The 52,366-nt window shown below is 71.0% G+C and carries 59 protein-coding genes (1 of these 59 cut by a window edge); 25 read left to right on the top strand and 34 right to left on the bottom strand.

Annotated features, from left to right (window positions below):
- Nucleotides 1–568, bottom strand: the 5' portion of a protein-coding gene (locus tag ACZ6Y1_RS20810) for a hypothetical protein (protein WP_469631621.1). 56 nt of this gene lie to the left of the window's left edge; only the first 568 of its 624 coding nucleotides appear in the window; the start codon lies at nucleotides 566–568; its stop codon lies off the left edge, out of view.
- A 127-nt stretch (nucleotides 569–695) separates the two neighbouring features.
- Between ACZ6Y1_RS20810 and ACZ6Y1_RS20805 the strand changes: the two genes are divergently transcribed.
- Genes ACZ6Y1_RS20805 through ACZ6Y1_RS20795 form a run of 3 tightly spaced genes read left to right on the top strand, consistent with a single transcriptional unit; the run spans nucleotide 696 to nucleotide 2,874 of the window.
- A complete protein-coding gene (locus ACZ6Y1_RS20805; protein WP_469631618.1) occupies nucleotides 696–1,169 on the top strand; it encodes a hypothetical protein in 474 nt (157 codons plus the stop codon).
- Entirely contained in the window at nucleotides 1,166–2,563 is a 1,398-nt protein-coding gene (locus ACZ6Y1_RS20800) for a hypothetical protein (protein WP_469631615.1), read from the top strand. Before ACZ6Y1_RS20805 ends, ACZ6Y1_RS20800 begins: the two co-directional genes overlap by 4 nt.
- Nucleotides 2,560–2,874 carry a hypothetical protein gene (locus ACZ6Y1_RS20795; RefSeq protein WP_469631612.1) on the top strand — a complete coding sequence of 105 codons (315 nt, stop codon included), beginning with the start codon at nucleotides 2,560–2,562 and terminating at the stop codon, nucleotides 2,872–2,874. Before ACZ6Y1_RS20800 ends, ACZ6Y1_RS20795 begins: the two co-directional genes overlap by 4 nt.
- 200 nt (nucleotides 2,875–3,074) lie before the next feature.
- On the opposite strand, the gene ACZ6Y1_RS20790 is transcribed toward ACZ6Y1_RS20795, so the two are convergent.
- The 5 genes from ACZ6Y1_RS20790 to ACZ6Y1_RS20770 form a co-directional block, all read right to left on the bottom strand.
- Nucleotides 3,075–4,403, bottom strand: coding sequence for a dicarboxylate/amino acid:cation symporter (locus tag ACZ6Y1_RS20790; protein ID WP_469632041.1), 1,329 nt, complete (start codon nucleotides 4,401–4,403; stop codon nucleotides 3,075–3,077).
- A 394-nt stretch (nucleotides 4,404–4,797) separates the two neighbouring features.
- On the bottom strand, nucleotides 4,798–5,109 hold the full coding sequence (locus ACZ6Y1_RS20785; RefSeq protein WP_469631609.1) for a DUF4229 domain-containing protein: 312 nt from the start codon (nucleotides 5,107–5,109) through the stop codon (nucleotides 4,798–4,800).
- A gap of 97 nt (nucleotides 5,110–5,206) precedes the next feature.
- Entirely contained in the window at nucleotides 5,207–5,731 is a 525-nt protein-coding gene (locus ACZ6Y1_RS20780; protein WP_469631606.1) for a GNAT family N-acetyltransferase, read from the bottom strand.
- 112 nt (nucleotides 5,732–5,843) lie between these two features.
- Nucleotides 5,844–7,007, bottom strand: a complete 1,164-nt coding sequence (gene mqnE, locus ACZ6Y1_RS20775) for an aminofutalosine synthase MqnE (RefSeq protein WP_469631603.1) — start codon at nucleotides 7,005–7,007, stop codon at nucleotides 5,844–5,846.
- 61 nt (nucleotides 7,008–7,068) lie between these two features.
- Nucleotides 7,069–7,524, bottom strand: a complete 456-nt coding sequence (locus ACZ6Y1_RS20770; protein ID WP_030009228.1) for an Lrp/AsnC family transcriptional regulator — start codon at nucleotides 7,522–7,524, stop codon at nucleotides 7,069–7,071.
- 121 nt (nucleotides 7,525–7,645) lie between these two features.
- On the opposite strand from ACZ6Y1_RS20770, the gene ACZ6Y1_RS20765 reads away from it, so the two are divergent.
- On the top strand, nucleotides 7,646–7,780 hold the full coding sequence (locus ACZ6Y1_RS20765; protein WP_469283672.1) for a hypothetical protein: 135 nt from the start codon (nucleotides 7,646–7,648) through the stop codon (nucleotides 7,778–7,780).
- On the opposite strand, the gene ACZ6Y1_RS20760 is transcribed toward ACZ6Y1_RS20765, so the two are convergent.
- Complete coding sequence (locus tag ACZ6Y1_RS20760) at nucleotides 7,777–8,448, bottom strand: UbiX family flavin prenyltransferase (protein ID WP_469631598.1); 672 nt, start codon at nucleotides 8,446–8,448, stop codon at nucleotides 7,777–7,779. The two genes, ACZ6Y1_RS20765 and ACZ6Y1_RS20760, sit on opposite strands and share 4 nt — an antisense overlap.
- Before the next feature lie 92 nt (nucleotides 8,449–8,540).
- Between ACZ6Y1_RS20760 and ACZ6Y1_RS20755 the strand changes: the two genes are divergently transcribed.
- Nucleotides 8,541–9,155: a rhomboid family intramembrane serine protease gene (locus ACZ6Y1_RS20755; protein WP_469631595.1), complete on the top strand. Its 615-nt coding sequence runs from the start codon at nucleotides 8,541–8,543 to the stop codon at nucleotides 9,153–9,155.
- Here the strand turns inward: ACZ6Y1_RS20755 and ACZ6Y1_RS20750 are convergent.
- From ACZ6Y1_RS20750 to ACZ6Y1_RS20735, 4 genes are read right to left on the bottom strand one after another with little or no spacing between them, the layout of a single operon-like run.
- Complete coding sequence (locus ACZ6Y1_RS20750; protein WP_469631592.1) at nucleotides 9,148–9,729, bottom strand: Uma2 family endonuclease; 582 nt, start codon at nucleotides 9,727–9,729, stop codon at nucleotides 9,148–9,150. The genes ACZ6Y1_RS20755 and ACZ6Y1_RS20750 overlap by 8 nt on opposite strands.
- A 26-nt stretch (nucleotides 9,730–9,755) precedes the next feature.
- Nucleotides 9,756–10,676: a menaquinone biosynthesis prenyltransferase MqnP gene (gene mqnP / locus ACZ6Y1_RS20745; protein WP_469631589.1), complete on the bottom strand. Its 921-nt coding sequence runs from the start codon at nucleotides 10,674–10,676 to the stop codon at nucleotides 9,756–9,758.
- Nucleotides 10,676–11,146 carry a hypothetical protein gene (locus ACZ6Y1_RS20740; protein ID WP_469631585.1) on the bottom strand — a complete coding sequence of 157 codons (471 nt, stop codon included), beginning with the start codon at nucleotides 11,144–11,146 and terminating at the stop codon, nucleotides 10,676–10,678. Before ACZ6Y1_RS20740 ends, mqnP begins: the two co-directional genes overlap by 1 nt.
- Nucleotides 11,143–12,600 (bottom strand): menaquinone biosynthesis decarboxylase, encoded by a 1,458-nt coding sequence (locus tag ACZ6Y1_RS20735; protein ID WP_469631582.1) that lies wholly within the window; start codon nucleotides 12,598–12,600, stop codon nucleotides 11,143–11,145. The genes ACZ6Y1_RS20740 and ACZ6Y1_RS20735 overlap by 4 nt, the downstream gene beginning before the upstream one ends.
- 89 nt (nucleotides 12,601–12,689) lie before the next feature.
- Here ACZ6Y1_RS20735 and ACZ6Y1_RS20730 point away from each other — a divergent pair, with 89 nt between their 5' ends.
- Nucleotides 12,690–13,076: a PLD nuclease N-terminal domain-containing protein gene (locus ACZ6Y1_RS20730; RefSeq protein ID WP_469631579.1), complete on the top strand. Its 387-nt coding sequence runs from the start codon at nucleotides 12,690–12,692 to the stop codon at nucleotides 13,074–13,076.
- Nucleotides 13,077–13,134: 58 nt separating this feature from the next.
- Here the strand turns inward: ACZ6Y1_RS20730 and ACZ6Y1_RS20725 are convergent, their stop codons facing one another.
- Nucleotides 13,135–13,500, bottom strand: a complete 366-nt coding sequence (locus ACZ6Y1_RS20725; protein WP_469631576.1) for a cupin domain-containing protein — start codon at nucleotides 13,498–13,500, stop codon at nucleotides 13,135–13,137.
- A gap of 92 nt (nucleotides 13,501–13,592) precedes the next feature.
- Between ACZ6Y1_RS20725 and ACZ6Y1_RS20720 the strand changes: the two genes are divergently transcribed.
- Nucleotides 13,593–14,057 carry a MarR family winged helix-turn-helix transcriptional regulator gene (locus ACZ6Y1_RS20720; RefSeq protein ID WP_469631574.1) on the top strand — a complete coding sequence of 155 codons (465 nt, stop codon included), beginning with the start codon at nucleotides 13,593–13,595 and terminating at the stop codon, nucleotides 14,055–14,057.
- A gap of 28 nt (nucleotides 14,058–14,085) precedes the next feature.
- Here ACZ6Y1_RS20720 and ACZ6Y1_RS20715 read toward each other — a convergent pair whose 3' ends face one another.
- From ACZ6Y1_RS20715 to hemL, 8 genes are all read right to left on the bottom strand, one after another.
- Nucleotides 14,086–14,598, bottom strand: a complete 513-nt coding sequence (locus tag ACZ6Y1_RS20715) for an SRPBCC domain-containing protein (protein ID WP_469631571.1) — start codon at nucleotides 14,596–14,598, stop codon at nucleotides 14,086–14,088.
- A gap of 53 nt (nucleotides 14,599–14,651) precedes the next feature.
- Complete coding sequence (gene ccsB / locus ACZ6Y1_RS20710) at nucleotides 14,652–15,737, bottom strand: c-type cytochrome biogenesis protein CcsB (RefSeq protein WP_469631568.1); 1,086 nt, start codon at nucleotides 15,735–15,737, stop codon at nucleotides 14,652–14,654.
- Nucleotides 15,734–17,443 (bottom strand): cytochrome c biogenesis protein ResB, encoded by a 1,710-nt coding sequence (gene resB / locus ACZ6Y1_RS20705; RefSeq protein WP_469631565.1) that lies wholly within the window; start codon nucleotides 17,441–17,443, stop codon nucleotides 15,734–15,736. Before resB ends, ccsB begins: the two co-directional genes overlap by 4 nt.
- A 13-nt stretch (nucleotides 17,444–17,456) precedes the next feature.
- Nucleotides 17,457–18,194, bottom strand: coding sequence for a cytochrome c biogenesis CcdA family protein (locus tag ACZ6Y1_RS20700; RefSeq protein WP_469631562.1), 738 nt, complete (start codon nucleotides 18,192–18,194; stop codon nucleotides 17,457–17,459).
- Between the two features lie 10 nt (nucleotides 18,195–18,204).
- Nucleotides 18,205–18,843 carry a TlpA family protein disulfide reductase gene (locus tag ACZ6Y1_RS20695; RefSeq protein WP_469631559.1) on the bottom strand — a complete coding sequence of 213 codons (639 nt, stop codon included), beginning with the start codon at nucleotides 18,841–18,843 and terminating at the stop codon, nucleotides 18,205–18,207.
- A gap of 77 nt (nucleotides 18,844–18,920) precedes the next feature.
- A complete protein-coding gene (locus ACZ6Y1_RS20690; protein ID WP_469631556.1) occupies nucleotides 18,921–20,141 on the bottom strand; it encodes a polysaccharide deacetylase family protein in 1,221 nt (406 codons plus the stop codon).
- 212 nt (nucleotides 20,142–20,353) lie between these two features.
- Nucleotides 20,354–21,043, bottom strand: a complete 690-nt coding sequence (locus ACZ6Y1_RS20685; protein ID WP_469631553.1) for a histidine phosphatase family protein — start codon at nucleotides 21,041–21,043, stop codon at nucleotides 20,354–20,356.
- Nucleotides 21,040–22,362, bottom strand: coding sequence for a glutamate-1-semialdehyde 2,1-aminomutase (gene hemL, locus ACZ6Y1_RS20680; protein WP_469631550.1), 1,323 nt, complete (start codon nucleotides 22,360–22,362; stop codon nucleotides 21,040–21,042). The genes ACZ6Y1_RS20685 and hemL overlap by 4 nt, the downstream gene beginning before the upstream one ends.
- A 316-nt stretch (nucleotides 22,363–22,678) precedes the next feature.
- Here hemL and ACZ6Y1_RS20675 point away from each other — a divergent pair, with 316 nt between their 5' ends.
- Nucleotides 22,679–23,116 (top strand): hypothetical protein, encoded by a 438-nt coding sequence (locus ACZ6Y1_RS20675; RefSeq protein ID WP_329390718.1) that lies wholly within the window; start codon nucleotides 22,679–22,681, stop codon nucleotides 23,114–23,116.
- A gap of 27 nt (nucleotides 23,117–23,143) precedes the next feature.
- Here ACZ6Y1_RS20675 and sigJ read toward each other — a convergent pair whose 3' ends face one another.
- Nucleotides 23,144–24,049: an RNA polymerase sigma factor SigJ gene (gene sigJ / locus ACZ6Y1_RS20670; RefSeq protein ID WP_469631548.1), complete on the bottom strand. Its 906-nt coding sequence runs from the start codon at nucleotides 24,047–24,049 to the stop codon at nucleotides 23,144–23,146.
- 133 nt (nucleotides 24,050–24,182) lie between these two features.
- Here sigJ and ACZ6Y1_RS20665 point away from each other — a divergent pair, with 133 nt between their 5' ends.
- Nucleotides 24,183–24,593: a hypothetical protein gene (locus ACZ6Y1_RS20665; RefSeq protein ID WP_469631544.1), complete on the top strand. Its 411-nt coding sequence runs from the start codon at nucleotides 24,183–24,185 to the stop codon at nucleotides 24,591–24,593.
- Here ACZ6Y1_RS20665 and ACZ6Y1_RS20660 read toward each other — a convergent pair.
- Complete coding sequence (locus ACZ6Y1_RS20660; RefSeq protein ID WP_469631541.1) at nucleotides 24,559–26,409, bottom strand: serine/threonine-protein kinase; 1,851 nt, start codon at nucleotides 26,407–26,409, stop codon at nucleotides 24,559–24,561. The genes ACZ6Y1_RS20665 and ACZ6Y1_RS20660 overlap by 35 nt on opposite strands.
- 102 nt (nucleotides 26,410–26,511) lie before the next feature.
- On the opposite strand from ACZ6Y1_RS20660, the gene ACZ6Y1_RS20655 reads away from it, so the two are divergent.
- Nucleotides 26,512–27,081, top strand: a complete 570-nt coding sequence (locus ACZ6Y1_RS20655) for a hypothetical protein (RefSeq protein ID WP_469631538.1) — start codon at nucleotides 26,512–26,514, stop codon at nucleotides 27,079–27,081.
- Nucleotides 27,082–27,129: 48 nt separating this feature from the next.
- On the opposite strand, the gene ACZ6Y1_RS20650 is transcribed toward ACZ6Y1_RS20655, so the two are convergent.
- Nucleotides 27,130–27,522 carry an SHOCT domain-containing protein gene (locus tag ACZ6Y1_RS20650; protein ID WP_469631536.1) on the bottom strand — a complete coding sequence of 131 codons (393 nt, stop codon included), beginning with the start codon at nucleotides 27,520–27,522 and terminating at the stop codon, nucleotides 27,130–27,132.
- A gap of 111 nt (nucleotides 27,523–27,633) precedes the next feature.
- Between ACZ6Y1_RS20650 and ACZ6Y1_RS20645 the strand changes: the two genes are divergently transcribed.
- Nucleotides 27,634–28,176 (top strand): potassium channel family protein, encoded by a 543-nt coding sequence (locus ACZ6Y1_RS20645; protein ID WP_469631533.1) that lies wholly within the window; start codon nucleotides 27,634–27,636, stop codon nucleotides 28,174–28,176.
- A 9-nt stretch (nucleotides 28,177–28,185) separates the two neighbouring features.
- The gene (locus tag ACZ6Y1_RS20640; RefSeq protein WP_469631530.1) at nucleotides 28,186–28,725 is read left to right on the top strand and encodes a GNAT family N-acetyltransferase; all 540 of its coding nucleotides are present in this window, start codon (nucleotides 28,186–28,188) and stop codon (nucleotides 28,723–28,725) included.
- 57 nt (nucleotides 28,726–28,782) lie between these two features.
- Here ACZ6Y1_RS20640 and ACZ6Y1_RS20635 read toward each other — a convergent pair whose 3' ends face one another.
- Nucleotides 28,783–29,679 (bottom strand): NADP-dependent oxidoreductase, encoded by an 897-nt coding sequence (locus ACZ6Y1_RS20635; protein WP_469632038.1) that lies wholly within the window; start codon nucleotides 29,677–29,679, stop codon nucleotides 28,783–28,785.
- A gap of 137 nt (nucleotides 29,680–29,816) precedes the next feature.
- Here ACZ6Y1_RS20635 and ACZ6Y1_RS20630 point away from each other — a divergent pair, with 137 nt between their 5' ends.
- Nucleotides 29,817–30,233 carry a winged helix-turn-helix transcriptional regulator gene (locus tag ACZ6Y1_RS20630; RefSeq protein ID WP_469631527.1) on the top strand — a complete coding sequence of 139 codons (417 nt, stop codon included), beginning with the start codon at nucleotides 29,817–29,819 and terminating at the stop codon, nucleotides 30,231–30,233.
- A 41-nt stretch (nucleotides 30,234–30,274) separates the two neighbouring features.
- Nucleotides 30,275–31,027: a Mut7-C RNAse domain-containing protein gene (locus ACZ6Y1_RS20625; protein ID WP_469631525.1), complete on the top strand. Its 753-nt coding sequence runs from the start codon at nucleotides 30,275–30,277 to the stop codon at nucleotides 31,025–31,027.
- On the opposite strand, the gene ACZ6Y1_RS20620 is transcribed toward ACZ6Y1_RS20625, so the two are convergent.
- Entirely contained in the window at nucleotides 31,015–31,509 is a 495-nt protein-coding gene (locus ACZ6Y1_RS20620) for a hypothetical protein (RefSeq protein ID WP_469631522.1), read from the bottom strand. The two genes, ACZ6Y1_RS20625 and ACZ6Y1_RS20620, sit on opposite strands and share 13 nt — an antisense overlap.
- A gap of 130 nt (nucleotides 31,510–31,639) precedes the next feature.
- Between ACZ6Y1_RS20620 and ACZ6Y1_RS20615 the strand changes: the two genes are divergently transcribed.
- Both ACZ6Y1_RS20615 and ACZ6Y1_RS20610 read left to right on the top strand, forming a co-directional pair.
- A complete protein-coding gene (locus tag ACZ6Y1_RS20615; RefSeq protein ID WP_469631519.1) occupies nucleotides 31,640–31,975 on the top strand; it encodes a YnfA family protein in 336 nt (111 codons plus the stop codon).
- An 84-nt stretch (nucleotides 31,976–32,059) separates the two neighbouring features.
- A complete protein-coding gene (locus ACZ6Y1_RS20610; RefSeq protein WP_469631516.1) occupies nucleotides 32,060–32,827 on the top strand; it encodes an SDR family NAD(P)-dependent oxidoreductase in 768 nt (255 codons plus the stop codon).
- Nucleotides 32,828–32,841: 14 nt separating this feature from the next.
- On the opposite strand, the gene ACZ6Y1_RS20605 is transcribed toward ACZ6Y1_RS20610, so the two are convergent.
- The 5 genes from ACZ6Y1_RS20605 to ACZ6Y1_RS20585 all read right to left on the bottom strand — a co-directional run bounded on the left by ACZ6Y1_RS20605 (nucleotide 32,842) and on the right by ACZ6Y1_RS20585 (nucleotide 38,350).
- Entirely contained in the window at nucleotides 32,842–33,582 is a 741-nt protein-coding gene (locus tag ACZ6Y1_RS20605; RefSeq protein WP_469631514.1) for a polysaccharide deacetylase family protein, read from the bottom strand.
- A gap of 89 nt (nucleotides 33,583–33,671) precedes the next feature.
- The gene (locus ACZ6Y1_RS20600) at nucleotides 33,672–34,631 is read right to left on the bottom strand and encodes a DUF8094 domain-containing protein (RefSeq protein ID WP_469631511.1); all 960 of its coding nucleotides are present in this window, start codon (nucleotides 34,629–34,631) and stop codon (nucleotides 33,672–33,674) included.
- Nucleotides 34,632–34,853: 222 nt separating this feature from the next.
- Entirely contained in the window at nucleotides 34,854–35,750 is an 897-nt protein-coding gene (locus tag ACZ6Y1_RS20595; protein WP_469631509.1) for an RNA polymerase sigma-70 factor, read from the bottom strand.
- Nucleotides 35,751–35,782: 32 nt separating this feature from the next.
- Nucleotides 35,783–37,000 carry an NAD(P)/FAD-dependent oxidoreductase gene (locus ACZ6Y1_RS20590; RefSeq protein ID WP_469631506.1) on the bottom strand — a complete coding sequence of 406 codons (1,218 nt, stop codon included), beginning with the start codon at nucleotides 36,998–37,000 and terminating at the stop codon, nucleotides 35,783–35,785.
- 156 nt (nucleotides 37,001–37,156) lie between these two features.
- The gene (locus ACZ6Y1_RS20585) at nucleotides 37,157–38,350 is read right to left on the bottom strand and encodes an RtcB family protein (RefSeq protein WP_469631503.1); all 1,194 of its coding nucleotides are present in this window, start codon (nucleotides 38,348–38,350) and stop codon (nucleotides 37,157–37,159) included.
- A gap of 158 nt (nucleotides 38,351–38,508) precedes the next feature.
- Between ACZ6Y1_RS20585 and ACZ6Y1_RS20580 the strand changes: the two genes are divergently transcribed.
- The 3 genes from ACZ6Y1_RS20580 (at nucleotide 38,509) to ACZ6Y1_RS20570 (ending at nucleotide 41,784) form a co-directional block, all read left to right on the top strand.
- Complete coding sequence (locus tag ACZ6Y1_RS20580) at nucleotides 38,509–39,387, top strand: DUF3558 domain-containing protein (RefSeq protein ID WP_469631500.1); 879 nt, start codon at nucleotides 38,509–38,511, stop codon at nucleotides 39,385–39,387.
- 114 nt (nucleotides 39,388–39,501) lie between these two features.
- Entirely contained in the window at nucleotides 39,502–40,266 is a 765-nt protein-coding gene (locus ACZ6Y1_RS20575) for a DUF3558 family protein (RefSeq protein ID WP_469631497.1), read from the top strand.
- A gap of 135 nt (nucleotides 40,267–40,401) precedes the next feature.
- A complete protein-coding gene (locus ACZ6Y1_RS20570; RefSeq protein WP_469631494.1) occupies nucleotides 40,402–41,784 on the top strand; it encodes a DUF2637 domain-containing protein in 1,383 nt (460 codons plus the stop codon).
- Between the two features lie 70 nt (nucleotides 41,785–41,854).
- On the opposite strand, the gene lysS is transcribed toward ACZ6Y1_RS20570, so the two are convergent.
- A complete protein-coding gene (gene lysS / locus ACZ6Y1_RS20565; RefSeq protein WP_469631491.1) occupies nucleotides 41,855–43,594 on the bottom strand; it encodes a lysine--tRNA ligase in 1,740 nt (579 codons plus the stop codon).
- Nucleotides 43,595–43,773: 179 nt separating this feature from the next.
- Here lysS and argS point away from each other — a divergent pair, with 179 nt between their 5' ends.
- Nucleotides 43,774–45,543 (top strand): arginine--tRNA ligase, encoded by a 1,770-nt coding sequence (argS, locus tag ACZ6Y1_RS20560; protein WP_469631488.1) that lies wholly within the window; start codon nucleotides 43,774–43,776, stop codon nucleotides 45,541–45,543.
- A 142-nt stretch (nucleotides 45,544–45,685) separates the two neighbouring features.
- Nucleotides 45,686–46,246: a DUF3995 domain-containing protein gene (locus ACZ6Y1_RS20555; RefSeq protein WP_469631487.1), complete on the top strand. Its 561-nt coding sequence runs from the start codon at nucleotides 45,686–45,688 to the stop codon at nucleotides 46,244–46,246.
- 211 nt (nucleotides 46,247–46,457) lie between these two features.
- Here ACZ6Y1_RS20555 and ACZ6Y1_RS20550 read toward each other — a convergent pair whose 3' ends face one another.
- The gene (locus ACZ6Y1_RS20550) at nucleotides 46,458–46,712 is read right to left on the bottom strand and encodes a hypothetical protein (protein WP_469631485.1); all 255 of its coding nucleotides are present in this window, start codon (nucleotides 46,710–46,712) and stop codon (nucleotides 46,458–46,460) included.
- 421 nt (nucleotides 46,713–47,133) lie between these two features.
- Between ACZ6Y1_RS20550 and ACZ6Y1_RS20545 the strand changes: the two genes are divergently transcribed.
- Both ACZ6Y1_RS20545 and ACZ6Y1_RS20540 read left to right on the top strand, forming a co-directional pair.
- Nucleotides 47,134–47,529, top strand: coding sequence for a hypothetical protein (locus tag ACZ6Y1_RS20545; RefSeq protein WP_469631481.1), 396 nt, complete (start codon nucleotides 47,134–47,136; stop codon nucleotides 47,527–47,529).
- A gap of 84 nt (nucleotides 47,530–47,613) precedes the next feature.
- Entirely contained in the window at nucleotides 47,614–48,582 is a 969-nt protein-coding gene (locus ACZ6Y1_RS20540) for a hypothetical protein (RefSeq protein WP_469631478.1), read from the top strand.
- A 28-nt stretch (nucleotides 48,583–48,610) separates the two neighbouring features.
- Here ACZ6Y1_RS20540 and ACZ6Y1_RS20535 read toward each other — a convergent pair whose 3' ends face one another.
- Nucleotides 48,611–49,417, bottom strand: coding sequence for a TetR/AcrR family transcriptional regulator (locus tag ACZ6Y1_RS20535; protein WP_469631475.1), 807 nt, complete (start codon nucleotides 49,415–49,417; stop codon nucleotides 48,611–48,613).
- Between the two features lie 116 nt (nucleotides 49,418–49,533).
- Between ACZ6Y1_RS20535 and ACZ6Y1_RS20530 the strand changes: the two genes are divergently transcribed.
- Nucleotides 49,534–50,550, top strand: a complete 1,017-nt coding sequence (locus ACZ6Y1_RS20530; protein ID WP_469631472.1) for an ATP-binding cassette domain-containing protein — start codon at nucleotides 49,534–49,536, stop codon at nucleotides 50,548–50,550.
- Nucleotides 50,547–51,299: an ABC transporter permease gene (locus ACZ6Y1_RS20525; protein ID WP_469631469.1), complete on the top strand. Its 753-nt coding sequence runs from the start codon at nucleotides 50,547–50,549 to the stop codon at nucleotides 51,297–51,299. Before ACZ6Y1_RS20530 ends, ACZ6Y1_RS20525 begins: the two co-directional genes overlap by 4 nt.
- A gap of 115 nt (nucleotides 51,300–51,414) precedes the next feature.
- On the opposite strand, the gene ACZ6Y1_RS20520 is transcribed toward ACZ6Y1_RS20525, so the two are convergent.
- On the bottom strand, nucleotides 51,415–51,687 hold the full coding sequence (locus tag ACZ6Y1_RS20520) for a DUF1876 domain-containing protein (RefSeq protein WP_469631466.1): 273 nt from the start codon (nucleotides 51,685–51,687) through the stop codon (nucleotides 51,415–51,417).
- Between the last annotated feature and the right edge of the window lie 679 nt (nucleotides 51,688–52,366).

The raw sequence follows: 52,366 nt of genomic DNA, 5'->3' as shown, positions 1-52,366 counted from the left end.
TCCGCAGGACGTTGTTCTTGTAGGTCACCTTCAGCTGCTGGCCGCCTGCGGTCCTCGCCTCCGGCGGCTTCCACGGCAACGTCAGCGAGGCGGTGTCCTCCACCGTCCCCGGGACCGTCAGCGCCTCGCCGCCGCTCAGCTTCTTCATCTCCTTGCTGCCCACGAAGAGCTGGTAGCTCAGGTGGCCGCCGCGCAGCAGCCACTGCCCCGTCCACGTGACCTGCTCACCGTCGGCGTCCCAGACGATGGTGAAACCGCCGTTGCCCCCGGGCGGGGCCATCACCGTCGCCGTGCCGTGGACCGTCTTGCTGCCGGGCGTCGTCGACTCCAGCTTCCAGGTGCCCCCGATGAACGCGTCGAAGGCCCGGGCGATCGGGGACGGGGACGCGGGGGGCGACGACGGGGCCGGAGCCGGAGCCCCCGAGGACGCCCCCGGCGCCGGGGCCGCGCCCCCGCCCTTACCTCCGCACGCCGCGACCAGCGAGCCGGCGACACCGATCGCCAGGTAGCGCAGCGCGTTGCGCCGTCCGATGATCTGCGCCGCCGCGCGTACCTCCCGTACCGCCATCTTCCCTCCGTACAAGTCCAGTTGATCAACAAACGTCGACTATAGGGCCCCTGCCGGATGTCGTTGCGGAACCATAGGATCCCCATCCCACGTCTCCATGCATGGACATGACCATCCGATTCGGGTCATGTCCATGCATCAACTCTCCAGGGGATACATGTCGTTCGACGAAGAATGGGCAGGGCACAAGGCTGCCGCGATGACCGGGCAGCAGCCGCCCGCCATGCGGCTCAACCACGTGGCGCCCGACGCGGGTGGCGGCGGCGCGGCCGGGACTCTGGTGGCCGGGGCCTCGTCCATCAACGGCAACGCCAACCTCCTCATCGAGATCGCCGCTCTCCTCCACGAGGGCCGCCCGGACGGCGACGCGAGCACCATGGCCCGCGCACCGCGCGCGCACGAGGACGTCTCGGCACAAACGCTCCGCTTCGCCCGCTTCGCCGACGACCAGTTCAAGGACACCGTCGCCCTGTTCGCCGCCCTGGCCACCCGCCTGAAGACCACCGGCACCACTTTCGCCCAGGTCGACGACGGGACGGCCCGCGCCTTCCTCGACGGCATCCTCGACGACGGCCAGTACGTGAAACCGGAGTCCAAATGAGTCTGAGCCACCGCAAGGACGTCCAGTTCCTGGAGGAGTGCAACCCGGCGCTGGTGGAGCGCAATGCCGCCGAGTTCAAGCGGCTGCGCGATCTCCTCGTACAGGTCGGCGAGCCGGCCCGTCGCGCCGAGACCGGTACGGAGTGGCACAGCGACGGCAGCCACACCTACACCGCTCGCCTCTCCGAGGCCCGGCAGCTCGTGGAGCACATCGCCGAGGGGTACGACAAGGCATCGAGCGCCCTGCACGCCTACGCACTGGCCCTGACGACCGCCAAGTCCCACTACTCGAACGGCAAGGGCTCCGAGCGGAAGCTGGCCGCGCTCATCGCCACCAAGGGCATGGCCATCACGCGCACGGCGCAGGAGGCCGAGCCGATGTGCCAGTGGGAGGACATGCGGGCGACGACCGGCTTCCTCGACGGGCTGGCCGAGCTCACCATGGACGTGGACGACATCCGCGACGAAGCCAACCGCCTCCACGACGACGCGGGCGGCAGCTTCCACCTGGCGAAGACCACCGAGCAGGAGGCACGCAGCACCTGCGTGCACGCACTGAAGCAGGCGTACGAACTACTGCCCGAGTTCACCGTGAAGGGTGGCAGTAGCCGACCCGACCTGTACGCCGCGATGGCGGACCTTCGCCGGGAGACGGCAGAAGCCGCAGGCAGCCCACTGACCCACCTCCCGGGCAGCGGTCCGAAGCGGCAGATGGCGGGGCCGGTCGGCCCGGACACCCTGATCTCACCGCAGCTACGGGACATCCGGATGAAAACGGCAGGCCTGCCCGACGGAGCCGACAACTACTTCATCCCGAACGTCACCGACAGTATGCGCGCCGACTGGATCTCTCAGAACAAGGAGATCCTCCGGGCGGCTGCCGCGCACGCCGGGGTGCCGGAGGACCTCCTCGCCGGTGTGGCCTGGCAGGAGGTCGGAGGCTGGCAGCCCGGCTTCGCCGACGACATCACAGGCGCGCTGCGCGAACAGGCTGAGGCTCCTTGGGGATTGAGCCCCATCTCCTCGGAGAACCTCCCGGACCGATTCGGCGGCAAGTCGGACGAGACCTCGTACGGTCCCATCCAGATCCAGCTGCGGCGCGGTGCCGAGGTGTTGGGCTACGACCCCGAGCACCTCACCGAGAAGCAACGCGGTCTGGTGGAGCAGGCGCTCCAGGACCCGAAGGAGAACGCCTTCATCGCCGGCGCCTATCTGGCCCAGATCAAGCAGGAGACGAGCTTCGCCGACGTCCCCGCGGACCAGCTCACCGAGGCCCAGAAGCGGGAGATCGCCGCGCGCTACAACGGGGGCCCGTACTGGGACCTGGGCAAGGCACAGGGATACGGTGACCGGTTCGTCAACAACCTCGGACAAGCGAAGGAAGCAATGCGATGAGGCTCCGCCGCGAGAACATCGATTTGCCCGAGGATCGGGGGTGTCTCCAGTGGGTGCTGGGCATCCCGCTCATGCTCCTCTACCTGCCGGCTGTGTACTTCTGTGTACTCCTACTGATCACTGAGGTACACCCGGACGACGACCGCATGCGCGCCGACATCCAGGCGGGCGCCCACGTCGTGGGCGCCATCTGCCTCGTCGGGCTGCTCGTCTCCCTGTTCCCGGTGTTCCGCCGGACCATGGGCAAGTGGTGGTACGTCCTGCCGCTGCTGCTCGCCGCGGTCGCATACGTCCGGTCGATCACGATCTGAACGATGACGGCGCAGACGGACCCCGCATCGGCCCCGCCCGCCTCGCCATATTGGCCCCACGGACGACCGGGCTGCCAGGAGGCAGCAATGACCGCTCAGCACGCCGGCCAGCCCGCCCGCCCGACCGCCGCGCAGCGGTTCCGGAACGCCGCAGCCCCCGCCCCGACGGGGGCGGGGGCTGCGGCGCAGCGGGGATCGGGTTACGCGGCCACCGCGACGGGGGCGGCGGACGGGGCCGGCTCGTCGTCCAGGGCAGAGGCCGAGGCGGTGGCGTAGGCCTCCTTGTCGAGGATGCCCTCGCGGGCCGAGACGATCACCGGGACCAGGGCCTGGCCCGCCACGTTCGTGGCCGTGCGCATCATGTCCAGGATCGGGTCGATCGCCATCAGCAGGCCGACGCCCGCCAGCGGGAGGCCCAGGGTGGAGAGGGTCAGCGTCAGCATGACCGTCGCGCCCGTCAGGCCGGCCGTGGCCGCGGAGCCGATGACCGAGACGAAGACGATGAGCAGGTACTCCTTGATGCCCAGCTGTACGTCGAAGATCTGCGCGATGAAGATCGCGGCGAGCGCCGGGTAGATGGCGGCGCAGCCGTCCATCTTGGTGGTGGCGCCGAACGGGACGGCGAAGGAGGCGTACTCCTTCGGGACGCCGAGGCGCTCGGTGACCTTCTGGGTGACCGGCATGGTGCCGACCGAGGAGCGGGAGACGAAGGCCAGCTGGATGGCGGGCCAGGCGCCCTTGAAGAACTGGAGCGGGCTGACCTTGGCGACGGTGGCGAGCAGGAGCGGGTAGACGCCGAAGAGGACGATCGCGCAGCCGATGTAGATGTCGGCGGTGAAGGTCGCGTACTTGCCGATGAGCTCCCAGCCGTACGTGGCGATCGCGGTGCCGATCAGGCCGATGGTGCCGATCGGGGCAAGGCGGATGACCCACCACAGGGCCTTCTGGAGGAGCTCCAGGGCGGACTCGGCGAGGTCGAGGACCGGCTTGGCCTTGGCGCCGAGCTGGAGGGCGGCGATGCCGGCGACGACGGCCAGGAAGACGATCTGGAGGACCTTCAGCTCGGTGAAGGGCGTGACGATGTCCGTCGGGACGATCCCGGTGAGGAAGTCGATCCAGGAGCCGGTCTTCTTCGGGTCCTTGCCGTCGGCGGCGGTGAGGCCGGTGCCGGAGCCGGGGTCGGTCAGCAGGCCGATCGCGAGGCCGATGCCGACCGCGATCAGCGAGGTGATCATGAACCAGAGCAGCGTGCGGGAGGCCAGGCGGGCCGCGTTGTTGACCTTCCGCAGGTTGGTGATGGACACCAGGATCGCGAAGAAGACGAGCGGGGCGATGGCCAGCTTCAGCAGCTGGACGAAGATGTCGCCGACCTTCTCCAGGGTGGTGCCGAGCCAGCTGACGTCCTGACTGCGGGCTATCCATCCGAAGAGGACGCCGAGGGCGAGACCGGCGACGATCTGGGCCCAGAAGGGGAACTTGAACGAGGCCTTGGCAGGGCTGCTGCCGGGGGCCTGGGGGGACGCGGGCACGGTCGCGGACACGGACACTCTCCGGTGGTGGCGCACAGGGAAAAGAAGGGGGGCGGTTCTGCGTGGTGGTGCGGTGCGGCAGCAGCCAGGAAAAGGGCCGGCCGGGACCGCTGCTGTGCGAGTTCAGCTCAACAGCAACAGGCCGCGGACGCGCGGCGGCAGAGGTCGACGTGCAGGCGCGCCACGAGCGGGACGCTCGTGGTCATCGGGTGCGCAGCTGTGGTCAACATGTTGAACACGCTAACACTTCTCCTTTGGGAATCTCAAAGGCGTACTTTGAGACAAGGGGGCGCGAGACCCCTTCCGGCCGTGCCGGAGAACGCCGAAGCCCCAGCACTGCGGGCGGTGTTCCCGGTGCTGGGGCCTTCGGTGTGTGATGAAACTAACTGGGGCCTTACGAGTTCGCGCGCGCCGCGTCGTCGGCCACGTCCTCCTGGCTGCGGTTCGCGGCCAGCTTCTGCTTCGCACCCGCGACGCGTCCGGAGATCTGCACGGACATCTCGTCGCGCTGCTTGCGCAGGAGGACGAAGGACAGCGGGGCGGAGAGCACGAGGGCCAGCAGCACGAGCCAGACGGGGTTGGAGTCCCCGAGTCCGGAGGGCACCCAGCCGAGGCGGACGAGCCCGGCGACGAGGGCGAGGCATCCGACGAAGATGCCCAGCCGCATCGCGGTGTAGCGGATCGTTGCGCTCGGCTTGAGGGACACGGTGACCCCTTCTCTCTCGTCGGTTCTGCGGCGTCACGCGCCTGCGTGCCCGTCCAGTGAAGCACGCCGGGGCCCCGCTCCCTGCCCGCGGGGTCGGTCAGCGCAGGGGCAGCAGCATGGTGATGTCGTCGCGGTAGTCGCCCTCCGCCACGCGGATGGCGTCGGGGACGCGGCCGACCTCCTTGTAGCCGCAGGCCGCGTAGAAGTGCTCCAGTCCGTGGCCGCCGCGGGCGCCGAGGCGGATCGCCTCGATGCCGCCGAAGGAGCGGGCCGCGGCCTCCGTCGCGGCCATCAGGTCGCGGCCGTACCCCTTGCCCTGGTGGCGGGGGTGGACCATCACCGTGTACGCCCAGAGCCAGTGGAGCTGGAGCCGGTGCGTGTTGAAGGCGAGGAAGGAGGTGGCGGCCACCTCGCCCCGCTCGTCACGCCCGACGAGCAGCCGCATCTCCCCGGCGGCGACCGCGGCGAGCTGTTTGATCAGCTGCGGCCGGATGTCGTCCCGGGTCACCGGTGCGACGAAGCCGACGGCGCCGCCCGTGTTGGTGACGTCCGTCCACAGGTCGAGGATGCCGCCGTGCAGGGCGGGGTCGACGACGGGATCCAGGGTGAAAGTAATAGACACACACGCAGTTTATCTATTACATCTGCCCCGGTCCAGAAGCACCGAAGCCCCGATCCGCGCGGATCGGGGCTTCGGTGCTCTGCGGACGGTCGTCCCGCGCCGGACCGCGAGGTCAGACGCGCATCGCCTGCGGGGTCTCGCGCAGGCCGGCCTCCGGGCCGGGGTACTCGCGGATGATCTCGTACCGCGTGTTGCGCTCGACCGGGCGGAAGCCCGCCTCGCGGATCAGGTCGAGGAGGTCCTCGCGGCTCAGCTTGTTCGGGGTGCCGTAGTTGTCCGCGTCATGCGTGATCTTGTACTCGACGACCGAGCCGTCCATGTCGTCGGCGCCGTGCTGGAGCGCGAGCTGCGCGGTCTGCACGCCGTGCATCACCCAGAAGACCTTGACGTGCGGGACGTTGTCGAAGAGCAGCCGGGAGACCGCGAAGGTCTTCAGGGCCTCGGCGCCCGTCGCCATCGTCGTCCGCGCCTGGAGCTTGTTGCGTACCTTGCCGTCCTTCATGTCCACGAAGTCGTGCTGGTAGCGCAGCGGGATGAAGACCTGGAAGCCGCCGGTCTCGTCCTGGAGCTCGCGCAGCCGCAGCACGTGGTCCACGCGGTGGCGCGGCTCCTCGATGTGCCCGTAGAGCATCGTCGAAGGGGTCTTGAGGCCCTTCTCGTGCGCCAGACGGTGGATGCGCGACCAGTCCTCCCAGTGGGTGCGGTGGTCGACGATGTGCTGGCGCACCTCCCAGTCGAAGATCTCCGCGCCGCCGCCGGTGAGCGACTCCAGGCCGGCCTCGATCAGCTCGTCGAGGATGTCGGAGGCCGACATGCCCGAGATCGTCTCGAAGTGGTGGATCTCCGTCGCCGTGAACGCCTTCAGCGAGACGTCCGGCAGCGCCTTCTTCAGCTCCGACAGCGAGCGCGGGTAGTAGCGCCACGGCAGGTTCGGGTGCAGGCCGTTGACGATGTGCAGCTCGGTGAGGTTCTCGTTCTCCATGGCCTTGGCCAGGCGCACGGCCTCCTCGATGCGCATCGTGTACGCGTCCTTCTCGCCCGGCTTGCGCTGGAACGAGCAGTACGCGCACGAGGCGGTGCACACGTTCGTCATGTTGAGGTGACGGTTGACGTTGAAGTGGACGACGTCGCCGTTCTTGCGGGTGCGCACCTCGTGGGCGAGGCCACCGAGCCAGGCCAGGTCGTCCGACTCGTAGAGGGCGATGCCGTCCTCACGGGTCAGCCGCTCGCCGGAGCGGACCTTCTCCTCCAGCTCGCGCTTGAGCCCAGCGTCCATGTACCGGTCGCCTCCCTGTATCCCTTTTACGCCTGTCCTGGAACCGTCACCCACCGTACTCTCAGGCCTCTTCGGGCAGTTCCCCGACCCGGTTCTCCCACTTGGTGGACAGCACGATCGTGGTACGGGTGCGCGAGACGCCCTTGGTACCGGAGAGCTTGCGGATGATCTTCTCCAGGCCGTCCACGTCGTTGGCGCGGACCTTCAGCATGAAGGAGTCGTCACCGGCGATGAACCAGCAGTCCTCGATCTCGGCGAGGTCGCGCAGCCGGCGGGCGACGTCCTCGTGGTCCGCCGCGTCGGAGAGGGAGATGCCGATCAGCGCCGTGACGCCGAGGCCGAGCGAGGCCGAGTCCACGGTCGCGCGGTAGCCGGTGATCACGCCGGCCGTCTCCAGCCGGTTGATGCGGTCGGTGACGCTGGGGCCGGAGAGGCCCACGAGACGGCCCAGCTCCGCGTACGAGGCACGGCCGTTTTCCCGGAGTGCCTGGATGAGCTGCCTGTCCACCGTGTCCATTACGTGGAGCCTTCCATTATTCGGCGATCCTGCAAGTCTAGGTATAGAATCAAAGGCGCACAGGGTCAACACCCTGTGAATCTTTCAACAGATCAATGACGATCTTCAGGAGTGGTTCACCGTGTACACGATCGAGATGGCCTACGCGCACATGCGACAGCTCCAGGAGCTGGCCAACCGATCCCGCACCGACCAGCCGTCCGCCGCGCACCGGGTCGACAGGACCCGCAAGCCGCGCACCGCCAAGAAGCGCTAATCACCGGGGCGGGCTCCACCGAGCTCCCCCTCCCAGCGGCGGTACAGCTTGTGCGGCACCCCTGCCGCGTCGAGCACCCGCCCCGCGACGAAGTCCACCAGGTCCTGGATGTGCGTCGCACCCGCGTAGAACGCCGGAGAGGCGGGCAGCACGATCGCGCCCGCCTCGTCCAGCGCCACGAGATGCTTCAGCGTCTGCCCGTTCAGCGGGGTCTCCCGCACCGCGACCACCAGCCGACGCCGCTCCTTGAGCGTCACGCTCGCGACGCGCTGGAGCAGGTCCTTCGACAGCCCGAGCGCCACCCCCGCCACACAGGCCGTGGACGCCGGCACGATCAGCATCCCCTTGACGGGGTACGAGCCCGAGCTCGGCCCGGCCGCCAGGTCCCCGGCACCCCAGTAGCGGACGTCGTCCAGTTCCGGCCTCGCGAAGGCGGCGGGCTTGCCGTCGGCCCCGCGCTCCAGCCACTCCCCCAGGTCCTCCCGCCAGTGCGCGTCCCGGAAGGCGATTCCCGTCTCGTCCAACAGGGTGAGCCTCGAAGCCCGGCTCACGACCAGGTCGACGCTCTCCCCCGCCGCGAGCAGCCCGCGGAGCACCGCCGCCGCGTACGGCGTCCCGGAGGCACCGGAAACCCCGACCACCCACGGGGTGCGCTTGCGCTCAGTCATACCTCCGAGACTATCCGGCCACCGTGGGCGGGCACTCGCTAAGGTGGCCGCACGTTCCAGAGGGTGGGACGGCACGGGGGACGGGGACGATCATGACCGCGAGCACGACGACGGCAGAGAGCTGGACGCAGGGCGGCCGTGCGAAGGCCGCGGCCAAGCTGATGCTCGGCTGGGTGGCACTGCTGTGGGTGATCGAGGCGGTCGACTACGCCACCGGGCACGCGCTGGACGCGTACGGGATCACCCCGCGCGACCCCGACGGACTCGGCGGCATCCTCACCGCCCCGTTCCTGCACTTCGGCTTCGGGCACGTGGCGGGCAACAGCGTGCCGCTGCTGATCTTCGGCTTCACCGCGGCTCTCAGCGGGATACGCCGCTTCCTCTCCGTCAGCGCTCTGATCATCCTGGCCGACGGGATCGGCATCTGGCTCATCGCACCCCCGAACACGATGACCGCGGGCGCCTCCGGCCTGGTCTTCGGCCTCTTCGGCTACCTCGTCGTCCGCGGCTTCGTCGAGCGCCGGACGCTCGGCATCGTGGTGGGCGTGGTGATCGCGGCGATCTGGGGCGGCTCCTTCTTCCTCGGCATCCTGCCCACGAACACCGAAGTCAGCTGGCAGGGCCACCTCTGCGGCCTGGTGGCGGGCGTCGTCACGGCCCTGTACTTCCGCCGCCCGGCACCTCGCCGGCCGGCTCTGATCAGCTGACGGCGGGGTCGACGGGCAGGGTGGAGGTGTCGATCGTGACCTTCCCGATGCCCGTCTCGACGACGACGGTCCCGCCGTACCGGATGGTGTCCCGGCCGAGGTAGCCGTCCGGCCCCGGGTTCCACAGGGTGACGCAGTGCGCCTTGTACGGGTCGAAGATCAGGTAGTGGGGGATGCCTCGGCGGGCGTAGGCGCGGTCCTTGACCTCGTAGTCGTTGTGGACGCTGCTGGGGGACACCACCTCGACAGCCAGCTCGATCAGGTCGGGCGAGTAGGCGCTGAGGTTTTTGCGGCGTTCGGCATTGGGGATGACGGCAAGGTCCGGGCAGAGTTCGTTGTCGTCATCGAACGGCACGGCGACATCGCTGATCAGACCCCACTCCGCGGAAAGCTGAGCCTTCAAAGCGTTGCGCACTTCGAAGATCGTTTCGTTGTGGTGCGGTTTGACCGGACTCATCATGATGGCGCCCTCGACAATCTCCATCCGGTAGCCCGGGAACATGTCCTCGAACCGGCTGAGCTGTGAGTGCAGGCGGTCGCTCTCCGAGACGGTCACGTCGGCCTCCCTGTCCATGCACTCGATGGTAGGCCGCACGGTAGTCAGAAGGTCAGACCCCGAACCGTGAGATCCAGCAGCGCACACACGAACAGGGCGATCCCGATGAAGCCGTTGACGGTGAAGAAGGCGCGGTTCAGGCGGGAGAGGTCGTGCGGCGTCACGATGCTGTGCTCGTAGAAGAAGGCGCAGACCACGATCAGCAGGCCCGCCCAGAAGAACGCCCCCGCGCCGGTGGCGAGGCCGTACCAGGCCAGCAGGGCCGTGGTGACGACGTGCGCGCCGCGGGCGCCCCAGAGCGCGGCGGCCACGCCGTAGCGGGCCGGGACCGACCTGACGCCCTCGGCGCGGTCGGCCGCCACGTCCTGGCTGGCGAAGATCAGGTCGAAGCCGCCGATCCACACGCCCACCGCGAGGCCGAGGACGACCGCGTCCCAGGACCACTCCCCGGTGACGGCCAGCCAGGCCCCGACGGGCCCTATCGCCTGGGCGAGGCCCAGGATGGCGTGCGGGAAGTTCGTGAACCGCTTGCCGTACGGGTAGACGACCATCGGGACGACGGCGACGGGCGCGAGCGCCAGGCAGAGCGGGTTCAGCAGCGCCGCCGAGCCGAGGAACACGGCGAGCGCGATCCCGGCGCCGGTCCACGCGGAGCGCACCGACACCGCGCCGGTGACCAGTTCGCGGCCGGCGGTGCGGGGGTTGCGGGCGTCGATCTCGCGGTCGATGATCCGGTTCGCGGCCATCGCGAAGGTCCGCAGCCCCACCATGCAGACGGTGACGAGCAGCAGCGTGCCCCAGTGCACGGTTCGGTCCAGCTGGAACATGGCGGTGAGCGCGGCGATGTAGGCGAAGGGCAGCGCGAAGACCGAGTGCTCGATCATCACGAGCCTCAGGAACGCCTTGACCTTGTTGGTCGCCTCCGGCGCGGGACCCTGGCCGACCACTCCGTCGGCGGTCGTCATCACGCGAGGCTCCTGCGGAAGTCGTCGAGGTCCGCCATCAAGGTCGCGTCGGGCAGGACGCCCAGGTCCAGGGTCACCGGCTCCATGTCCTCGCCCTCGGTCGGGGTGACGTGGGCCGTGAAGGCGTGGCCGTCGGCGCCGGCCGGGCGGGCCGCGAGGCTGAGCACGGAGCCGGCCTCGATCGTGAAGGGCTCGCCGCTGCCCAGCGCGAGGCGGAGCTGCTCGGCGAAGTGCTCGGCCTCGGCGTCGCGCAGGCCCGGCAGTTCGAAGCCGCCGCCCTCGCCGTCCTCCTGGTCCAGCATCAGCGCCCACAGGTTCCCGGGGCCCGCGAACTCCTCGGGGCTCACGCCTGCCTGCTCGGCGGCCAGCCGGACGCCCGGGTCGGCGGGGTCGAGCTGCGGGCGCACGAGGGCGACGTACGTGGCGTCACCGATGAAGAGGGCGGGGCCGCCCATGGATACGGGGCTCACAGGCCGTACTCCTTCCAGCGGCGGTCGACGAGGGCGGCCGTGGCCGGGTCGGACTCGACCATGTCGGGCCAGCCGCCGTCGCGGGTGTAGCCCTCCTCGGGGAGCTTCTTCGTCGCATCGATGCCCGCCTTGCCGCCCCAGAACTGCTGGTACGAGGCGTGGTCGAGGTGGTCGACCGGGCCTTCGACGACGGTGAGGTCGCGGGAGTAGTCCGTGTTGCCGAGGGCCCGCCAGGACACCTCGTGCAGGTCGTGGACGTCGCAGTCGGAGTCCACCACGATGATCAGCTTGGTCAGCGACATCATGTGCGCGCCCCAGATGGCGTGCATGACCTTCTGCGCGTGCTTCGGGTACTTCTTGTCGATCGAGACGATCGCGCAGTTGTGGAAGCCGCCCGACTCGGGCAGGTGGTAGTCCACGATGTCCGGCACGATGATCTTGAGGAGCGGGAGGAAGAACCGCTCCGTCGCGCGGCCCAGCGGGCCGTCCTCCGTCGGCGGTCGGCCGACGACGATCGACTGGAGCAGCGGACGCTTCCGCATCGTCACGCAGTCGATCTTCAGCGCGGGGAACGGCTCCTGCGGGGTGTAGAAGCCGGTGTGGTCGCCGAAGGGGCCCTCGGGGAGCATCTCCCCCGGCTCCAGCCAGCCCTCGATGACGACCTCGGCGTGGGCAGGGACCTGGAGCGGGACCGTCTTGCAGTCGACCATCTCGATCCGCTTGCCCGCCACGAACCCGGCGAAGAGGTACTCGTCGATGTCGCCCGGCAGCGGTGCGGTCGACGCGTACGTCACGGCCGGCGGGCAGCCGAAGGCGATCGCGACGGGCAGCCGCTCGCCGCGCTTGGCGGCGACCGCGTAGTGGTTGCGGCTGTCCTTGTGGATCTGCCAGTGCATGCCGATGGTGCGCTTGTCGTGGCGCTGGAGGCGGTAGAGGCCGAGGTTACGCACGCCCGTCTCGGGGTGCTTGGTGTGGGTGAGGCCGAGGTTGAAGAAGGAGCCGCCGTCCTTCGGCCAGGTGAAGAGGGCCGGCAGCCGGTCGAGGTCGACGTCGTCGCCGGTGAGCACGACCTCCTGCACGGGTGCGGAGTCGCCCTTCACCTTCTTCGGAGGGACGTGGACCATCGAGCCGAGCTTTCCGAAGGCCTCGCGGACCCCGATGAAGCCCTGCGGCAGCTCGGGCTTGAGCAGGCCGCCGATCTTCTCGCTGATCTCGCCGTACGACTTCAGGCCCAGGGCCTTCAGCAGGCGGCGGTCGGTCCCGAAGACGTTCATGGCCAGCGGCATCGCCGAGCCCTTGACGTTCTCGAAGAGGAGCGCGGGACCCCCCGCCTTGTTCACCCTGTCGACGATCTCCCCGACCTCCAGGTACGGGTCGACTTCGGCCTTGATGCGCTTGAGGTCGCCTTCTCGCTCCAGAGCCCGGAGCAGCGAGCGGAGATCGTCGTAAGCCATAGGGGCCAGTATCGGTCACCGGCTACGCTGAGCCCGTCACCGGGGCCGTCGAATCGAACCCCGCCATTGTTTCCAGGGGGCTGTTCCACATGCTCAGGGCGCTGCTGTACATCCTGCCGCTGGTGCTGACGATCTACGCGTTCATCGACTGCCTCAACACCCCCGAGGACGAGGCCAAACACCTGCCCAAGGTCGTCTGGGTCATCATCATCCTGCTCTTCTGGATCGTCGGCCCGATCGTCTGGTTCGCCGCCGGCAAGATGCGCCGCCCCCCGGCCAACGGCCGCACGCCCTCCGAGTGGCACCGCAACCACCGCCACGAGTGGGTCGCCCCCGACGACAACCCCGAGTTCCTCCGGACCCTTCGCGAGGAGAACAAGAAGGACGAGAGCCTCCTCAAGGACTGGGAGGCCGACCTGCGCCGCCGCGAGGAGGAGCTGAAGCGGCGCGAGCGGGGCGAGGACAAGGACGGCTGACGCGGCCGCGGCTCCCGCCCGGCGGGGGTCCGCACGGGCGCGGGGTCTCCGCGCCGGCTCACTGCGCCCAGGGCAGGACGCGGGTGCCCTCGGTGCCGGGGACGGAGGCGACGCCGTCCGCGCGCATGGCCACGTACGCCTGGAACGGTTCGGCGGCGTGGATCCGGCGCACCACGTCGGGCGGCAGGACCAGGGTCTGGCCGGCGGCCACCTTCTCGGTGCGGCCGTCGCAGGTGACCTCCAGGGAGCCGGCCGTGACCGTCCAGACCTGCTCGCGGCTGACGGAGTGCTCGGGGCCGGTGATGCCGGCGGGCATGTCGACGTGCCAGGTGCTGAGCTCGGCGCTGCCCCGGCTGGGGGCGGCGAGGCCGGTCATGGTGGCGTTCGGGGTTGCGGTGACGTGCTCGGGGGAAGTGGTGATCACGTGCAAGGAGGGACCTCGTTCCATTGAGTCAAGCCGCTTTACTCGGTGGGTTGAGTAAAGCAGGTTGTCTTGGTCGTGTCACCATGTTTCCCGTGACCCATCACCAGGACGACGACATCGAGCTGGCATTCCTGCTGGGACTCGGCTTCCAGCTGCTGCTGGGCGAGTTCACCCGGCGGGTCGGCGAGGCCGGATACGCGGACCTGCGCCCCGCGCACGGCATGGCGTTCCAGGCGCTCAAGGGGCCCGGCGCCACCGCCAGCGAGCTCGCCGAGCGGCTCGGGGTGACCAAACAGGCGGCCGGACAGCTCGTCGACGACCTGGAGAAGCGCGGCTACGTCCGCCGCGAGCCGCATCCCGAAGGGGGCCGGCGCAAGCTGGTGGTACTGACCGCCGCGGCCACCGAGCACCTGACCGTGGCGGGGCGCATCCTGCACGGACTGGAGGCGGAGCTGGGGAGCCGCGTGGACCTCGGCGTGCTGCGCGGGGAACTCGGGCGCCTGGTGCGCACGCTCCACGGGGAAGGACCGCTGCCGCCGCTGCGGCCGGTGTGGTGACGCCCGCAGGCCCCGCCCGCGGCGGCGGTTACGCGGCCGCGGCGCGGGAGAAGGAGGCGTAGGCCTCGCGGAGCTCCGACCAGCGGGTGTCGGACCAGGTGGACCAGTCCGCGGGGTGCCCGGCCAGGGCGGAGCTCAGCAGTTCGAAGTGTTCGTGCCAGCCGGCGAGGCAGTCCAGGCGCTCGTCCTCCGAGCCGCCCCGTTCGTTCACGAAGCGGATCACCGTGGAGTCCGTGCCGACCGCCTCCAGGTGGAAGCGGATCCGCCCGTGCTCGGTGACCGTGTACTCCACGACCCGCTCGACGTCCCAGGCGGTGATGCGGCCGGTGACCACCGTCCCGGTGTTCAGCCAGCGCAGCATGACCGCCCCGCCGAGCCGGCGTTCCAGCACGTCGGCCGCGGCCAGCCAGGTCCGCAGCCCGCTCGCCCTGGTCAGGGCGGTCCAGAGCACCTCGTAGGAGTACGGCAGGTGCAGCTCGAAGCGGAGCAGCCAGCGGTTCTCGCCGCGGCGCTCGCTGGTGGCATGGCTCACGAGAGACATACCACCAGCGTCCCACTCCCGGCGGTCGGACGCCCGGCGTCGGACTCCCGACGTCAGACGCCCGCGTAGGAGTGCAGGCCGTTGAGGACCATGTTCACGCCGTAGTAGTTCCAGATCCAGCAGACGAACGCGAAGAGGCCCAGGTACGCGGCCTTGCGGCCCTTCCAGCCGGCGGTGGCGCGCGCGTGCAGGTAGCAGGCGTACGCGACCCACGTCACGAAGGACCAGACCTCCTTGGGGTCCCAGCCCCAGTACCGGCCCCAGGCGTCGCCGGCCCAGATGGCGCCCGCGATGATCGTGAAGGTCCACAGCGGGAAGACGGCCGCGTTGATGCGGTACGAGAACTTGTCGAGCGACGCCGCCGAGGGCAGCCGCTCCATCACCGACGAGGCGAACCTGCCCGGCGTGCCGCCGTTCGCGAGCTTGTTCTCGTACGAGTCGCGGAAGAGGTACAGCAGCGTGCCGGCCGCGCCGAGGTAGAAGACGGCGCCGCAGAAGATCGCGGTGGAGACGTGGATCCACAGCCAGTACGAGTGCAGGGCCGGGACCAGCTGGTCGCTGTCGGTGTAGAGGACCGTGACGGCGATGCCGAGGTCCAGCAGGACGGTGGTGACCAGGATCAGGCCGAGCCAGCGGACGTTCTTCTTCAGCGCGAGCAGCACCAGGTACGCGCCGACGGCCACCGTGGAGAAGGTGATCGAGAACTCGTACATGTTGCCCCAGGGGGCCCGCTGCACCGACAGCGCGCGGGTGAGGACGCCGCCCGCCTCGATGAGGAAGGCGAGCGCGGTCAGCGAGACCGCGATCCGCCCGTACAGGTCGCCCTGCTCGGTGCCGCCCGCGGCGCCGGGGCCGTCCGGCACGTCACGGGTGCCGGCGGCGGAGCGGGTGGTGACCTTGGGCCGGTCCAGGACGGCGGTCCCTCCGTTCTTGCCGCGCACCTGCACGGCGGGGGCCGCCTGGGCCTCCTTGGCGCCGGTGAGCGCGGCGGCGGTGCGGCCGACCTTGCTGCGGCTGCCGAAGGTCCATTCGGCGATGTGCGCGAAGAAGGCGAGCGTGTAGACCGCCATCGACGAATAGACCAGGTAGTTGCTGATCTGAGCCAGGTTCTCGTTGGCTGCGGCTGCGAGCGGCGTCATCCGCGCTCTCCTTCAGGGGTTTCTTCAACAGGATCAGACGCGCTCGGCGCCTGCTGGTGGAGCGTGGCCGCGAGGTCCGACAGCTCCTGCGGGAGCCTGGCGGACTCGCTGCGGCCGAGGCCCGCCATCTCGACGACGGTGACGCCGTCCTCACCGGTCACCGCGCGGACCCAGATCCGGCGGCGCTGGATGAACAGCGATCCGGCCAGGCCCGCGATGGCGGCGATCGCGCCCGCGAGGGCGAGGCCGCTGCCGGGCTGGTGGGTGACGGAGAAGGTGGCCCAGCGCTCGATGCCCTCGAACTTCACGGAGCCCGCGCCGTCGGGCAGCTCCATCGACTCGCCGGGCAGCAGCATCTTGGCGAGCGGGTCGCCGTTCTCCTTCTTGAACTGCTGCATCTTGGTCGTGTCCAGCTGGTACACGTTCTGCGGCAGGCCGGAGTCCACGCCGAGGCTGCCGTGGAAGGCGTTGATCGCCATCACCGGGAAGTTCGCGTCCGGGAACTGGGAGAGCATCGTGCCCTGTCCCTTGCCCGCGAAGGTCGGCACGAACTGGGCCGAGAAGCCGAGCTGCTCCTTCTCGCCGTTCTTGTTCCTGTAGCCGTCGGTGACCTTGATGGCACCGCGCGAGGTCAGGTTCTTGTCCTGCGGCAGCATCGGAACGGCGTCCTTGAAGACGACCTTGCCGGTGGGGTCCGTCACCGAGACGACCGGCGCGTAGCCGTGGCCGAGCAGGTAGACCTTGGAACCGTCGACTTCAAGGGGCTTGTTGACCTCGATGTCGGCCTTCTTCGGCTTGCCGTCGGCGCCCTCGCTGTAGGTGATGTGCGCCTTGAAGTCGCGCGGGGTGCCCTTCTGCGGGCCGCTCGGCTCGAAGGTGGCGTCGAACTCGTCGAGGGTGAAGCTGAAGGGCGGCAGGTCGTCGGGGTCGAACATGCTGCCCGACTTGAAGTCGTCGTACTGGGTGAGCGTGTTCGCGAAGCCGCTGCCGCGCAGGACGAGCTTGCCGCCCTCGGACATGAAGAGCTTGCCCCAGGCGAAGGCCACGAGCATCACGATCAGCGCGACGTGGAAGATCAGGTTCCCGGCCTCGCGGAGGTAGCCCTTCTCGGCCGAGACGTGGCCCTTGCCCGCTTCGGTGCGGAAGCGGTGTCCGGCGAGCAGGGTCTTCGCGTGGGCGAGGACCTCCTCGGGGGACTTCCCGGTGCGCCAGGTGGTGTGCGCGGGGAGCCGGTCGAGGCGTCGGGGGGCGGCCGGCGGGCGGCCCCGGAGCTGGCCGACGAACTGCCAGGTGCGGGGCAGGATGCAGCCGATGAGGGAGACGAAGAGCAGGATGTAGATCGCGGAGAACCAGAACGACGTGTAGACGTCGAAGAGCTGGAGCTTCTCGGCGACCGTCACCCAGGAGGCGTGGGTGCGCTTCCACTCGGCGACCTTCATCAGGTCGACGGAGTTCTGCGGAATCAGGGAGCCGGGGATCGCGCCGAGGGACAGCAGGAAGAGCAGGATCAGCGCCACCCGCATGGAGGTGAGCTGCCGCCAGGTCCAGCGGGCCCAGCCGATGACGCCGATGCCGACGGGCCCGCTGTCCTCCTCGGGGGCGGTGGAGAGCTGGGAGCCGGCCGCGGCCTCCACGGCGTCGGCGGCCGCGGTGGCCGCCGACGGGTCGTGCGGCGCCTCGGTGGACGCGTTGTCTGTCGTACTCATGTCCGTTTAGTCCTCAGATCCCCACCGTGAAGGTTTGGGTCCAGCTCTGCATGCCGTTGATGATGCTGTCCCACAAACCTGTGACGAGCAGCAGACCGGTCAGGACCAGCATGCCGCCGCCGATGCGCATCACCCACGCATAGTGCTTCTTGACCCAGCCGAATGCCCCGAGTGCCTTGCGGAAGGCGATCGCGGCGAGGATGAAGGGCAGGCCGAGGCCCAGGCAGTAGGCGACGGTCAGCAGCGCCCCGCGGCCGGCGCTCGCCTGGTCGAGGGAGAGGGTGTTGACCGCGGCGAGGGTCGGACCCATGCAGGGGGTCCAGCCGACACCGAACAGGACGCCGAGCAGGGGCGCGCCGAGGAGGCCCGCCGTCGGCTTCCGGTGGAAGCGGAACTCCCGCATCGTGAGCCCCGGGATGGCCCCCATGAAGAAGAGGCCGAGGAGGATCACCAGGGCGCCGAGCACCCGGGAGATGAGCTCCTTGTTCTCCTGGAGAGTGGAGCCGAAGTAGCCGAAGAGGGCCCCGGTGGAGACGAAGACCGCGGTGAACCCCGCGATGAACAGGCTCGCGCCCGCCAGCATCCGCCCGCGCCGGGCCTCGGCGAGGTCGGCGCCGCTCACGCCGGTCACGTAGGAGAGGTAACCGGGGACGAGCGGGAGCACGCAGGGGGAGAAGAAGGAGACCAGCCCGGCGAGGACCGAGATGGGCAGGGCGAGCAGCAGGGCGCCGTTGAGGACCGTCGTGTTCACGTCGGTCCGCTCACTTCTCCGCGAGGACCGGGTCGATCATCCCGCGCAGTGCCACGTCGTCCATGGCGACCTGGGCGCGGGCGGCGATCCGGCCCTCCTTGTCGAGGACGACGGTGGCGGGGATGGCGCTCGGGTTGAGGGTGCCCTTGGGGAAGCGGAGCATCAGCTTGCCGACGGGGTCGTAGATGCTCGGGTAGGTGATCCCGAAGTCCGTCTCGAAGGCGGCCGCGGTCTGCTTGCTGCTGTCGCGGGTGTTGATGCCGACGAAGGCGACGTCCTTGCCGGCGTCGGCGAACTCCTTGGAGACCTTCGCGAAGTGCGGGGCCTCGGCACGGCAGGGCGCGCACCAGGAGCCCCACACGTTGAGGACGACGACCTTGCCCTTGAGGGTGGAGACGTCGAGGGCCGAGCCGTCGACGGTCTCGCCGTCGAGCTTGGGCGCCTCGGTGCGGTCGCCCTGGGGGACGCGCGCGATGCCGCCCGAGCCCGTGACGTAGCCGCCGCCGGAGCTGCCGTTCGGCTTGCCGCCCGCGTCCGTGCACGCCGTCAGGGTGAGGGCGCTCGCGAGGGACACCGCGGTGAGCAGGAGGGCGCGGCCGCTGGTCGAGCGGCGGCTACTTCGACGGACACGCGCGCGGCTAAGGCTCATGTGAAAAGTTTCGCATGAGCAATTTCCGACTCTGCCGCACCCCCCGGCGGGATGCCAATGCGCTGGTCAGGCGGCCGTCAGGCCGAGGTCATGTACGCGCTCCAGCCGCCGGCGGGCGATTGGCCGGGGCGCAGACCGCGGAGTTTGGCGAGCACCTTGGGGTCCTGGACGTCGAGCCAGTCGGTGAACTGGCGGAACGATACGAGCCTTACGTCCCTTTTGTCGGACATGCCCTTGAGGGCTTCCTCCACGGCGTCCATGTAGATGCCGCCGTTCCACTCCTCGAAGTGGTTGCCGATGAAGAGCGGGGCCCGGTTGGTCTCGTAGGCCCGGCGGAAGCCGCCGAGGTAGGTGGCGGTGGCCTGGGTGCGCCAGGCCGGGTAGTTGGCCGGGACGCCCCGCGTGGTGTTCTTCGACTGGTTGGCGAGGATGTTGTAGTCCATCGACAGGACCTCGAAGGAGTGCCCGGGGAAGGGCAGGGACTGCAGCGGCAGGTCCCAGATCCCGGCCCGCTTCACCGGCCACTGCTGCAGACCGCCGGGCGAGCTGGAGTCGTAGCGCCATCCGAGCTTCCCGGCGGCTTCGAGGAGGTTCTCCTGGCCGAGGAGGCAGGGGGTGCGGGCGCCGACCAGCTCCTTGCGGTAGTCGAAGGGCAGCGGCGGAAGGTCGGTGAAGCCGGTGTTCGTCCGCCAGTTGGTGACGAAGGACACGGCCTGGTCGATCTCGCTGCGCCAGTCGGCGGCGCTCCACCTGCCGACGGAGCCGGAGCCGCCGCAGAAGTGGCCGTTGAAGTGGGTCCCTATCTCGTGCCCGTCGAGCCAGGCCTCGCGGACGTACGTGAGGGTGGAGCGGACGTTCCCGTCCTTGAGGTAGCCGATGTCCGAGGCGCCGACCGGGTTGTTCGGCGGCTGGTAGAGGCTCTTCCTCGACTCGGGCAGCAGGTAGAGGCCGGAGAGGAAGAAGGTCATGGCCGCGCCGTGGTCCTTGGCGAGCTTGAGGAAGCGCGGGAAGAGCCCGTTGCCGACCTCCCCCGCGCCGTCCCAGCTGAAGACGACGAACTGCGGGGGCGTCTCGCCCGGCTGGAGGGGAACGGGCTTCTCCGGCTGGTTCGGCTGCGGTCCGGTGTCGGCGGTGGAGCCGTCGCCGATGGGCTTGGCCGGGGGCTTCCCGGGCTTGGGGTTCCTGACCGGCCCGGGGGTGCCGGGCTCGGCCCCGCCGGGAGAACCGCAGCCGGCGATACCCGCTGCGGCGGCCCCGAGTCCGAGTCCGAGCACTCCCCTTCGCGTGAAGTCGCGCATCTCACCGTCCCCGTCGTCACCCGCACAGCTCATGCCATTGCCCACATAAACGGACAATCCGTCAGAACTTGCGGCACTGGAACGGTGATTCCCGGCGCAACTTATATTTATTTAGGTAAAGCTGTAACGGTTCGTAACAGACTGTCGATCAAGTCGCCAGACGGTCAGACCGTCAGGCGCTCAGGCGCTCAGGCGGTCAGGCGGTCAGGCGGTCAGGCGCCGAACGCCTTCGACGCACCCTTCACCGGCTTCGCCCCGGCCAGCAGGTGCGCCGGAACCAGGTCCCGGGCCGGCTCGCTGTACCCCACCGACACCAGTTTGTCCCCCTGGAAGGTGAACGAGGTCAGCGAGGCGAGCGTGCACTGCCGGCGGCGCGGGTCGTGCCACAGCCGGCGCTTCTCCGCCCAGCTGCGCACGATCCAGATCGGCAGCTGGTGGCTGACCGCCACCGCCTCGTGGCCGCGGGCCGCATCGCGCGCCGCCTCCAGCGCGCTCATCATCCGGACCACCTGGTCGACGTACGGCTCGCCCCAGGAGGGCCTGAACGGGTTCGTCAGGTGCTTCCAGTTGCCCGGCTTGCGCAGCGCGCCGTCGCCGACGCCGAAGGTCTTGCCCTCGAAGACGTTCTCCGCCTCCAGCAGCCGCGCGTCCGTCGCCGGCTCCAGACCGTGCGCCCTGGCGATCGGCTCCGCCGTCTCCTGCGCGCGCTCCAGCGGCGAGGACACCACATAGGTGATGTCCCGGCCCTTCAGGTGCTCCGCGACCCGGTCCGCCATCTGCCGGCCGAGGTCCGAGAGGTGGTAGCCCGCACGGCGCCCGTACAGGACCCCGTCCGGGTTGTGCACCTCGCCGTGGCGCACCAGGTGCACGACGGTGATGCCGTTGGTCGGGGCTGTGCTCATGCGGTGGCCTCCGCGGCGGCCCGGGCGGCGGCGGGCAGGGCCGCCGCGATCCGCTCGATCGCCTGCTCGTCGTGGGCGGTGGACACGAACCAGGACTCGAACGCGGACGGCGGCAGGTAGACGCCCTGCGCCAGCATCGAGTGGAAGAACGCGTTGAAGCGGAAGCCTTCCTGCTTCTTCGCGTCGTCGTAGTCGCGGACCTCGTCCGCGGTGAAGAAGACGGAGAACATGTTGGACGCCGTCTGCAGACGGTGCACCACGCCCTCCTTGGCCAGCGCCGCCGTCACCAGGCCCTGGATCTCCTTCGAGACCGCGTTCACCTTCTCGTACGCCGCGTCGTCCAGCAGTCGCAGCTGCGCGAGACCCGCGGCGGTGGCGATCGGGTTCCCGGACAGCGTCCCGGCCTGGTAGACCGGCCCGGCGGGCGCGAGGTGGCCCATGACGTCCGCGCGGCCGCCGAAGGCCGCCGCCGGGAAACCGCCGCCCATGACCTTGCCGAAGGTCATCAGGTCCGGCTTGACCCCGTCCACGCCGTACCAGCCGGCGCGCGAGGTACGGAAGCCCGTCATGACCTCGTCGGAGATGTACAGGGCGCCGTTCTCGCGGCAGAGGTCGGCGAGCCCCTGGTTGAACCCGTCGAGCGGGGTCACCACGCCCATGTTGCCGGGCGCGGCCTCGGTGATCACACAGGCGATCTCGCCGGGGTGCGCGGCGAACGCCGCCCGTACCGCTTCGAGGTCGTTGTACGGCAGCACGATCGTGTCGCCGGCCTGCGCGCCGGTGACGCCGGGGGTGTCCGGCAGCGCGAAGGTCGCGAGACCGGAACCGGCGGCGGCCAGCAGCGCGTCCACGTGGCCGTGGTAGCAGCCAGCGAACTTCACGACCTTGGCCCGGCCGGTGAAGCCGCGCGCCAGGCGGATCGCCGACATCGTGGCCTCGGTACCGGACGAAACGAGCCGGACCTGCTCGACGGGCTCGATCCGGGCCACGATCTCCTCGGCGAGCGCGACCTCGCCCTCGCCGGGCGTGCCGAAGGAGGTCCCGCGGGCGACGGCGGCCTGGACGGCCCCGATCACCTCGGGGTGGGAATGGCCGAGGATCATCGGTCCCCACGAGCACACGAGGTCGACGTACTCGCGACCGTCGGCATCGGTGAGGTACGGACCGGTCCCGGACACCATGAACCGGGGCGTACCGCCCACGGCGCGGAAGGCGCGCACGGGAGAGTTCACGCCGCCGGGGGTCACGAGGGAGGCGCGCTCGAAGAGCGTCTGCGAAACTGGGGCTTCATACGGGTACGGGTAGCTCACACCAGCCATGGTCTCAGAGGCCGCGACAGACTTGCGGGCGGGCGTTTCACCGCGTCGCCGCGGGGGAGGTCACTGCCATGATGATCAGGCTGCGTGGCGGGGGCCGCGGGGCCGGGGCGAGCAAGACCAGTCGGGTGGAGATATGCAACGCGGTGGTGGACCGGGCGAGGGTACGGGCGACCTCGACCCGCAGCGCGCCCGCGAAGCCCGCGAGGCCCGCCGCCGGGGCAAGCACCGCAGGCGCGCGGCGGAGGCGGCGGCCGAGTCCGTACCGGGGCCCACGCTGCCGTCCGACGACGACGACCTGCCCAGGGGCGGCCGGGGCATGGGAGTGACGTACAAGTACTTCGGCGCGCCCGACGGCGCGACGGCCGCCCGCGTCCCGGTCACGATGCGCCCGGAGGAACTCGGCGGCGACGAGCTCGGCATGGGCGGGCTCTTCAGCAAGATCAAGCCGGAAACGGTGGCCGCGATGGTCCTGACCGGCATCGAGGGCATACCCCTCCACAAGGTCCCGCCGCTGGAACTGGTCGTCCTGCACCCCGACTACGCGGTGGTCAAGCTCCCGATGACGGTGGTCGACCCGCTGCGCGGGATCGGCGAGGAGTCGGTGGGCGCGGCGGCCTTCATCTGGTCCACGGTCCCCGACCGCGGCGGCCCCAGTGACGCGTTCAACGTGTACCAGTTGCTCCACGAATGGCAGGACTTCTCCCACCGTCTCCACGAGAACGGCCACCAGGCGTACTGCCTCGTCTGGCCCTGATCCGGCCGTTCCCGCGGGCGCACCGGATCAGTCCCGCGCGTGCTCGTTCCACGCGCGGAGCTTCTCCGGATTGCGGACCGCCCAGATCGCGGTGACGCGACCGCCGGCGGTCTCGAACGCGGCCACGGTCACGGAGATCCCGGTGTGCTGGGCGACGAGGCCGGGGCGGCCGTTGACCGTCCGTTCCAGGAGGGTCAGCCCCGGGGCCTTGCCGGCGATGTGGATCAGGTACTGGGCGATGTTCCTGCCGCCCTCGACCGGGCGCAGGACGGTGCCGACCATGCCGCCGCCGTCGGCGGTCATCGTGGCGTCCGGGTCGAGGAGACCGACGAGGGCCTCGATGTCCTTGGCCTCCCAGGCCTCCTTGAAACTGCGTACGAGACCGGCCTGTCCGGCCGCCGGAGCCACGTCGGTGCGCGCGCCGCGGACGCGCCGGCGGCCCGAGGAGGCCAGCTGCCGGCAGGCCGCGGGCGAGCGGCCGACGATCCCGGCGACTTCGGCGAAGGGATAGCGGAAGACGTCGTGGAGGACGAACGCCACGCGTTCGGCGGGCGTCATCGACTCCAGTACGACGAGGAAGGCCATGTTCACCGACTCGTCCAGGGTGATGCGGTCGGCGGGGTCGGCCGGTTCGGCGCCCCCGCCCGCCCGTACGCCGGCCCACTCCGAACGGTCCGGCAGCGGCTCGGGGATCCACGCCCCGACGTAGCGCTCGCGCCGGGCCCGCGCCGAGCCGAGCACGTCCAGGCAGATCCGGCCGGCGACCGTCGTCAGCCAGGCACCCGGCGACTCGACGGCCTCCTGCTGCCGCGGCGACATCGCGTACCAGCGCGTGTAGGCCTCCTGCACGGCGTCCTCCGCCTCGGCCACCGAACCGAGCAGGCGGTAGGCGACGTTGATGAGGCGCCTGCGCTCCTCGATGACGGTGCCCATGGTCGCGTCCGCCCCCGCTCTCTTCCTCTTCTTCCCCGCCCCCGACGCCCCGCCTCACATTTCACGGGGCTGCTTCGTCGAACAGCCGAGACACTACCGATCACCGCCGCGAGGCAGAACAGGGGTTTCCACCATGGCCGTTGAGACAGTTGAGAAGACGGCAGCAAGGCGTGGCTCCGCCTTCACGAAGGCCGCGATCGGCCTGCAGGCGCTGACCCTCCTCTTCCAGGCGGTCAGCGCCGGCCTGCTGCTGTCCACCTCCTACGGCGAGACGCTGCACGGCGTCGGCGCGCGCGTGACGTACGGCGCCACGATGCTGTACGTCGTCGCCGCCGTCCTGGCGTGGAAGCCGGGCGGGGGATCGCCCCGCCCGGTCCTCTACTCGACGGGCTTCCTCGTGCTGTCCTCGGTGCAGGTGGTGCTCGGCATAGCGCACGAGCCGGCCCTGCACGTGCCCCTCGGCGTCCTGATGTTCGGCCTGACCGTGCTGGACCTGGGCCGGGTCCTTACTACGACTGCTTCTTCCAGAGCGTCACTTCGGTGAGATAGGTCGGGATGTCGTAGAGCTTGTCGGTCGAGGGCTCGACGGCCATGATCTTCACCATCGCCAGGTTGCCCTTGGTCGTGACCGTGCAGAGCAGATCGCCCTTGACGATGGTGCTGTCCGCTCCGGTCAGGGCCTGCGAACCCAGCTTGTCGGGAATCGGGTTCGTGGCGGCCCCGACCGCGCACTCCTCGGGGGTGGGCCCCTTGCTCTTGCCGAACGGCGTCCCGCTCTTGACGGCGTCGAACCCCATCGTCAGCTCGCGATTGCTGCCGGACATCTCACCGAACGGCGCCACCTTGGGGAAGTCCAGGTCGACCTCGTTGTACTTGCCGAACTCCCTGGGAGCCAGGAACTTCACCGGGGTGTCCTTGAACACCACCGTCCAGGCGGGGCCGGCGGGGGACTGGGGCGCGGCGGACGCCGGGGCCTGGCCCTGCGCCGCGGACGAGGAGGGCTTCGGCTGGTCCGCCGCCTTGCCCTCGGACTTGGCCTCCGCCTTGCCCTTGCCGTCGTCGCGGCTGACGTACCAGGCGCCGCCCGCGATCAGGACGACGGCCAGGACGCCCGCGCCCGCGATCAGCGGCACCCTGCTGCGGCCGCCGCCGGCGGGGCCGGGGGCCGCGGGTACGGCTCCGTAGGCCGCCGCGTGCGGGCCCGTCGCCGCATGGGTCGGGGCGTACGGCTGCGGGGCGTAGGGCTGCTGGGCGGCGGGGACCTGCGCGGCCGGCTGCGTAGGCGCGTACGACGGCGGGGCGGACGGCGCGGGGGCCTGCGTCGGCGCGTACGACGGCGGGGCGGACGGCGCGGGGGCCTGCGTCGGCGCGTACGACGGCGGGGCGGACGGGGCTCGGTGGGCGGGGACGGGCGGGGTCTGCGGCTGCGGGGGCGCCTCGGCCAGCCGCTCCCGGCGGGCCGTCTCCGCCGTGACGGCGGCGGGCAGCCAGTCCTGGAAATCGCGCAGTGGGCGCCCGGCCAGCCGCTCGCACCACTCGGCCAGCTCGGCGGTCCCGGGCCGCCCGGCGGGGTCGGCCGTCAGGCAGCGCTCCAGCAGGGGCCGCAGCCGGTCCGGGTAACCGCTCAGGTCCGGCGCCTGCTGCGGGGTGTTGGCGATCGAGGCGGCGATCGAGAGGCCCGAGCCGTCGCCGTACGGGTGCCGTCCGGTGGCCACGACCGCGGCGATCAGCCCCAGCGCGAACACGTCGGTCGCCGGGGTGACCTCGCGGCCCAGCGCGTGCTCGGGCGACATGTACTGCGGGGTCCCGATGAACCCGCCGCTGCGCGTGAGCTGGGTGGCGTCCGTCGCGCGGGCGATACCGAAGTCGATCACCCAGGGGCCGTTCGAGCCCAGCAGGATGTTGCTGGGCTTCAGGTCGCGGTGGATCACCGACGCCGCGTGCACGGCGTGCAGGGCCCGCGCGGTGCGGCCGATCAGCTGGAACACGGCGGGCAGCGGGAGCGGCCCGTGGGCGGCGAGCGCGTCGTCCAGCGCCAGCCCCGGCACGTAGGCGGAGGCGAGCCAGGGCTGTTCGCCGCTGGTGTCGTGGTCCACGACCGGCACGATGTGGTAGCCCTGCACGCGGCGTGCCGCCTGCACCTCGCGCTCGAAGCGGGCCCGGAAGTCCGGGTCCTGGGCGAACTCGCGCCGGATGACCTTCAGTGCGACCGGCTGGTTGCCCCGGGTCCGGGAGAGGTAGACCGATCCCATGCCGCCCTCGCCGATGCGCGCGAGCAGCCGGTAGCCCGCGATCTCCTGAGGATCGTCCGGTCCCAGCGGTTTCAGCACGGACGGTCCGGCGTTCGAGGCGGTCGCCATCAATTCCCCCTAGATGATCACGGAGTTGCGATCGTATAGGGGTTCGCCGCAGGCCCCGCAAAACCCTTCGGCGGCTGAGACGGGGGCACCTATGCTGCGGCGGTGACCTCTCCCGCCGCCCCTTCCGGACCCTCGCGCCGCGCGCTCGTCGTACTGATCGCGCTGCTCGTCGCGGCGTTCGCCGCCCTGGGGGCCTGGCGGTGGTGGGACCGTGCGCAGGACGGCGAGTTCCGTGCCGATCCGGACTTCTGCCGGCTCGTCACTCCCGAGACCGTCCACCGGCTCGTGCCGGAGGCTTACGGCGGGCGCGCCGACGCGGCGTCGTGCAACTGGGCCGCCCCGCGCGAGAAGGGCTCGTACCGGGCCGGCGTCCATCTCTTCGCGAGCCGCCTCACCGTCGACCTGGCCCGCAAGGACATGCGGGAGCAGCGCACCGGCGGCGAACTCGGCTGGGAGAAGGGCACTCAGGAGGAGCTGTCCGGCCTCGGCGACGAGGCGTTCCTGCGCTTCCGGCCTCCCGCTCCCGGCAAGGCGATCACCGCGCAGGTCGTCTTCCGCCGCAGCAACATGGTGGTCTCCCTCGCCTACGCCCGCGACGACGACGACCGTGAGGCCGCCCGCGCCGGGGCGCTCGACGCGGCCCGCGAGGCCGCCGCCCGGCTCAGGGGCTGAGCGGCCTCACGGGCGGACCGGAGTATCCGGAGCGACCGGGCGTCACCACTACGCCAGGAGCTTCGCCTTGGCGCGGTCGAACTCCTCCTGGGTGATGTCGCCCTTGTCCTTGAGCGCGGCGAGCTTGTGCAGTTCGTCCGCCGAACCGCCACCGCCGGTGCCGGCCGTCTTGCGGACGTAGTCCTGGAAGGCGGCCTCGCTCTCCTTCATCTGCTTGGCGTCCCGCTCGGCCATGCTCTTGCCCCGGGCGATGAGGTAGATGAAGACACCGAGGAACGGGAGGATGATCACGAAGATCAGCCATCCCGCCTTGCCCCACCCGCTCATGCTGTGGTCACGGAAGATGTCCGTGATGATCTTGAAGAGCAGGAAGAACCAGAGGATCCAGAGGAACAGCCACAGCATCGTCCAGAAGAGGTTGAGGAGCGGGTAATCGTCCATGCTCGACTCCGATCATTTCCGCCCGAATGCGGATCTTTCACCCTTCCCATCCTTGATACCGTCCGATGATCCGAGTCGCACGCCGAGCAGAAGACCCCTGACGATGGGCACATGAGCCTCCCGGACGACTGGCATCGGCGCCGCATCGTCGCCGGCCACCTGCTCCGTTCGGTGGCCTCGGTCACCGCGCTCACCTGGCTGTACTACGTGATCCCACTGGACAAAGGGGTGGGTTTCGGCACCGTCCTGATGCTGCTCGCGGGGCTGGCCGTGTTCAGCCTGGTGATCGTCCGGCAGGTCGACGCCATCGCCCGTTCGGAGTATCCGAGGCTGCGGGCCATCGAGGCCCTGGCCACGGCCGTGCCGTTGTTCCTGGTGCTGTTCGCGGCGGTGTACTTCCTGATCTCCGCGGAGTACCCGGACTCCTTCACGGAACCGCTGGACAGGACCGACGCCCTGTACTTCACGGTCACCGTGTTCGCGACGGTCGGGTTCGGGGACATCGCACCCGTCTCCCAGGCCACGCGCGTGCTGACCACCACGCAGATGGTCGCCGACCTGATCGTGGTCGGCATCGTCGCCAAGGTGCTCTTCGGCGCGGTCCAGGTCGGGCTGCGCAGGAAAGGGGTCGAGGGGACGGACCCGCCTCCGTAGGCTGCGGGCATGGTGGAACACGGGTACCCCGAAGGCCCTGCCGTTCGTCTGGCGCCCTGGACGGCGGACGATTTCTGGCTGCTGGAGCGCAAGAACGAGCCCGTCATGACCGAGCACCTCGGCGGCCCGGAGACCGCCGCGAAGCTCGCCGACCGCCAGCGGCGCTACGAGGCCATGAGTGCCCGGGAGCCGGCCGCCGGGCGGATGTTCCGGGTGGCGCTGGAGCCGGCCGGCGAGAGCGTCGGGACCATCGGCTTCTGGGAGCGGGAGTGGCAGGGCGAGCCGGTGTACGAGACCGGCTGGGGAATCCTGCCCGAGCACCAGGGACGGGGGCTCGCGGTGGCCGCCCTGCGGGAGCTGGTCCGGTACGTCCGCACCCACGGCTCCCCCGCCCGCGAGACCCTCCGCGCCTTCCCCGGCACCGGCCACACGGCCTCGAACGCCGTGGCCCGCCGGGCGGGTTTCGTCCGGCTGGGCGAGGTCGATTTCGAGTACCCGCCCGGGTTTCCGCATCCGAGCAACGACTGGTGCCACCGGCTCAGGGGGTGAGGGCCGCCCCCCGCACGGCCCTCACCCACCCCACGCACCGCACCCACCCCACGCACCTCACGCGGTCAGGATGATCCGGCCCCGCACGCCGGGGGCCGCCAGCCGCTCGTGCGCCTTGGCGGCGTCCGCGAGGTCGAAGACGTCCGCGACCCGCAGCGTGAGGGCGCCCTCGTCGACCAGGGAGACCAGGCGGGCCAGGTGCTCCCCGTCCGCGGCCACCTCCTGCTCCACCACCCGCACCCCGCGCTCCGCCGCCGGGGCGTGGTTCGGGATCACCCCGACGTAGACGCCGCCGTCGCGGACGAACCCGAGCGCGGCCTCTCCCAGTACGGCCGTGTCCAGCACCCCGTCCACCGGCTCGGCCGGGGCCTGGCCGCGCCCTACGAAGCCGGTCGCGCCCAGGGAGCGCAGATACGCCTCGTCGTCGGCGCCCGCCAGGGCGGTCACCGCCAGCCCGGCCCGCACCGCGAGCTGGACCGCGAGCGCTCCGACCACCCCGGCAGCGCCGGTGACCAGCACCGAGGCGCCGGGTGCGAGGCCGAGCAGCTCCACGGAGCGGGCCGCGGTGAGCGCGGCGAGCGGGAAGCCCGCCGCGGTCGTGGTGTCCACGGTCACCGGTGCCGCGGCGACGGCCGTCGCGTCGAGGACCGCGTACTCGGCGTGCGTGCCCAGCGGCTTCACCGTCCCGTAGTGCAGCCCGACGACCTGCTGCCCCACGGTCCAGCCGGCCACCCCGGCACCGACCTCGTCTATCTCCCCCGCCACGTCCCAGCCGAGGCCGATCCGCTGCCCCTCGCCGCCGAAGACGCCGGCGCGGACGCCGCCGTCGACCGGGTTGAGCCCGGCCGCCCGGACCCGGATGCGGACCTGGCCGGCCTCCGGGCGCGGCACCGCCACCTCGACGACCTGGACCTTCTCGGGACCGCCGAAGCCGTCCACGACCACTGCCTTCATCGTTGCGCCGCTCATGATTTCTCCCCGTCGTGCTCGTAGAACCGTTCGTTCCTGGTGAGCACTAACCTAGGGAGAGGTACTCTCTTTTCGTAAGTACGTACTTTCGGGTGCGTACCCGACCCGGAAGTGGGGCACCCATGGCCACCCGCACCGCCGCGGCCCGCCGCGAAGAAGCCCGCCACGCCTACGACGCCTTCCTCAAGGAATGCCCCACCGGGCAACTCCTGGCCCGCATCAGCGACAAGTGGGTCGGCCTCGTCGTCAGCGCGCTGGCCCAGGCCGACGACCGCTCCATGCGCTACAGCGACCTCGGCCGCAAGATCCCCGGCGTCAGCCAGAAGATGCTCACCCAGACCCTGCGCTCCCTGGAACGCGACGGCATCGTCACCCGCACCGTGACCCCCACCGTCCCCGTCCGCGTCGACTACCGGCTCACCGAACTCGGCGCCGACCTCGGCTGCCTGCTCTCCTCCGTGAAACTCTGGGCCGAGAACCACTTCGACAAGGTCACCGCCCACCGCGAGGCCTACGACGAAGCCGCGGCGGGGCGGTAAAACCCCGGCGCCCACCACCCCCGCAGTGGCATGCTGACAAGGTGAACGGACCCGGCATTCAGCTCACCCTCGCCCCCGACCTGCGCCTCTTCGCCGCACCCAGCAGGCGCGCGGACCGCGTACCGACGGCCACCGACGGCGCCTCCAGCCTCGGACACGTCGTCGAATCCGCCGGGGTCCCGCTCACCGAAGTCGGCCGCCTGCTCGTCGACGGCCACGAGGTCCCCTTCTCGTACGTCCCCCAAGACGGCCAGAACGTCGAGGTGTTCGGCGTGGAGCGGCCCCAGCGCGTGGGCGGCGCCCCGCTCCGCTTCCTCCTCGACGTCCACCTCGGCACCCTCGCCCGCCGCCTGCGCCTGCTCGGCGTCGACGCCGCCTACGAGAACGAGGACATCGGCGACCCGGCCCTCGCCACCCGCTCCGCCGCCGAACGGCGCGTCCTGCTCTCCCGCGACCGCGGACTGCTGCGCCGCCGCGAGCTCTTCGCCGGCGCGTACGTCTACAGCGACAACCCGGACGAGCAACTGCGCGACGTACTCAGCCGGTTCGCACCCGATCTCGCGCCGTGGACCCGCTGCACCGCCTGCAACGGGCCGCTCCGCGACGCCGACAAGGACAGCGTCGGCGACCGCCTGGAGCAGGGCACGCACCGCTCCTACGACGTGTTCGCCCAGTGCACCGCCTGCGAACGCGTCTACTGGCGCGGCGCCCACCACGCCCGCCTGGAGCGGATCGTGGACGAGGCCCTCACCGAATTCGGCACCGCGGAGCAGGCACAGGCTCAGAAGGCGTAGGCGTCACCGGTGTCCAGCGCGAGCACCACGTGCTCGTTGCCGGCACTGTCGCGGTCGGTGGCCCCGCCGTTCCACCACGTGTCCACCCGCACCACCACCTCCGACACCCGCTCCCGCAGTCCCAGCGCCAACCCGATGTGCCGGCCCCGGCCGTGCAGCGCCATCGGCCCGGTCTCGCACACCACCTCGCGCAGCCCCGCCCGCGCACAGCCCGCCGGCAGCGCCTGCCGGTCCGCGAGACCGGCCGACAGCCGCAGCCGCAGCGTCGCGTTCGGCACCGGTGACGGCCCGTCGTTCTCCGGCACCAGCCAGATCCGCAGCTGCGCCCCCGACAGGGCCACCCGGCCGTGGTACGACACAGCCGCCTCCGGCCCGGCCCCGGCCCCGAATCCGGGCAGAGCGGCCGCGGGGGCCGCCGCCCCCAGCGCCAGCAGCCCGGACAGTCCCGCCGCCACCACACCCGACACGGCAATACGGCGCATCGCCACCACCTCCTGATCGCGTCCTCGCGCGGAGGCTAGCCAGCACCGGCCCCAACCGGTCGGACCATCACACGAATGAGGGCGAGGCATACCCCCATCCGCCCACCGCCCCCTGCATAGGCTTCCGGCCATGCTGATCACCCGCTCCATCGCCCTGTTCACCCTCGCCGCCCTCCTGGAGATCGGCGGCGCCTGGCTCGTCTGGCAGGGCGTCCGCGAACACAGGGGCTGGGCCTGGATCGGCGCCGGGGTCATCGCCCTCGGCCTCTACGGCTTCGTCGCCACGCTCCAGCCCCAGGGCGACTTCGCCCGCGTCCTCGCCGCCTACGGCGGGGTCTTCGTCGCCGGATCCCTCGCCTGGGGCGTCGTCGCCGACGGCTACCAGCCCGACCGCTGGGACGTCGCCGGAGCCCTCGTCTGCCTCGCCGGCATGGCCGTGATCATGTACGCGCCACGCGGCCGCTGAGCCCCGCCCGGCCCGCCTATGCTGGCGAGTATTCGACCGTACGAACGACCGGCACGCGCCCGACCGAACCGAGGAGCCCCCGACATGAGCACGACCACGGCCACCCGCACCGCCGTCGTCACCGGAGCGAGCAGCGGCATCGGCGCGGCCACCGCCCGGCAGCTCGCCGCGGCCGGCTACCACGTCGTCCTCACCGCCCGCCGCAAGGACCGCATCGAGGCCCTCGCCGCCGAGCTCACCGCGGCCGGCCACTCCGCCACGGCCCACGCCCTCGACGTCACCGACCGGCCCGCCGTCGACGCCTTCGCGGCCTCCCTCGACCGCTGCGACGTCGTCGTCAACAACGCGGGCGGCGCCCTCGGCGTCGACCCCGTCGCCACCGGGGACCCGGCCGACTGGCGCACGATGTACGAGACCAACGTCATCGGCACCCTCAACGTCACCCAGGCCCTGCTGCCCGCGATCACCGCCTCCGGCGACGGCACGGTGGTCGTCCTCTCCTCCACCGCCGGCCACGCCACCTACGAGGGCGGCGCCGGCTACGTCGCCGCCAAGAACGGCGCCCGCGTCCTCGCCGAGACCCTCCGCCTGGAACTCGTCGGCCAGCCCGTGCGCGTCATCGAGATCGCCCCCGGCCTGGTCAAGACCGAGGAGTTCGCGAAGACCCGCTTCCGCGGCGACACCGAGCGCGCGGCCAAGGTCTACGAGGGCGTCGCCGCCCCCCTCACCGCGGACGACGTGGCCGAGACCGTCACCTGGGCGGTGACCCGCCCCAGCCACGTCAACATCGACCTCCTGGTGGTCCGCCCGCGCGCCCAGGCCTCGAACACGAAGCTCCACCGCGAGCCGTAGTCCGCGCCCCCGCGCTACGGGACCAGCCCGGCCGCCTTCAGGTGCGGCATGAGGGCGGCCGGCTTGAGCCCGGCCGCCTTCGCCGCGTCCAGCGCCCGCCGCAGGTCCGCCGCCAGGGTCGGCGTGAAGTGCAGCAGCACGATGTCACCGGCCGCCAGCTGCGGAGTGGGCGGCGTCCCGCTCCAGCTCGTGAAGTCGTACGTCCACGTCACGAGCGCCTTCACCCCGCACGCCTTCGCCGCGAGCCGTACGTCGTCGTTCACGGCCCCGTACGGCGGCCGCAGCAGCTTCGGCGTCCGCCCGAACACCGCCTCCAGCCGCTCCCCCGCCCCGCACACCTCGGCGTCCTTGCCGGCGGCGTCGAGCGTGGTCAGGTCCGGGTGGTTGACGGTGTGGTTCTCGACGCCCGCCCGCCCCTGCTCGGTGAGCGCCGTGAAGTACTGCGTGTCGTACGAAGTCGCCCCCGGCAGCAGGAACAACGACACCGGCACCCGCTTCTCCAGCAGGATCCGGGCCGCCTCCGGATCGTGGTTCCACCCGTCGTCGACGGTGATGAAGACGACCTTCTCCTGGGTCGGCACGTGCGACACGACGGGCGGCAGCCCCACTCCGGCCCGGGCGGACCCGGCCGAACCGGCCGAACCGTCCGAACCGGCCGAACCGGCCGAACCGTCCGACCCGTCCGACCCGGCCGCTCCCGCGGACCCGGCGGCCCCGAGGGCGAGCGACAACGACGCGAGAGCGGCGACAAGCACGCGAGATCTCCCCATGCCGCACACCCTGGTCTAGACCAACTCCCGCCGTCAACCCCCCGGTTGCCCCCTCCTCGGCCCCGGCACGGCCCCTACTTGGGAGTCCCCTCCGCCGAAAGCACTGGCGCATCAAGCGCGTTGCTGCCCACCACATCGGCCGGACCCCCGCCCGGGGGAACCTCGAACGACACGGTCACGCTCCGGCGCACGGTGGAGTTCCGCCACCACTCGCCCGCGCCCCCGATCATCGCGCCGACGTCACCCAGCTCGCCGCTGCCGTACTTGAACACCGCGTTGCGGCCGTTCCAGAAGTCGGTCCGCACGAAGGTACAGGTGACCAGGGACTTCCCGTCCGACAGCCGGACCACCGGCAGCTCCCCGCCGACCGCCTCCAAGGACACCCACTTGTCCACGTGCGGCGTCTTCTCGCCCAGCTCGTTGTAGGCGTCGACCACCCCACTGGTCAGCTCGCCCGGCACGAAGTGCTCGCTCTCCGGCTTGCCGTACCCCACCGACAGGCTCGTGTACTTCGCGTACCGCCCGCACACCTCCCGGTCCGCGGCAGCCGTGGGCGACAGGGCCACCGCACCCGCCGCGTCCCGCACGGGTGCGGCGATCTCCTTGTCCCTGAGCCGGAACCCGCCTATCTCGTTCGTGCGCGCCGGGTTCGGCGCCTCCGCCCGGTCGTTCACCCACGACGTGGCGGCCGCCTTCCACTCCCCGCCCGGCGCGTCCTGGACGAAGTAGTGGACGGCACTGGACCGCTTCTGCTCGGCACCCGCGAACTCACGGGTCAACACGGCGAACGACCTCGGATGGCCCGGCTGGTCCTTCTCCGCCGGGACGAGGAACTCCGGCCGGCCGAAGGAGTCGACCCAGCCCGCGTTACCGGCCCGCACCTTCAACAGGTCCACCCAGGCCCGGTTCTCCGCCAGCAGCGGCCCGGTCTCCACCGCGGCGAGGGCCTGCCCGTCCCGGCGGGCGACCGTGTCCCGGCGCTCCCAGGCGTACCGGTTGAACACCGCCTCGGCCTGCTCCTTGCCGATCACCATCGGCACCACCGGCACGGCCGGCCCGCTCGCCGGAGCCTTCCCGTCCGTCTTCGCGGACGTGCACCCGGCGACCCCGACGGCACACCCCACCGCTACCACGGCAACACCCGCCCGCAGCCGCCGACCAGCCGAAAACCCCATCGCGGACCATCCCCCCACGGCACTCACCCATCAGGACCGCACCGCCGGCGGCCACAAATGCGAATACCGTACGGGCGGCCGTCACCGCAGGGTCAGCGGGGTCTCCGACTCGACGCGGGACAGCTTCTCCGGGTTGCGCACGTAGTAGAGGCCCACGATCCGGCCGTCCTCCACCCGCGCCGCCATGACCCCGTCGAGCTCGCCGTCCAGGTGCACGACCAGCGCCGGGCTCCCGTTGACCAGGGTGTGGCCGACCACGATCGGGATCCGGTTCTTGCTGAACCCGCCGATGAGGAAGCGGGACACCTTGTCGGCGCCGACGATCGGCCGCACCGCGGCCTGCTTGATGCCGCCGCCGTCGCTCATCAGGACCACGTCGGGCGCCAGCACGTCGAGGAGGCCCTGGATGTCCCCGCCGTTCGCCGCCGCCCAGAACGAATCCAGAGCCGCCCGCGTCTCGCTCTGCGACACCACCTCGCGCGGACGGCGGGCGTCCACGTGCTTGCGGGCCCGGTGCGCGATCTGGCGGACGGCCGCCGGGGTCTTGTCGACGGCCTCCGCGATCTCCTCGTACCCCACGTCGAAGACCTCGCGCAGCACGAACACGGCCCGCTCCGTCGGCGACAGCGTCTCCAGCACGAGCATCACCGCCATCGACACGCTCTCGGCGAGCTCGACGTCCTGGGCCACGTCCGGCGTGGTCAGCAGCGGCTCCGGCAGCCACGGCCCGACGTACGACTCCTTGCGGCGCGACATCGTGCGCAACCGGTTCAGCGCCTGCCGGGTCGTGATCCGGACCAGGTACGCGCGCTGGTCGCGCACCTGCTCCAGGTCCACCTCGGCCCACCGCAGCCAGGTCTCCTGCAGCACGTCCTCGGCGTCGGCCGCCGAGCCGAGCATCTCGTAGGCAACGGTGAAGAGCAGGTTGCGGTGGGCGACGAACGTCTCGGTCGCCGCATCGGCCACATGATCACTCATGTCTTGATCATCTCTCGCCCGGTCGACGCGCACTAGGCGATCCGCTCGACTACCGCTCGAACCCCCGCACCCTCGGCCGCCACCCTGGCCCGCACCAGCTCCTGGCGCTTGGCGGCGCTCCCGGCACGGTGCAGCTTGTACCCGCCGGGCCGGTGACCCTCCTCGGCCAGGTGCCTGACGACGCCCGTGCACACGGCCTCCTTCACCTTCGCGCCCAGCCGGCCGTCGATGTGCGCCCACACCGCGACATCGGCCCTGTTGGCGAACTGGAAGATGCCGGTACCCCGCCCGAGGCTGATGCACTGCGCCGCGAACGTCTGGTGCAGCTCCTCCGGCCGCTCGCCCGCGATCCGGCTGAGCACCGTGTCCGCGACCCGCGCACCCATCGGCATCGCCATCTGGCAGCTCATCCGCAGCGGCTGCCCCGACGGCGCTGCCGAATCCCCCGCCGCGAACACGCGGTCGTCATCGATGCTGGTCAGCGTCTCGTCGGTGAGCAGGCGCCCCAGCGCGTCGGTGCTCAGCCCGCTGCGCACGGCCAGGTCCGGAACCCCGAACCCGACGGTCCAGACGGTCACCGCGCTCGGCAGCACCCGCCCGTCGGCGAGCTCCACCGCATCCCGCGTCACGGCCGCCACCTTCGCCCCGGGGCCCTCCAGCACGCGCACCCCGAGCGCCGCGAGCCGCCCCGCCACCGAGCGGCGGCCGCGCGCGTGCAGGTACGGCCCGAGCACCCCGCCGCACACCAGGGTCACGGCCCGGCCCTGCTCGGCCAGCTCGGCCGCGGTCTCGATCCCGGTCGGCCCGGCCCCGACCACGGTCACCGCCGCGTCCGCGGGCGCCGCGCCGAGCACCGGCAGCAGCCGCTGCACGTCCTCCAGGGTCGCGACGGGGTAACCGAACTCGGCCGCCCCGGGCACCCCCGGATCCGCGCTCCCGCTGCCCACCGCGTAGACGAGGTAGTCGTAGCCGACGGCGTCCCCCTTCGCCAGCTCCACCCGCCGCCCCGCCGCGTCGATCCGCGTCACGGCGTCCACGACGAGCCGCACCCCGTCTGCGAGCACCTCCCGGAACCCGACGACGGCGTCCCCGGTCCCGGCGGCCAGCTGGTGCAGCCGGATCCGGTGCACGAACTCCGCACGCGGGTTGACCAGCGTCACGCTCACGTCCTCCCGCTGCGTCAGCCGGTTGGCCGCCATGACACCGGCGTACCCGCCACCGATCACTACGACATCCGTCTTGCCGCTCATGGTGTCTCCTAGGTCCGTCCCCATCGGGTCGACCACAAGACACCGCGGGGCGGATCCCTGTGACAGCACGTGACCCAGATCACTTCGAGTGGATACCGCCCGCCCGTGAAGACGAAGGGCCCGGACCACAGGTGGTCCGGGCCCCGCGTGCGGGCGTCAGCCCTTGATGCAGATGACCTGCTTGAGCTTGGCCACGACCTGCACGAGGTCGGTCTGCTGGTCGATGACCTGCTCGATCGACTTGTACGCGCCCGGGATCTCGTCCACGACGCCCGAGTCCTTGCGGCACTCGACGCCCTTGGTCTGCTCCGCCAGGTCGCGCGCCGAGAACTTCTTCTTCGCAGCCGTGCGGCTCATCTTGCGGCCGGCGCCGTGCGAGGCCGAGTTGAAGGACTTCTCGTTGCCGAGGCCCTTCACGATGTACGAACCCGTGCCCATGGAGCCCGGAATGATCCCGTAGTCGCCACTGCCGGCGCGGATCGCGCCCTTCCGGGTGACCAGCAGGTCCATGCCGTCGTACCGCTCCTCCGCCACGTAGTTGTGGTGGCAGCTGATCTCCTGCTCGAAGGAGACCTTCGCCTTGCGGAACTCCCTGCGGATGACCTCCTTGAAGAGGCTCATCATGGCCGCGCGGTTGTACTTGGCGTACTCCTGGGCCCAGAAGAGATCGTTGCGGTACGCCTCCATCTCCGGTGTGGCGGCCAGGAACACGGCCAGGTCACGGTCGACCAGACCCTGGTTGTGCGCGAGGCCGTGAGCCACACCGATGTGGTGGGCCGCGAGCTCGTTGCCGATGCCCCGGGAGCCGGAGTGGAGCATCAGCCAGACCGAACCCGACTCATCGAGACAGAATTCGACAAAATGGTTGCCGGATCCGAGCGTTCCGAGCTGTTTCATGGCGCGTTCCCGACGGAATTTGACCGTGTCGGCGATGTAGTCGAACCGCGCCCAGAGGTCGTCGTACCCCTGGACCGAGAAGCCGTACAGCCGCGCCGGGTCCACGGGCTCCTTGTGCAGGCCCGTCCCCACCGGAATCACCGACTCGATCCGCGCCCGCAGCTTCGACAGGTCCCCCGGGAGGTCGTTCGCCGTCAGGGACGTCTTCACCGCCGACATGCCGCAGCCGATGTCCACGCCCACCGCCGCCGGGCAGACCGCGTCCTTCATCGCGATGACCGAGCCGACCGTCGCGCCCTTGCCGTAGTGGACGTCCGGCATGACGGCCAGGCCCTTGATCCACGGGAGGCCCGCCGTGTTCTGCAGCTGGCGCATCGCGCTGTCCTCGACCGACGCCGGGTCGGTCCACATCCGGATCGGGACCTTCGCCCCGGGTACCTCTACATACGACATACGGAATCAATCCCCCGAAAACCACAGAAAAGTCGGAAAGCGCAAAAAGCCTCGCTCTTGGCCCTGAATGGGACAGGGGACCGGCGTCGGCACCAGCGTGTGCGGTAGACATTGTGTCCATCCGCGTCCGAGTCGCGGCAACGTATTTAAGGGGGCCAGTGGACGTGCAGCGCAAGGCGGCGGTACGGCGAGTCCTGCCCGGTATCGCGATGTTCGCCGCGCTCGCGGCCGGCGCGGGAGTCCTGACCGGGTGCACCGGCGGGGGCAACCCCGGCGGCGGCAGCGACGCCAAGGGCGGCGGGAACCAGGCCGCGCCCGCGCAGCCCGGGAAGTACCGCAGCCTGCCCTCCCCCTGCCGGGCCGGCGTCGACAGCAAGCGGCTCAAGGGGATGCTGCCGGTCCCGGACACGCTGCCAGCCCCGCAGCGCGACCAGCTGTACGCGGGCGTCGCGGACACCTCGTACGACGGCGACCGGCACGTCGGCTGCCGCTGGAACGCGCAGACGCCCGAGGAGACCCGGCTGCTGTCGGTGGTCTTCGAGCGCGTGGTCTCCTACGACCGCTCCGCGACCAGCGACGACGACAAGGCGCGGCAGGTGTACGTGCGCCGGGTGACCGACGCGCACCTGCCCTTCCCCACGCCCACCATCTCGGCGCCCGCGCCGGCGGCGACGCCCACGCCCACCCCGGCCGGCAGCGCGGCGGCGCCCCCCGCCGCGGCGCCCCCCGCCGCCGGGGCCCCCTCGCCGGGCGGGAGCGCGGCTGCGACTCCCGCTCCGTCCGCGCCCGTCGAGCTCGGGTCGCGGGTGCTGGAGGGGCTCGGGACCGAGGCCTTCATCGAGGACAAGCTGAGCCCGGCCGGGGCCAGCGCCGCGCAGTCGCGGACGGTGCGGATTGTGTTCCGCACCTCGAACGTGATCGTGACGGTGGAGTACAGCGTGCAGCCCGCACTGCCGGGCGTGGTCCCGCCGAGCGGTGAAACCCAGGACAGGACAAGGCAGTTGGCGCAGGCGCTCGTCGAGCGGTTCAACGAGTGAAGTGGGTTCGGCGCGCCGGTAGGTGACGGCGCGCACAGCATGCAGGCGTCGGGTCGGGCTACCGTTGCTCGGGTTCGCGTCCGAATTAGTCCGACCATCGCACCAGAAGGAAACATGCACCGATCTGCCTCGCGCCTCACCCGCGTTCTCGCCTGCGCAGCCGTCCCGGTGGTCCTCGCCGTCGCCGGCTGCTCCTCCGATTCGGGCAAGGAGTCGGGCTCGGGCAACAACAAGAAGTCCGGTTCGTCCGCGTCCGCGAAGCCGAGCGGCAAGGCTTCGACCGCCCTGGAGAAGGCGACGTACGCCGCGCTCCCGGACCCCTGCAAGGTGCTCCAGTCGGCGACGCTCGACACGCTCGTCCCGAAGGTGAAGGACAAGAACGGGGCGGCGGCCAAGTCGAACGACCTGGCCAGCCGGGCGGGCTGCTCCTGGAACGGTCTGGACGCGGACGGTCTGAAGGGCTCGCAGTACCGCTGGCTCGCGGTGAACTTCTCCCGCTCCGACTCGCACGCCTCGCTGGGCAGCGCCGACAAGCGCGCCGAGGAGCAGTTCAACAAGCAGGTCGAGCTCGCGAAGGCGACCGAGGGTGCGGAGAACCTGAAGGCCGAGCAGGCGGGTGGCATCGGCGACCAGGGGACGTCGGTCGTGTACTCGGTGAAGAAGGACAACGTCGACTCCTTCAACACGACGATCGTGGCGCGCACGCACAACGTGGTGATCACGCTCGACTACAACGGTGCGGCGTACGAGGGTGCCGGGGCGCCGGATCAGGCGAAGCTGCTGCAGGACGCGATCGTGGCGGCCAAGGAGGCCGTGGCCTCGGTGGAGACCGCGAACCAGCAGCAGGGTCAGCAGTCGCAGTCGCCGCAGCCCCAGTAGTGACGCCCCGGTAGTAACGGGGCCAGGGGAGCGGTGACTTCCGGTCGGGCTTACGCTGTGCCTGCCGCGGCTCGGTAAAGGCTCGGTAAGTACTGGGAAGTGCTCGACAAGGGGAGGGGATCACGGGTGGCCGCGATGCAGCTGACTCGTACCCACCGGATACTCATCGGTGTCGTGGTCGCCGGCGCCGTGGTCATCGCGGGGATCGGTTTCGCGGGTTCGTACTCCGCGGTGCGCGCCCTGGCGTTGAAGAAGGGCTTCGGCGACTTCTCTCTGGTGTTCCCGATCGGCATCGACGCGGGCATCTGTGTGCTGCTGGCGCTGGACCTGTTGCTGACGTGGATCCGGATCCCCTTCCCGCTGCTGCGGCAGACGGCGTGGCTGCTGACGGCGGCGACGATCGCGTTCAACGGTGCCGCGGCGTGGCCGGACCCGCTGGGTGTGGGCATGCACGCGGTGATCCCGATCCTGTTCGTGGTGACGGTGGAGGCGGCCCGGCACGCGGTGGGCCGGATCGCGGACATCACGGCGGACCGGCACATGGAGGGTGTGCGGATCACGCGGTGGCTGCTGTCGCCGGTGCCGACGTTCAAGCTGTGGCGGCGGATGAAGCTGTGGGAGCTGCGTTCGTACGAGCAGGCGGTCGGGATGGAGCAGGACCGGCTGATCTACCAGGCGCGTCTGCAGGCGCGGTACGGGCGTGCCTGGCGGCGCAAGGCGCCGGTGGAGGCGCTGATGCCGCTGCGGCTGGCGCGGATCGGTGTGCCGTTGTCGCAGACGGCTCCGGAAGGGCTGGCGGCGGCGGGGATCGAGCCGGCGCTGCTGCCTCCGGTGGAGCAGGGCGGCGAGGTGCAGGCGGCGGTGGAGGCGCAGGCGGGGCTGCCCGTGGCTCCGGCGCTGGAGGCCGCGGGTGCCGATGCGCTGCAGGCGCAGGCCGAGGCCCAGGCGCAGGCCTTCGCGCAGGCGCAGGCCTTGGCCTTCACGCAGGCGCAGATGCAGATGCAGGCCCAGATGCAGGCCCAGCAGCAGGCCCAGGTGCAGCCCGCGGTGCACGCTCCGGCGGCGTTCGCGGTGGAGCCGACGGCGATGCCGGCGGCGCACAACAGTGCGTGGTTCGCGGCGCCGGTGGCGCCGCAGGCGGCGTACGAGGGCGGGTACAACCCGCAGTACGTGGAGGGTCTGGAGTCGACTCCGGTGATGCCTCCGGCGGGCCCGGACGAGGAGCAGTTCACGCACCCGCGGGAGCAGGTGCCGATGCCGGCTCCGCGGGAGGAGCCGGAGGGCGCCGGGGAGGCCGCGGAGGCGCCGGACGAGGCGGACTTCGCGGAGGCCGCGTACAAGGTGTTCCGGGCGCTGGTCGACGAGCAGAACGACTTCCCGACGGCGGAGGCGCTCGACATACACCTGTCGGACGGTTACGGGGTGACGCACCCGCGCAGCGGTTCGCTGCTGCGGCGCATGATCCCGGCGTTCAAGCAGCGGTACCAGAAGGATCTGGAGAACGAGCACATCGCGTAGTGGTGTCCGCTCGCGCGGGAAGGGCCCGCACCCTTGAGGGGTGCGGGCCCTTCCGTCGTGTCGCGGGGCCTCAGGCGGCGAGGAGCTTGCGCACGCGGTCCGCGCCGACGGCGAGGAGCAGGGTGGGCAGGCGGGGTCCGGTCTCGCGGGTGACGAGGAGCCGGTAGAGGAGCGCGAAGAAGGTGCGCTGGGCGACCTTGAGTTCCGGGGTGGGCTTGGCGTCGGGTTCCAGCCCGGCCATGACCTTCGGGACTCCGTAGACGAGGGTGGTGAGCCCGTCGAGGGACCAGTGCGAGTCGAGTCCGTCGAGGAGCAGGCGGAGGGACTCGCGGCCCTCGTCGTCCAGCGACGTCAGCAGCTCGGTGTCGGGCTCGTCGCGTACGAGGGTGCGCTGGTCGGCGGGGACCTGGGTGGTGATCCAGTTCTCGGCGCGGTCCAGGCGCGGGCGCACCTCGTCGAGGGAGGTGAGGGGCTGCGAGGGGTCCAGGTCGGCCAGGATGCGCAGGGTCTGCTCGTCGTGGCCGGCGGTGATGTCGACGACGGAGGCGAGCGTGCGGTACGGCAGGGGGCGCGGGGTGCGCGGGAGCTCGTGGGAGGCGACGCGGACGGCGCGGGCGTGGGCGGCGGCGTCGGCGGGCAGGACGGTGCCGTCGGCGACCTTGGCCTCCAGCTTGTCCCACTCGTCGTAGAGCCGCTGGATCTCCTGGTCGAAGGCGATCTTGAAGGACTGGTTGGGCTTGCGGCGGGCGTAGAGCCAGCGCAGCAGCTGCGGTTCCATGATCTTCAGGGCGTCGGCCGGGGTGGGGACGCCGCCCTTGGAGGAGGACATCTTGGCCATGCCGCTGATGCCGACGAAGGCGTACATGGGGCCGATGGGCTGTTCGCCGCCGAAGATGCCGACGATCTGGCCGCCGACCTGGAAGGAGGAGCCGGGCGAGGAGTGGTCGACGCCGGAGGGCTCGAAGATCACGCCTTCGTAGGCCCAGCGCATGGGCCAGTCGACCTTCCAGACGAGCTTGCCTCGGTTGAACTCGCTGAGCTTGACCGTCTCGGTGAACTCGTCCTCGGTGCAGACGTAGGTCATCTCGGTGGTCTCGTCGTCGTACGAGGTGACCTTGGTGAAGTCCTTGCCGCACTCGCCGCAGTAGGGCTTGTAGGGGAAGTAGCCGCCCTCGGCGCTGCTGCCGTCGTCCTCGGCGGCGGCGCCGGAGCCTTCGGCGGCTTCCAGCTCGGCCTCGTCGACCTGCTTCTGCTGGGGCTTCTTGCCGCCCGGCTTCTGCTTGGTGCGGTACTGGTCGAGGATGGCGTCGATGTCGGCGCGGTGCTTCATCGCGAACAGGACCTGCTCGCGGTAGGTGCCGGCGGTGTACTGCTCGGTCTGGCTGATGGGGTCGTACTCGACGCCCAGCTCGGCCAGGGACTCGACCATGGCGGCCTTGAAGTGCTCGGCCCAGTTCGGGTACGGGGAGCCTTCGGGGGCGGGCACGGCGGTCAGCGGGCGGCCGATGTGCTGGGCGTGGGATTCCTCGGTGACGCCGGGGATGCCCTTGGGGACCTTGCGGTACCGGTCGTAGTCGTCCCAGGAGATGAGGTGGCGGACCTCGTACCCGCGGCGGCGGATCTCGTCGGCGACCAGGTGCGGGGTCATGACCTCGCGGAGGTTGCCCAGGTGGATGGGGCCGGAGGGGGAGAGTCCGGACGCGACGACGACCGCTTTGCCCGGGGCTCGGCGCTCCGATTCGGCGATGACCTCGTCCGCGAAACGGGAGACCCAGTCGGTCTCGGTGCTGCTCTGGGCGCTCTGAGCCACGACACGTCCTTCTATCTCGAATGCTGGCTTCGGCCATTCTCCCAGACGGAACGGGGCGCTCCGGGGTTGCTCCCGGCCAGTGATATGCCGCGAAACGAGGAGGCCCCACGTGGGATACTCGGCACTTGTCGGAACAACCAAGTGCACCCACCGGCACGACCTCACAGGAACGGCAGCTCATGGCCTCGGTCCCTTCCCTCGCTTCTTCCGTCGATCAGCGCGTCGCGGACGCCCTCGCCTCGGCCCTGCCGGAGGCCGGTGGCGCCGACCCGCTGCTGCGACGAAGCGACCGGGCCGACTTCCAGGCCAACGGCATCCTGGCGCTCGCGAAGAAGGCGAAGGCCAACCCGCGCGAGCTGGCGACGAACGTGGTCGAGGGCATCTCGACCGGTGACCTGATCCGGGAGATCGAGGTCTCGGGTCCGGGCTTCCTCAACATCACCGTCACCGACCGGGCGATCATCGAGACGCTCGCGGCCCGGGCGGGCGACGACCGTCTGGGCGTGCCGCTGGCGGCGAACGCGGGCACGACGGTGATCGACTACGCGCAGCCGAACGTCGCGAAGGAGATGCACGTCGGCCACCTGCGGTCCGCCGTGATCGGTGCGGCGATGGTGGAGATCCTGGAGTTCACGGGCGAGAAGGTGGTGCGCCGTCACCACATCGGCGACTGGGGCACCCAGTTCGGCATGCTCATCCAGTACCTCCTGGAGCACCCGCACGAGCTGGACCACAAGTCGGAGGGGGAGGCTTCCGGCGAGGAGGCCATGTCGAACCTCAACCGGCTGTACAAGGCCTCGCGCGCGCTCTTCGACTCCGACGAGGAGTTCAAGACGCGGGCCCGGGCGCGGGTGGTGGACCTGCAGGCGGGCGAGCCGGAGACGCTGGCGCTGTGGCAGCGGTTCGTGGACGAGTCGAAGATCTACTTCTACTCCGTCTTCAACAAGCTGGACATGGACATCCAGGACCCGGACGTGATCGGCGAGTCCGGCTACAACGACATGCTGGTCGAGACGTGCAAGCTGCTGGAGGAGTCGGGTGTCGCCGTCCGCTCCAACGGTGCGCTGTGCGTGTTCTTCGACGACGTCAAGGGCCCGGACGGCAACCCGACGCCGCTGATCGTGCAGAAGTCGGACGGCGGTTTCGGCTATGCCGCGACCGACCTGTCGGCGATCCGCGACCGTGTCGGCGAGCTGAACGCGACGACCCTGCTGTACGTCGTCGACGCGCGCCAGTCGCTGCACTTCAAGATGGTCTTCGAGACGGCGCGCCGGGCGGGCTGGCTGAACGACGACGTCAAGGCCGTCCAGCTGGCGTTCGGTACGGTCCTCGGCAAGGACGGCAAGCCGTTCAAGACCCGTGAGGGCGAGACGGTCCGGCTGGTGGACCTGCTCGACGAGGCCGTGGACCGGGCGACCGCGGTGGTCCGGGAGAAGGCCGACAAGGTGGGCCTGACGGAGGCGGAGATCGTCGAGAACGGCCAGTACGTGGGCATCGGCGCGGTGAAGTACGCCGACCTGTCAACGTCCGCGGCCCGTGACTACAAGTTCGACCTGGACCAGATGGTCTCGCTGAACGGCGACACGTCGGTGTACCTGCAGTACGCGTACGCCCGTATCCGCTCGATCATGCGGAACGCGGGCGAGCGGAAGCCGGCGGCGCACGCGGAGCTGGAGCTGGCGCCGTCGGAGCGGGCGCTGGGTCTGCACCTGGACGGCTTCGGCGAGCTGATCGGCGAGGCGGCCGCGGAGTACGCGCCGCACAAGGTGGCGGCGTACCTCTACCAGCTGTCCTCCCTCTTCACGACGTTCTACACGGAGTGCCCGGTCATCAAGCCGGAGCCGGAGCAGGTCGTCGCGGAGAACCGCCTCTTCCTGTGCGACCTGACGGCCCGCACGCTGTCGAAGGGCATGTCCCTGCTGGGCATCCGCACGCCCGAGAAGCTCTGACGCACGCGTACGAAGGCCCCGCCCCGGTGCACGCGCCGGGGCGGGGCCTTCGCGCGTGTGGCGCGGCCCACAGGAATGTTCCCTCTGCGGCCCTCCTCCTTCCGGTGACGGATTTTGCGCACCGAGGGCCGAGGGGGCTCATATGAACGTGAACGTGAACGTGGACGACACGGCCCAACGCCGTCGCCGTCGCCGGAGCGGATCGGCGGTGGCGGGGGTGCTCGCCTTCGACGGCGTGGTGCACCTGTACTGGGCGACCGGGGCCACCTGGCCCGCCGCGGACGCGCGGGGGCTGTCGCTCGCCGTCCTCGGCCTGGAGGCGCCGTTCACCCCACGCGTGGTGATCCCGCTGGCCGCACTGCTGCTGACGGGGGCCGGGAGCGTACTGGCGCGCTCCCGGGGGCGCGGGGGACGCCCGGCCCGCCTGGTGACGGGCGCGGTGGCCGCCGGTCTGACCGTACGGGGCCTCGCGGGCCTCGGCTGGGCGGCCGGTCTGCCGGCGAGCCCGGCCGGCAGCCCGTTCTACGCCCTCAACCTGCTGCTCTACACGCCGGTGTGCCTGACCCTCGCGTGGGCATCGGCCCGGCTGACGGGCGCCGGACCGATGGCGGCCGGTGCAGGCGGACCGGCAGCCCCCGGCCCAGCTGCGGCCCCGGTCCCGGGTGCGACCCCAGGCGGTCGCCGCCGCACCCGCACCACCTGACACGCGGCTCCTGCACGACCACGGCCGGGGGCAGGGGCGCTCGCCGCCGCGCCGACACCCGCGCCATCCGCGACCCGCGCCCCGGCCACGCGGCCTCGACCCGGCCCAAGCGGCCGCCGCCGGGCCCGCACCCGTACCCGTGCCGCCTGACACGCGGGCCGCTGCACGACCGCGGCCGGGGGCAAGGGCGGTCGCCGCCGGGCCCGGCTCGCTAGGAACGGCCGCTGCACTTCTTCATGGCCGCGTACGCCTCCGGCGATTCCTTCAGGCCGAGCCCTTCGAGCGCGTGGTCGCCCGTCCGCGGATCGGGATCGGGGAAGTCCGCGAAGCCTGCCGCCCGCATGCACGTGGTGAACGCCTGCTGCTGCGCGAGCAGTGCCGGGTCCAGCGGAGCGGCCGGCCGACGCCCCTCGCAGGCCGCCTCCGCCTCTTTTCGCTTGGCCGGATCCGCCTTCTCCCAATCCATAACCGGAATCCCTGAAGAGCTGCCTTTCACCGGCAGACCCTGTTCGGCGAGACATTGGAAAAAGTCGGCCGTCCTGGGGTCGACCTCCTTCTTCCCTTTCTCGGACGACGAAACGGAGAGCCCGGCCGCGCCCCGGGCCGGGGCAGAAGCGGAACCCTCCGCAGTGCAGCCGGACAGGGCCAAAAACGTCAGCGCAGCAGGTATGGCAAGAGATCGGGCACGCGGAAATGGCACAGCAAGCCTCCTCAGGCACCTCGTATCGCCGGACACCTTAGGTCAACCGGCAGGCCGAATTCCTGTACTCGCGGACAGTTGCGAGTCCCGCCGATGCGTGATCCACTCCATGGCGGTCGAAGCCCCGCCCGCAATGGCCACGATCCCGCATCCGAAATTGCGACAGTTTGTCCGAAAGGCATGACTGATGAAGCTTCGTAATTCCCTGCGCACCGTCGCGGCCGCCGGCCTCGTCCTCGGCATGGCCGCCGTCGGCGCCGGCTCCGCCTCCGCCACCGAAAAGGACGGCTGGCTCACCGACGGCGAGCTCGGCCTGTTCTGCTGGCAGGACCAGTCGAACTCGGTCTTCGACCTCTACGTGAACGACATCAACTTCTACGACGACAACTTCAAGGGAACGCGGAGCTGTTCCGGCCAGCTGACGGACAACAACACCGAGTCCTGGTCGAACCGCGACACCTACACGTGGAAGGTCTACACGGGGTCGGGCGGCCAGGGTTATCAGGCCAACCTCGCGGCCGGCGGCAGGGGCAACCTGAATTCGACGTTCTTCAACCAGATCTCCTCGGCCTTCTACTTCTAGGCCCGCGCGGGAAGCCGGCTCCGCCCTCCGTCCACCGGCGGAGCCGCCCCGCGCCCCCGGCCGCCTCCACGATCCGGAGCCCTCATGTTCCCGCCGCACGCCCCGCGCGCCGCCCTGGCGGCCTCCGCGGCCGCTCTGGCGCTCCTGCTGACCGGGTGCTCGCAGCCGGGCGACGGCAAGGCCGACCCCGACGCCGGCAAGGAACCCGCCATCGGCGAGGTGCCCACGCTGCTGGAAAGCCGGAGCCTGACCTTCCCCCTGGCCCCGTACACCGCGGACAACCGGCAGATCGCCCTGCTCGACGAGGCACAGGACGTGCTCATCGACCAGTGCATGCAACGCTACGGTTTCCGCTTCCAGCAGCGGCGGAAGGCCGACGCGACCGTCAAGCAGGACGAGAACCGGCGCTACGGGATCTCCGACCCGGCCGAGGCGGCCCGGATCGGTTACACCAACCCGCAGGCCGGCCAGACCGTGAAGCCCCCTCGGCCGGTCCTCGGCCCCAACGAGAAGCTGGTACTGAACGGCTTGGAGGTCGACCCGTCCCTCCCGGTCCCGATGAGCCAGGAGGAGGCCGAGAAGTCCGACGTGGCGACCACGGTCGTCGGCGGCCAGAAGGTCCCGGCGGGCGGCTGCCTGCGCGAGAGCGCCCTGAAGCTGTTCGCGCCCACGAAGGACACGGTGGACGGCATGGTCGCGCAGAGCTACGGGCTGGAGGCCTACGGCCGCGCCCAGAAGGACAGCCGGGTGGTAGCGGCGACCAAGTCCTGGAGCGCGTGCATGGAGAAGCACGGCTACGCCGGCTACACCGACCCGACGAGCCTGCCGCCGGGCATCACCGAGGCCAACATCGGCAGCCCGCAGGCGGTCACCGCGGCCGTGCAGGACGTGGAGTGCAAGCGGGAGACCAACCTGGTGGGCATCTGGTACACGGTGGAAGTCGCCTACCAGCAGCGGGCGATCGAGCGGAACGCGGAGACGCTGGACCTGGCGAGGAAGCAGCTGGACGCGCGGATGAAGCTGGCGGCGACCCTGCAGTCGTCGGGAGCCTGAGCCGCAGCGGCCCCGACCGCTCCACCGCTCAGCCCCCGGCCGCCCTCCGCCCGTCGATGAGTCCGGCCAGGCCGTCGAGCAGCCGGGCCAGGGCGAACCGGAACTGGAAGTCCGGCTCGTCGGAGCCCGTGAACGCGTCGGACTCCAGCAGCCGGGTCACCGCCGGATGGCTGTCCGGGCCGGTGAGCAGCCGCAGCGTGCGCACGTACTGGCCCACGACCTGGTCCGGTGAGACGCCGCTCTTGACGATGGCTTCCATCATGTCGGCGGCCATGGTCGCCTCGTTCCGCACGAGTCCGCCGATGAGGATGATCGTCGAGAGCTTCTCGCTCTCCCGCAGGCCGGTGCCCGCCATGGAGGCGAGCCCGCGCTCCATCCAGGCGAGCTGGTTCGGGGTGGCCGGCGGGGCGGTGATCGGGATGCGCAGGATCCACGGATTGGCCATGAGGACGGCGCGCTGCGCGTACGCCCACTCCGACAGGAGCTCCCGCCAGTTCCGGCCGTCGCCGCCGTCGGCGCCGTCGCGGCCGTCCGCTTCCGGCAGCGGCGGCGGGGTGCCGACTCCCGCGTCCGACATCAGGATGTACAGCTCCTCCTTGGCCGCGACGTACCGGTAGAGGGACATCGTCGAGACGCCGAGCTCCTTGGCCACCCGGCCCATGGAGACGGCGTCCATCCCCTCCGTGGCGGCGAGCGCGACGGCCGCCTCCACGATCCGCGGGACGGTGAGGGTGGGGCGGGGGCCCTTGCCGGGGCGCTCGCGCAGGCCCCAGGCCACCTCCAGGCTCGCGGGGAGCCCGGTGCCGTCGGCCGCCGATCCGTCCTGGTCCGCCATGGCGGCTCCCTCCCCTCTGCGTCCGTTCCGCCGTGTGCCGTTGACCCACATCCTAGTTCTGTGTATTACTTACGCAGTAGCGCGTAACCCATACGCAGAAGGGAGCGTGGTCCTGCATGACCGCGTACGACCCCAGCACCACCCGCGGCAAGGCCCGCGGCACCCGCCCCGGCCCGGATCTCGGCACAGGCCCGGCCCCCAGCACCGGCCCCGGCCCGGACCTCGGGATCCACGCCACCGGCCTGACCAAGTCCTACGGCGCCCTGCGCGTCCTCGACGGCATCGACCTCGCCGTCCCCCGCGGCAGCGTCCTCGCCCTCCTCGGCCCCAACGGCGCCGGGAAGACCACCACTGTCCGGATCCTCGCCACCCTCACCGAGCCCGACGCCGGCACCGCCCGGGTGGCGGGGCACGACATCGCCTCCGCGCGGGCCCGCGTACGCCGCTCCATCAGCCTCACCGGGCAGTTCGCGGCCGTCGACGCGCTCCAGACCGGCGCCGAGACGCTCCGGATGATGGGCCGGGTCCGCGGGCTGGGGCCCCGCGCCGCCCGGGCCCGGGCGGACGAGCTGCTCGAACGCTTCGGGCTCGCCGAGGCGGGCGCGCGCCCGGCCAAGACGTACTCCGGCGGCATGCAGCGGCGCCTCGACCTGGCCGCGAGCCTGGTCTCCCGACCCGAGGTGATCTTCCTGGACGAGCCGACGACCGGGCTCGACCCGCGCAGCCGCCAGGACCTGTGGGACCTCGTACGGGAACTGCGCACGGACGGGACGACCGTGCTGCTCACCACCCAGTACCTGGAGGAGGCCGACCGGCTCGCCGACCGCGTCGCGGTCCTCGCGGACGGGCGCATCGCCGCCGAGGGCACGCCCGCCGAGCTCAAGTCCCGGGTCGACGGCCACCGGCTGGACCTCACGCTCACCGACCGGGCCGCCTACGAGGCGCTGGCCCCGCGCGCCGTGCACCTCGCCCCGGAGGAGCTGACCCTGGGCCTCTCCACCGACGGGAGCGCCGCGCACGTACGGGCGCTGCTCGACGAACTCGACCCGGACCGCACCGCCGTCGACCGCTTCGCGGTCCGCACCGCCACCCTCGACGACGTGTTCCTCGCCCTGACGGGAGCCGAGCGATGACCGCCGCCACCCACGCCCTGTCCCTGGCGGGCCGCAGCCTGCGCATCAGCCGCCGCAGCCCCGACGCGCTGATCGCGGCGCTGATGCTGCCCGTGATGCTGATGCTGATCTTCGTCTACTTCTTCGGCGGCGCCATCGACACCGGGACCGAGTACGTGACGTACGTGGTTCCCGGCGCGATGCTGCTCTGCGCCGGGTTCGGGGCGGCGAGCACCGCCGTCAGCGTCGCGGACGACATGAGGAACGGCGTCGTCGACCGCTTCCGCTCCCTGGACATCGGCGGCATCCCGATCCTGGCCGGACACGTGGCGGCCTCCGTCCTGCGGAACCTGCTGTCGACCACCCTCGTGCTCGCCGTCGCCCTCGCCATCGGCTTCCGGCCCGAGGCCGGGCCGGCCGCCTTCCTGGCGGCGGCCGGGCTGCTGTTCGCGTACATCACGGCGATCTCGTGGCTGGCCGCCGTCCTCGGCCTGCTCGCCAAGTCGCCGGAGGCGGCGGGCGGGTTCACGTTCCTGATGATGTTCCTTCCGTACCCGTCCAGCGCCTTCGTCCCCATCGGGACCATGCCGGGCTGGCTGCACGGCTTCGCCGAAAACCAGCCGCTGACCCCGGTGATCGAATCCCTGCGCGCACTGCTGCTGGCGCAGCCCGCGGGGAACTCCCCCTGGGTGGCCCTGACCTGGTGCGCGGGCATCACGGCAACGGCCGTGACCCTCTCCGGCGCCCTGTTCCGCAGCCGCACGCGCTGACGGGGCGCCCGCTGACGGACCGCCCGTCGACGGACCGCCCGTCGACGGACCGCCCGTCGACGGGGCCCGCTGACGGTCCCCGCTCGGGGCGGAGCCCGTCAGCAGGCCCGTCCGCTCACCGGTTGAGCGGATAGGAATGACGGCCGGTGGCTTCGTCGATCTCGCTGTGGGCCTTCTGCAGCATCTGCGACGCGATATCCATGAGCGCCCGAGCGCCCGCGATCTCCTCGCCGACCCTCAGCTGTTCCGGGTCGGAGGGGTGGCGCAACGCGTACCCGCGCGCCTTGATCTCGGAGCCGTCCCCAAGCCTGACGAGGGCCGCCGCAGTGGTGCGGTGGCCGTCCTCGGTGAATTCGAGTTCCACATGCCACCCGACGAGTGTGGCCATGGTGCATCACCTCCAGGGGGTCACCCTGCTTCCAGGGTGCGCCTACGGGGTGCGGATCGCGAGCGGGGCCCTCTCCCCCTCGACCCCGCCCCCGGACCGGTGGCTGCCCACCCGCCCCGCACGGGGGTGGGGGCGGGTCGGGACAGCCCTGTGCGGCGGGGGTGGGGGCGCGGGTTCGGCGGTGCCCCGGCCGGCCGGCAGCGAGGAAGGGTTGGGGATTTCCCGTCAGTCCCATAGTCCTTCCGCGTCGGGCCGGCCTGTCAAGGGCGCTCCCTGCGGTCGCGTCGCTGCGCGATCGCCTGCGGCGACCCTTGACAGGCCGTCCCGCCACGGAAAGACAAGGACTGTCGGGAAACCCCCAAAGGAACGGGCCGGGCGGAAGAGCCCATAAGCGGCGCGGCCAGCGATGCGCGAGGCGGTCGAGGTGGGGCGCACTTGCCTCGGGCCGCCTGTTCGCCCTGCGGGCCGGGCAGTCGGCCGAGACCCCTCCCCACCTCGGCCACAAGAGCCTGAACGGCAGGAAGGGCGCGTCAAATCGCTACGCGCTCCTCACGTCTCGGCGTCTGACCCCCGTCCGGGGCTGATCACGCCCCAGATCGCTACGCGCTCCTCTTCGACGGCGTCCGACGACCGCCTGGGGCCGGACATAGGCCGCAAAAGGCCCCTTCAGGCCCTCAAT

The sequence above is a fragment of the Streptomyces sp. NPDC053432 genome (genome assembly GCF_055585365.1).
The sequence above is the reverse complement of the archived record's forward strand: the minus strand, read 5'-3'. Positions and strand labels throughout refer to the sequence as shown.

What these genes read in the sequence shown, in the direction of transcription:
- sigJ (WP_469631548.1), bottom strand. Translation starts at nt 24,049, where the DNA reads ATGGGCACCGTCATCGAGGAGCGCAGGCGCCTCATCAACGTCGCCTAC.
- ACZ6Y1_RS20610 (WP_469631516.1), top strand. Translation starts at nt 32,060, where the DNA reads ATGAGCACGACCACGGCCACCCGCACCGCCGTCGTCACCGGAGCGAGC.
- ACZ6Y1_RS20585 (WP_469631503.1), bottom strand. Translation starts at nt 38,350, where the DNA reads ATGTCGTATGTAGAGGTACCCGGGGCGAAGGTCCCGATCCGGATGTGG.
- ACZ6Y1_RS20545 (WP_469631481.1), top strand. Translation starts at nt 47,134, where the DNA reads ATGAAGCTTCGTAATTCCCTGCGCACCGTCGCGGCCGCCGGCCTCGTC.
- ACZ6Y1_RS20750 (WP_469631592.1), bottom strand. Translation starts at nt 9,729, where the DNA reads ATGGACAGGGAGGCCGACGTGACCGTCTCGGAGAGCGACCGCCTGCAC.
- ACZ6Y1_RS20730 (WP_469631579.1), top strand. Translation starts at nt 12,690, where the DNA reads ATGCTCAGGGCGCTGCTGTACATCCTGCCGCTGGTGCTGACGATCTAC.
- ACZ6Y1_RS20755 (WP_469631595.1), top strand. Translation starts at nt 8,541, where the DNA reads ATGACCGCGAGCACGACGACGGCAGAGAGCTGGACGCAGGGCGGCCGT.
- argS (WP_469631488.1), top strand. Translation starts at nt 43,774, where the DNA reads ATGGCCTCGGTCCCTTCCCTCGCTTCTTCCGTCGATCAGCGCGTCGCG.
- ACZ6Y1_RS20795 (WP_469631612.1), top strand. Translation starts at nt 2,560, where the DNA reads ATGAGGCTCCGCCGCGAGAACATCGATTTGCCCGAGGATCGGGGGTGT.
- ACZ6Y1_RS20805 (WP_469631618.1), top strand. Translation starts at nt 696, where the DNA reads ATGTCCATGCATCAACTCTCCAGGGGATACATGTCGTTCGACGAAGAA.
- ACZ6Y1_RS20800 (WP_469631615.1), top strand. Translation starts at nt 1,166, where the DNA reads ATGAGTCTGAGCCACCGCAAGGACGTCCAGTTCCTGGAGGAGTGCAAC.
- ACZ6Y1_RS20645 (WP_469631533.1), top strand. Translation starts at nt 27,634, where the DNA reads ATGAGCCTCCCGGACGACTGGCATCGGCGCCGCATCGTCGCCGGCCAC.
- ACZ6Y1_RS20735 (WP_469631582.1), bottom strand. Translation starts at nt 12,600, where the DNA reads ATGGCTTACGACGATCTCCGCTCGCTGCTCCGGGCTCTGGAGCGAGAA.
- ccsB (WP_469631568.1), bottom strand. Translation starts at nt 15,737, where the DNA reads ATGACGCCGCTCGCAGCCGCAGCCAACGAGAACCTGGCTCAGATCAGC.
- ACZ6Y1_RS20690 (WP_469631556.1), bottom strand. Translation starts at nt 20,141, where the DNA reads ATGCGCGACTTCACGCGAAGGGGAGTGCTCGGACTCGGACTCGGGGCC.
- ACZ6Y1_RS20615 (WP_469631519.1), top strand. Translation starts at nt 31,640, where the DNA reads ATGCTGATCACCCGCTCCATCGCCCTGTTCACCCTCGCCGCCCTCCTG.
- ACZ6Y1_RS20575 (WP_469631497.1), top strand. Translation starts at nt 39,502, where the DNA reads ATGCACCGATCTGCCTCGCGCCTCACCCGCGTTCTCGCCTGCGCAGCC.
- ACZ6Y1_RS20660 (WP_469631541.1), bottom strand. Translation starts at nt 26,409, where the DNA reads ATGGCGACCGCCTCGAACGCCGGACCGTCCGTGCTGAAACCGCTGGGA.
- ACZ6Y1_RS20535 (WP_469631475.1), bottom strand. Translation starts at nt 49,417, where the DNA reads ATGGCGGACCAGGACGGATCGGCGGCCGACGGCACCGGGCTCCCCGCG.
- ACZ6Y1_RS20620 (WP_469631522.1), bottom strand. Translation starts at nt 31,509, where the DNA reads ATGCGCCGTATTGCCGTGTCGGGTGTGGTGGCGGCGGGACTGTCCGGG.
- ACZ6Y1_RS20570 (WP_469631494.1), top strand. Translation starts at nt 40,402, where the DNA reads ATGCAGCTGACTCGTACCCACCGGATACTCATCGGTGTCGTGGTCGCC.
- hemL (WP_469631550.1), bottom strand. Translation starts at nt 22,362, where the DNA reads ATGGCTGGTGTGAGCTACCCGTACCCGTATGAAGCCCCAGTTTCGCAG.
- ACZ6Y1_RS20770 (WP_030009228.1), bottom strand. Translation starts at nt 7,524, where the DNA reads ATGGACACGGTGGACAGGCAGCTCATCCAGGCACTCCGGGAAAACGGC.
- resB (WP_469631565.1), bottom strand. Translation starts at nt 17,443, where the DNA reads ATGAGTACGACAGACAACGCGTCCACCGAGGCGCCGCACGACCCGTCG.
- ACZ6Y1_RS20640 (WP_469631530.1), top strand. Translation starts at nt 28,186, where the DNA reads ATGGTGGAACACGGGTACCCCGAAGGCCCTGCCGTTCGTCTGGCGCCC.
- ACZ6Y1_RS20635 (WP_469632038.1), bottom strand. Translation starts at nt 29,679, where the DNA reads ATGAAGGCAGTGGTCGTGGACGGCTTCGGCGGTCCCGAGAAGGTCCAG.
- mqnE (WP_469631603.1), bottom strand. Translation starts at nt 7,007, where the DNA reads ATGGACGCTGGGCTCAAGCGCGAGCTGGAGGAGAAGGTCCGCTCCGGC.
- ACZ6Y1_RS20595 (WP_469631509.1), bottom strand. Translation starts at nt 35,750, where the DNA reads ATGAGTGATCATGTGGCCGATGCGGCGACCGAGACGTTCGTCGCCCAC.
- ACZ6Y1_RS20520 (WP_469631466.1), bottom strand. Translation starts at nt 51,687, where the DNA reads ATGGCCACACTCGTCGGGTGGCATGTGGAACTCGAATTCACCGAGGAC.
- ACZ6Y1_RS20650 (WP_469631536.1), bottom strand. Translation starts at nt 27,522, where the DNA reads ATGGACGATTACCCGCTCCTCAACCTCTTCTGGACGATGCTGTGGCTG.
- ACZ6Y1_RS20760 (WP_469631598.1), bottom strand. Translation starts at nt 8,448, where the DNA reads ATGACTGAGCGCAAGCGCACCCCGTGGGTGGTCGGGGTTTCCGGTGCC.
- ACZ6Y1_RS20665 (WP_469631544.1), top strand. Translation starts at nt 24,183, where the DNA reads ATGGCCGTTGAGACAGTTGAGAAGACGGCAGCAAGGCGTGGCTCCGCC.
- mqnP (WP_469631589.1), bottom strand. Translation starts at nt 10,676, where the DNA reads ATGACGACCGCCGACGGAGTGGTCGGCCAGGGTCCCGCGCCGGAGGCG.
- ACZ6Y1_RS20600 (WP_469631511.1), bottom strand. Translation starts at nt 34,631, where the DNA reads ATGGTGATCGGCAAGGAGCAGGCCGAGGCGGTGTTCAACCGGTACGCC.
- ACZ6Y1_RS20695 (WP_469631559.1), bottom strand. Translation starts at nt 18,843, where the DNA reads ATGAGCCTTAGCCGCGCGCGTGTCCGTCGAAGTAGCCGCCGCTCGACC.
- ACZ6Y1_RS20675 (WP_329390718.1), top strand. Translation starts at nt 22,679, where the DNA reads ATGGGAGTGACGTACAAGTACTTCGGCGCGCCCGACGGCGCGACGGCC.
- ACZ6Y1_RS20550 (WP_469631485.1), bottom strand. Translation starts at nt 46,712, where the DNA reads ATGGATTGGGAGAAGGCGGATCCGGCCAAGCGAAAAGAGGCGGAGGCG.
- ACZ6Y1_RS20555 (WP_469631487.1), top strand. Translation starts at nt 45,686, where the DNA reads ATGAACGTGAACGTGAACGTGGACGACACGGCCCAACGCCGTCGCCGT.
- ACZ6Y1_RS20525 (WP_469631469.1), top strand. Translation starts at nt 50,547, where the DNA reads ATGACCGCCGCCACCCACGCCCTGTCCCTGGCGGGCCGCAGCCTGCGC.
- ACZ6Y1_RS20630 (WP_469631527.1), top strand. Translation starts at nt 29,817, where the DNA reads ATGGCCACCCGCACCGCCGCGGCCCGCCGCGAAGAAGCCCGCCACGCC.
- ACZ6Y1_RS20540 (WP_469631478.1), top strand. Translation starts at nt 47,614, where the DNA reads ATGTTCCCGCCGCACGCCCCGCGCGCCGCCCTGGCGGCCTCCGCGGCC.
- ACZ6Y1_RS20530 (WP_469631472.1), top strand. Translation starts at nt 49,534, where the DNA reads ATGACCGCGTACGACCCCAGCACCACCCGCGGCAAGGCCCGCGGCACC.
- ACZ6Y1_RS20685 (WP_469631553.1), bottom strand. Translation starts at nt 21,043, where the DNA reads ATGAGCACAGCCCCGACCAACGGCATCACCGTCGTGCACCTGGTGCGC.
- ACZ6Y1_RS20715 (WP_469631571.1), bottom strand. Translation starts at nt 14,598, where the DNA reads ATGTCTCTCGTGAGCCATGCCACCAGCGAGCGCCGCGGCGAGAACCGC.
- ACZ6Y1_RS20590 (WP_469631506.1), bottom strand. Translation starts at nt 37,000, where the DNA reads ATGAGCGGCAAGACGGATGTCGTAGTGATCGGTGGCGGGTACGCCGGT.